This window comes from Dulcicalothrix desertica PCC 7102, assembly GCF_003991905.1.
GTDB lineage: Bacteria > Cyanobacteriota > Cyanobacteriia > Cyanobacteriales > Nostocaceae > Dulcicalothrix > Dulcicalothrix desertica.
The window spans coordinates 33,840-87,614 of sequence record NZ_RSCL01000034.1 but is presented as its reverse complement, the minus strand read 5'-3'; the positions used below and the strand labels follow the sequence as shown (position 1 = coordinate 87,614).

The 53,775-nt window shown below is 39.5% G+C and carries 47 protein-coding genes; 26 read left to right on the top strand and 21 right to left on the bottom strand.

Features of this window, described 5'->3' with window-relative positions; translation table 11 throughout:
• Positions 1–281 precede the first annotated feature (281 nt).
• Entirely contained in the window at positions 282–1,130 is an 849-nt protein-coding gene (locus DSM106972_RS43900) for a M28 family peptidase (protein ID WP_127086620.1), read from the bottom strand.
• Positions 1,131–1,287: 157 nt separating this feature from the next.
• Here DSM106972_RS43900 and dnaK point away from each other — a divergent pair, with 157 nt between their 5' ends.
• Positions 1,288–3,519, top strand: a complete 2,232-nt coding sequence (gene dnaK, locus DSM106972_RS43895) for a molecular chaperone DnaK (RefSeq protein ID WP_127086619.1) — start codon at positions 1,288–1,290, stop codon at positions 3,517–3,519.
• A 295-nt stretch (positions 3,520–3,814) separates the two neighbouring features.
• The gene (locus DSM106972_RS43890; RefSeq protein WP_127086618.1) at positions 3,815–4,810 is read left to right on the top strand and encodes a DnaJ C-terminal domain-containing protein; all 996 of its coding nucleotides are present in this window, start codon (positions 3,815–3,817) and stop codon (positions 4,808–4,810) included.
• Positions 4,811–4,815: 5 nt separating this feature from the next.
• Here DSM106972_RS43890 and DSM106972_RS43885 read toward each other — a convergent pair whose 3' ends face one another.
• Positions 4,816–6,375, bottom strand: coding sequence for an iron uptake porin (locus DSM106972_RS43885; protein WP_127086617.1), 1,560 nt, complete (start codon positions 6,373–6,375; stop codon positions 4,816–4,818).
• Positions 6,376–6,938: 563 nt separating this feature from the next.
• Here DSM106972_RS43885 and DSM106972_RS43880 point away from each other — a divergent pair.
• The 3 genes from DSM106972_RS43880 to DSM106972_RS43870 all read left to right on the top strand — a co-directional run bounded on the left by DSM106972_RS43880 (position 6,939) and on the right by DSM106972_RS43870 (position 9,708).
• Entirely contained in the window at positions 6,939–8,771 is a 1,833-nt protein-coding gene (locus DSM106972_RS43880) for a sensor histidine kinase (RefSeq protein WP_127086616.1), read from the top strand.
• A 68-nt stretch (positions 8,772–8,839) separates the two neighbouring features.
• Positions 8,840–9,364 carry a J domain-containing protein gene (locus tag DSM106972_RS43875; RefSeq protein ID WP_127086615.1) on the top strand — a complete coding sequence of 175 codons (525 nt, stop codon included), beginning with the start codon at positions 8,840–8,842 and terminating at the stop codon, positions 9,362–9,364.
• Positions 9,365–9,435: 71 nt separating this feature from the next.
• Positions 9,436–9,708: a DUF3143 domain-containing protein gene (locus DSM106972_RS43870; RefSeq protein WP_019491693.1), complete on the top strand. Its 273-nt coding sequence runs from the start codon at positions 9,436–9,438 to the stop codon at positions 9,706–9,708.
• Between the two features lie 42 nt (positions 9,709–9,750).
• Here DSM106972_RS43870 and uppS read toward each other — a convergent pair whose 3' ends face one another.
• The 3 genes from uppS to lysA form a co-directional block, all read right to left on the bottom strand.
• Positions 9,751–10,500, bottom strand: a complete 750-nt coding sequence (uppS, locus tag DSM106972_RS43865; RefSeq protein ID WP_127086614.1) for an undecaprenyl pyrophosphate synthase — start codon at positions 10,498–10,500, stop codon at positions 9,751–9,753.
• Entirely contained in the window at positions 10,497–11,417 is a 921-nt protein-coding gene (gene cdaA, locus DSM106972_RS43860; RefSeq protein WP_127086613.1) for a diadenylate cyclase CdaA, read from the bottom strand. The genes uppS and cdaA overlap by 4 nt, the downstream gene beginning before the upstream one ends.
• Before the next feature lie 126 nt (positions 11,418–11,543).
• Positions 11,544–12,953, bottom strand: a complete 1,410-nt coding sequence (lysA, locus tag DSM106972_RS43855) for a diaminopimelate decarboxylase (protein WP_127086612.1) — start codon at positions 12,951–12,953, stop codon at positions 11,544–11,546.
• A gap of 162 nt (positions 12,954–13,115) precedes the next feature.
• Between lysA and rimI the strand changes: the two genes are divergently transcribed.
• The 8 genes from rimI to lepB all read left to right on the top strand — a co-directional run bounded on the left by rimI (position 13,116) and on the right by lepB (position 24,528).
• Complete coding sequence (rimI, locus tag DSM106972_RS43850; protein ID WP_127086611.1) at positions 13,116–13,670, top strand: ribosomal protein S18-alanine N-acetyltransferase; 555 nt, start codon at positions 13,116–13,118, stop codon at positions 13,668–13,670.
• A gap of 479 nt (positions 13,671–14,149) precedes the next feature.
• Positions 14,150–16,630, top strand: coding sequence for an ATP-dependent Clp protease ATP-binding subunit (locus DSM106972_RS43845; protein WP_073618194.1), 2,481 nt, complete (start codon positions 14,150–14,152; stop codon positions 16,628–16,630).
• 355 nt (positions 16,631–16,985) lie between these two features.
• Positions 16,986–19,199, top strand: coding sequence for an Hsp70 family protein (locus tag DSM106972_RS43840; RefSeq protein WP_127086610.1), 2,214 nt, complete (start codon positions 16,986–16,988; stop codon positions 19,197–19,199).
• Positions 19,196–19,711 carry a LysM peptidoglycan-binding domain-containing protein gene (locus tag DSM106972_RS43835; RefSeq protein ID WP_127086609.1) on the top strand — a complete coding sequence of 172 codons (516 nt, stop codon included), beginning with the start codon at positions 19,196–19,198 and terminating at the stop codon, positions 19,709–19,711. Before DSM106972_RS43840 ends, DSM106972_RS43835 begins: the two co-directional genes overlap by 4 nt.
• Positions 19,711–22,218: a tetratricopeptide repeat protein gene (locus tag DSM106972_RS43830; RefSeq protein ID WP_127086608.1), complete on the top strand. Its 2,508-nt coding sequence runs from the start codon at positions 19,711–19,713 to the stop codon at positions 22,216–22,218. Before DSM106972_RS43835 ends, DSM106972_RS43830 begins: the two co-directional genes overlap by 1 nt.
• Before the next feature lie 4 nt (positions 22,219–22,222).
• A complete protein-coding gene (locus tag DSM106972_RS43825; RefSeq protein WP_127086607.1) occupies positions 22,223–22,858 on the top strand; it encodes a molecular chaperone DnaJ in 636 nt (211 codons plus the stop codon).
• Entirely contained in the window at positions 22,851–23,336 is a 486-nt protein-coding gene (locus DSM106972_RS43820) for a nucleotide exchange factor GrpE (protein WP_127086606.1), read from the top strand. Before DSM106972_RS43825 ends, DSM106972_RS43820 begins: the two co-directional genes overlap by 8 nt.
• Positions 23,337–23,928: 592 nt before the next feature.
• The gene (gene lepB, locus DSM106972_RS43815) at positions 23,929–24,528 is read left to right on the top strand and encodes a signal peptidase I (RefSeq protein ID WP_127086605.1); all 600 of its coding nucleotides are present in this window, start codon (positions 23,929–23,931) and stop codon (positions 24,526–24,528) included.
• 66 nt (positions 24,529–24,594) lie between these two features.
• Here lepB and DSM106972_RS43810 read toward each other — a convergent pair whose 3' ends face one another.
• Together DSM106972_RS43810 and DSM106972_RS43805 are read right to left on the bottom strand one after the other, a co-directional pair.
• The gene (locus DSM106972_RS43810; protein WP_127086604.1) at positions 24,595–25,122 is read right to left on the bottom strand and encodes a ComEA family DNA-binding protein; all 528 of its coding nucleotides are present in this window, start codon (positions 25,120–25,122) and stop codon (positions 24,595–24,597) included.
• Between the two features lie 2 nt (positions 25,123–25,124).
• Complete coding sequence (locus DSM106972_RS43805; protein ID WP_127086603.1) at positions 25,125–25,496, bottom strand: NINE protein; 372 nt, start codon at positions 25,494–25,496, stop codon at positions 25,125–25,127.
• 347 nt (positions 25,497–25,843) lie between these two features.
• Between DSM106972_RS43805 and DSM106972_RS43800 the strand changes: the two genes are divergently transcribed.
• Positions 25,844–26,167, top strand: a complete 324-nt coding sequence (locus DSM106972_RS43800) for a DUF1825 family protein (protein ID WP_073618183.1) — start codon at positions 25,844–25,846, stop codon at positions 26,165–26,167.
• A 39-nt stretch (positions 26,168–26,206) separates the two neighbouring features.
• On the opposite strand, the gene DSM106972_RS43795 is transcribed toward DSM106972_RS43800, so the two are convergent.
• Complete coding sequence (locus DSM106972_RS43795) at positions 26,207–28,129, bottom strand: transglycosylase domain-containing protein (protein WP_127086602.1); 1,923 nt, start codon at positions 28,127–28,129, stop codon at positions 26,207–26,209.
• A gap of 162 nt (positions 28,130–28,291) precedes the next feature.
• Between DSM106972_RS43795 and tyrS the strand changes: the two genes are divergently transcribed.
• From tyrS to DSM106972_RS43780, 3 genes are all read left to right on the top strand, one after another.
• Positions 28,292–29,530: a tyrosine--tRNA ligase gene (gene tyrS / locus DSM106972_RS43790; RefSeq protein WP_233787198.1), complete on the top strand. Its 1,239-nt coding sequence runs from the start codon at positions 28,292–28,294 to the stop codon at positions 29,528–29,530.
• Positions 29,531–29,660: 130 nt separating this feature from the next.
• Positions 29,661–30,371: an orotidine-5'-phosphate decarboxylase gene (gene pyrF / locus DSM106972_RS43785; RefSeq protein WP_127086601.1), complete on the top strand. Its 711-nt coding sequence runs from the start codon at positions 29,661–29,663 to the stop codon at positions 30,369–30,371.
• Entirely contained in the window at positions 30,368–30,973 is a 606-nt protein-coding gene (locus DSM106972_RS43780) for a hypothetical protein (protein WP_233787058.1), read from the top strand. The genes pyrF and DSM106972_RS43780 overlap by 4 nt, the downstream gene beginning before the upstream one ends.
• A 96-nt stretch (positions 30,974–31,069) precedes the next feature.
• On the opposite strand, the gene DSM106972_RS43775 is transcribed toward DSM106972_RS43780, so the two are convergent.
• Positions 31,070–31,294, bottom strand: coding sequence for a photosystem II protein, Psb35-related (locus tag DSM106972_RS43775; protein WP_186538464.1), 225 nt, complete (start codon positions 31,292–31,294; stop codon positions 31,070–31,072).
• A 225-nt stretch (positions 31,295–31,519) separates the two neighbouring features.
• Here DSM106972_RS43775 and DSM106972_RS43770 point away from each other — a divergent pair, with 225 nt between their 5' ends.
• The gene (locus tag DSM106972_RS43770; protein WP_127086599.1) at positions 31,520–32,152 is read left to right on the top strand and encodes an SH3 domain-containing protein; all 633 of its coding nucleotides are present in this window, start codon (positions 31,520–31,522) and stop codon (positions 32,150–32,152) included.
• A 77-nt stretch (positions 32,153–32,229) separates the two neighbouring features.
• Here DSM106972_RS43770 and petA read toward each other — a convergent pair whose 3' ends face one another.
• Both petA and petC read right to left on the bottom strand, forming a co-directional pair.
• Positions 32,230–33,231 carry a cytochrome f gene (petA, locus tag DSM106972_RS43765; protein WP_127086598.1) on the bottom strand — a complete coding sequence of 334 codons (1,002 nt, stop codon included), beginning with the start codon at positions 33,229–33,231 and terminating at the stop codon, positions 32,230–32,232.
• A 51-nt stretch (positions 33,232–33,282) separates the two neighbouring features.
• Positions 33,283–33,822, bottom strand: a complete 540-nt coding sequence (petC, locus tag DSM106972_RS43760) for a cytochrome b6-f complex iron-sulfur subunit (RefSeq protein WP_019491672.1) — start codon at positions 33,820–33,822, stop codon at positions 33,283–33,285.
• A 286-nt stretch (positions 33,823–34,108) separates the two neighbouring features.
• Between petC and DSM106972_RS43755 the strand changes: the two genes are divergently transcribed.
• Together DSM106972_RS43755 and DSM106972_RS43750 are read left to right on the top strand one after the other, a co-directional pair.
• Positions 34,109–34,420 (top strand): DUF3067 family protein, encoded by a 312-nt coding sequence (locus DSM106972_RS43755; protein ID WP_127086597.1) that lies wholly within the window; start codon positions 34,109–34,111, stop codon positions 34,418–34,420.
• A gap of 498 nt (positions 34,421–34,918) precedes the next feature.
• A complete protein-coding gene (locus tag DSM106972_RS43750) occupies positions 34,919–35,116 on the top strand; it encodes a hypothetical protein (RefSeq protein WP_127086596.1) in 198 nt (65 codons plus the stop codon).
• Between the two features lie 172 nt (positions 35,117–35,288).
• On the opposite strand, the gene DSM106972_RS43745 is transcribed toward DSM106972_RS43750, so the two are convergent.
• Positions 35,289–35,738 (bottom strand): GNAT family N-acetyltransferase, encoded by a 450-nt coding sequence (locus DSM106972_RS43745; RefSeq protein WP_127086595.1) that lies wholly within the window; start codon positions 35,736–35,738, stop codon positions 35,289–35,291.
• A 198-nt stretch (positions 35,739–35,936) separates the two neighbouring features.
• The gene (gene tatC, locus DSM106972_RS43740) at positions 35,937–36,722 is read right to left on the bottom strand and encodes a twin-arginine translocase subunit TatC (protein WP_127086594.1); all 786 of its coding nucleotides are present in this window, start codon (positions 36,720–36,722) and stop codon (positions 35,937–35,939) included.
• Between the two features lie 325 nt (positions 36,723–37,047).
• Here tatC and DSM106972_RS43735 point away from each other — a divergent pair, with 325 nt between their 5' ends.
• The 3 genes from DSM106972_RS43735 (at position 37,048) to DSM106972_RS43725 (ending at position 44,355) form a co-directional block, all read left to right on the top strand.
• The gene (locus DSM106972_RS43735) at positions 37,048–37,272 is read left to right on the top strand and encodes a hypothetical protein (protein WP_127086593.1); all 225 of its coding nucleotides are present in this window, start codon (positions 37,048–37,050) and stop codon (positions 37,270–37,272) included.
• Positions 37,273–37,915: 643 nt separating this feature from the next.
• A complete protein-coding gene (locus tag DSM106972_RS43730; RefSeq protein ID WP_127086592.1) occupies positions 37,916–39,262 on the top strand; it encodes a P-loop NTPase fold protein in 1,347 nt (448 codons plus the stop codon).
• On the top strand, positions 39,223–44,355 hold the full coding sequence (locus tag DSM106972_RS43725; RefSeq protein WP_127086591.1) for a WD40 domain-containing protein: 5,133 nt from the start codon (positions 39,223–39,225) through the stop codon (positions 44,353–44,355). The genes DSM106972_RS43730 and DSM106972_RS43725 overlap by 40 nt, the downstream gene beginning before the upstream one ends.
• A gap of 64 nt (positions 44,356–44,419) precedes the next feature.
• On the opposite strand, the gene DSM106972_RS43720 is transcribed toward DSM106972_RS43725, so the two are convergent.
• A complete protein-coding gene (locus DSM106972_RS43720) occupies positions 44,420–44,983 on the bottom strand; it encodes a hypothetical protein (protein WP_127086590.1) in 564 nt (187 codons plus the stop codon).
• A 442-nt stretch (positions 44,984–45,425) separates the two neighbouring features.
• On the opposite strand from DSM106972_RS43720, the gene DSM106972_RS43715 reads away from it, so the two are divergent.
• Complete coding sequence (locus DSM106972_RS43715) at positions 45,426–45,629, top strand: chlorophyll a/b-binding protein (RefSeq protein WP_073618169.1); 204 nt, start codon at positions 45,426–45,428, stop codon at positions 45,627–45,629.
• 393 nt (positions 45,630–46,022) lie between these two features.
• Here DSM106972_RS43715 and frp read toward each other — a convergent pair whose 3' ends face one another.
• From frp to DSM106972_RS43695, 4 genes are all read right to left on the bottom strand, one after another.
• Positions 46,023–46,349, bottom strand: coding sequence for a fluorescence recovery protein (gene frp / locus DSM106972_RS43710; protein ID WP_019491772.1), 327 nt, complete (start codon positions 46,347–46,349; stop codon positions 46,023–46,025).
• 258 nt (positions 46,350–46,607) lie between these two features.
• Entirely contained in the window at positions 46,608–47,567 is a 960-nt protein-coding gene (locus DSM106972_RS43705) for an orange carotenoid-binding protein (protein ID WP_127086589.1), read from the bottom strand.
• Positions 47,568–47,974: 407 nt separating this feature from the next.
• Positions 47,975–49,057: a photosystem II reaction center subunit D1 gene (gene psbA, locus DSM106972_RS43700; RefSeq protein ID WP_127086588.1), complete on the bottom strand. Its 1,083-nt coding sequence runs from the start codon at positions 49,055–49,057 to the stop codon at positions 47,975–47,977.
• Between the two features lie 151 nt (positions 49,058–49,208).
• On the bottom strand, positions 49,209–50,402 hold the full coding sequence (locus DSM106972_RS43695) for an Alr2735 family protein (protein ID WP_127086587.1): 1,194 nt from the start codon (positions 50,400–50,402) through the stop codon (positions 49,209–49,211).
• 193 nt (positions 50,403–50,595) lie between these two features.
• On the opposite strand from DSM106972_RS43695, the gene DSM106972_RS43690 reads away from it, so the two are divergent.
• Positions 50,596–50,982 carry a helix-turn-helix domain-containing protein gene (locus DSM106972_RS43690; protein ID WP_325052274.1) on the top strand — a complete coding sequence of 129 codons (387 nt, stop codon included), beginning with the start codon at positions 50,596–50,598 and terminating at the stop codon, positions 50,980–50,982.
• Positions 50,983–51,151: 169 nt separating this feature from the next.
• Here DSM106972_RS43690 and DSM106972_RS43685 read toward each other — a convergent pair whose 3' ends face one another.
• On the bottom strand, positions 51,152–51,802 hold the full coding sequence (locus tag DSM106972_RS43685; protein ID WP_127086585.1) for a hypothetical protein: 651 nt from the start codon (positions 51,800–51,802) through the stop codon (positions 51,152–51,154).
• 67 nt (positions 51,803–51,869) lie between these two features.
• Between DSM106972_RS43685 and DSM106972_RS43680 the strand changes: the two genes are divergently transcribed.
• On the top strand, positions 51,870–52,457 hold the full coding sequence (locus DSM106972_RS43680; protein WP_127086584.1) for an HD domain-containing protein: 588 nt from the start codon (positions 51,870–51,872) through the stop codon (positions 52,455–52,457).
• A gap of 160 nt (positions 52,458–52,617) precedes the next feature.
• Here DSM106972_RS43680 and DSM106972_RS43675 read toward each other — a convergent pair whose 3' ends face one another.
• Both DSM106972_RS43675 and DSM106972_RS54370 read right to left on the bottom strand, forming a co-directional pair.
• Positions 52,618–53,004: a hypothetical protein gene (locus DSM106972_RS43675; protein WP_127086583.1), complete on the bottom strand. Its 387-nt coding sequence runs from the start codon at positions 53,002–53,004 to the stop codon at positions 52,618–52,620.
• Between the two features lie 165 nt (positions 53,005–53,169).
• On the bottom strand, positions 53,170–53,775 hold a 606-nt coding region (locus DSM106972_RS54370), incomplete at its 5' end, for a photosynthetic reaction center family protein (protein ID WP_459178372.1).

Sequence of the window (53,775 nt, the reverse complement as noted above, 5' to 3'; positions counted from 1 at the left end):
TAGACTACTTCTTAAGTCTAGTCTAAAATGTACAACATGTCTAGCATGTCTGATGATTTGTTGTCCTATCTTTTACTCTCTTCTCTGTGCCTTCTGCGCCTCTGTGGTAAAAAAAATTATATTCATTGCACAGGCAAGATGCCTGTACCACCCTCCCCCTCGCTCAAAGGAGGAAAAAGCTAATTATCAAAGCCAATATTTGTAAAAGTGTTGCTCCCCTCCCCGTTGCGGGGAGGGGTTCTTGGATTTGTGTGTACACGGTAGCCGAATTTCGGGGGGGATTACAATTTCCGAATACCCTTTTCTATCCCCTCACACACACCCGTCAAAAAATCCAAATCCAAAGTATCAATAGTATCACTCGCCTTATGGTAATGAGGATTTCGCATATTCGCGGTATCGGTAATCATTATCGCGGGATAACCTGCATCCCAAAATGGCGCATGGTCACTGCGTCTTGTCTCCCGCACAATCAAACCACGATTAGGTACAGGCAACCACTGACTTGATACACCAACTTTACGTATACATCGACTGATACATATTAAGTCACGTAAAGTTCGCCAGTTACCAATTAACGCGATAAAGTCACCTTTATTTGGATAAATTTTATCTAACGGCGCCGGATACACTTGTGAATTAGATGTTTTTACGCAATACCCTAACATTTCCAGTGAAATCATTAACCTTAAAGGTTGTTGTTCTTCTTTTAGCTTCGCTGCATAATCAGCACTTCCTAATAAGCCATACTCTTCCATATCAAATGCAACGAGTCGCAAAGGATATTTAGCTGGCTCAGTAGCGAACATGCGCGCGAGTTCGAGTAATACTGCTACACCCGTAGCGTTATCATCGGCGCCAGGAGAACCTGGTACAGCATCATAATGAGCGCCGATTAAAATTGGTGGCAAGCTAGCCTTTTCAGACTCCGCCTGACAAGGTAAATTCAATATGAGATTGCTACAGTTTTTAGCACCAACTTTGAAGGTGTGGATTTCCACACTTCCCCATTGGGCAAATGAAGTTTGAATGTACTGCTGGACAAAGAAATGTCCACCCGATGCTATGTATGGGTCGCGGTCGCGAACAATTTGATTCAGGTGAGTAATAAGTTGCGTCTTCAGGTTCACAGAGTCTTAGGAGGAAAAAAGGAAAAGGGATATATATTGAATCTATGTGTAGCAGCCTTCTGCCTTCATTTTTTCGAGTGCAAGATACAATAAGTCAAGCTAAGGTTTCTAACGAAACAAATAGTTTTATTAAGATAGATTAGGAGAACAGTAACGCATGGGCAAGGTAGTCGGCATTGACCTGGGTACAACCAACTCAGTTGTTGCTGTCATGGAGGGTGGCAAGCCGGTGGTGATTGCCAATGCTGAAGGAACACGCACAACCCCCTCCGTTGTTGGCTTTAGCAAAGACGGTGAACGAGTTGTTGGACAAATGGCACGGCGCCAAACCGTTCTAAACCCACAAAATACATATTTCGCAGTTAAGCGCTTTATTGGACGTAAGTATTCTGAACTTAGTCCCGAATCGAAGCGCATTCCTTACACAATTCGCAAAGACGAAGTTGGTAATATCAAAATTGTATGTCCCCGTTTGAGCAAAGATTTCTCTCCCGAAGAAATTTCATCAATGATTTTGAAGAAATTGGCAGACGATGCTAGTCGCTATTTGGGAGAAAAAGTAACTGGTGCAGTTATTACAGTTCCTGCTTATTTTAACGATTCGCAGCGCCAAGCTACGCGCGATGCTGGCAGAATCGCAGGTTTGGACGTTTTAAGAATTCTTAACGAGCCAACTGCTGCATCTTTAGCTTACGGCTTAGATAAAGGTCGTAGCGAGACTATCTTGGTGTTTGACTTGGGTGGTGGTACTTTTGATGTCTCTGTGCTGGAAGTTGGAGATGGTGTTTTTGAGGTAAAGTCCACTAGTGGAGATACTCAGCTAGGTGGTAATGATTTTGACAAAAAAATAGTTGATTGGTTGGCTGCAAAATTTGAAGAAGAACACGGTGTAGATTTACGACGCAGTGACCGCCAAGCTTTACAGCGTTTACTCGAAGGCGCCGAAAAAGCCAAAATCGAGCTTTCTGCCGTTAGCGTTACTGATATTAATTTACCCTTTATCACCGCTACCGAAGATGGTCCTCAGCACATTGAAACACGGTTAACTCGCTCTGAATTTGAAGGGTTATGTGAAGATTTATTAATGCGAGTACGAACACCTGTTAAACGTGCGCTTCGAGATGCTGGTTTGCGTCCTGATGATATCGACGAAGTGGTATTAGTGGGTGGTTCGACGCGGATGCCAATGGTAAAAAGGTTAGTCGAAGATTTAATTGGTATTGAAGCCAATGAAAATGTTAACCCTGATGAAGTTGTGGCAATAGGCGCCGCTATTCAAGCTGGTATTATTGGCGGTGAACTTAAAGACGTTTTACTACTCGATGTCACACCACTATCGATAGGGTTGGAAACAATAGGCGGTGTAGCTAAGAAATTAATTCCCCGCAATACTACAATTCCCGTTCGTCGTTCGGATATTTTCTCTACATCAGAAAATAACCAAAACACTGTGGAAATTCACGTAGTTCAAGGTGAGCGAGAAATGGCGGGAGATAATAAATCCCTTGGTCGTTTTAAGCTTTATGGTATTCCCCCAGCACCGCGCGGTATTCCCCAAGTACAAGTATCTTTTGATATAGACGCTAACGGGATATTACAGGTAACAGCCCTCGACCGCACGACTGGACGCGAACAAAGTATAACTATTCAAGGCGCCTCGACATTAAGCGAGTCAGAAATTACCCAAGCTATTCGCGATGCTGAGAAATTCGCCGAAACCGACCGTCAACGTAAAGAAAAAGTCGAAAAGCGTACTCGTGCTGAAGCATTGATTTTACAGGCAGAACGTCAACTGCGAGAAGTAGCTCTAGATTTTGGAATGCAGTTTGCCCGCAGTCGGCGCCAACGTATTGATAATATATGTCGTGAACTGCGTGAAGCATTGCAAGCAAACGATGACCGAGGTATCGACCAGTCCTACGCTGACCTTCAAGATGCGTTGTCTGAATTGAACCGCGAAGTGCGTGCGTACTACGCTGATGATGAAGATGATGATTTGTTCGGCACGATTCGCGACATCTTTACAGGTGGCGATAAAGACGACCGAGATAATCGTGATTATGGCCGAGATTATGGTCGCGACTCTAACCGTGACTACGGTAGGGACTATGGTCGAGACTCTAACCGTGATTATGGTAGAGACTATGGTCGAGACTCTAACCGTGATTATGGTCGTGATTCAAATCGTGATTCAAATCGTGATTCTGGGCGTGATTATGGTCGAGATACTGACCGTGATTATGGTTCTTCTGGAAGAAATTCTGATAGAGATTCAAGAAATGATTACGGTAGAGGAGGACGTTCGGACTTTGGTAAACCTCCTGACTCGCGTCGCGACCGCCCAAGCTATCGAGATAACTGGGATGATGACGATGATGATTGGCTGTAATTATAGAGTGATGGCGGGTTTTCCCGCCTTTACGTTATATTAACTATCTGCTACTCGTTAATTATGTAGTAATTCAATGCTACGTAATAAATTTTCTATCCTGAACGAGTAAAACTTTATAGTCTTATGACTTACGCATAAAAACCTAGAAACCTGGTTTCTTCGTTGATAGCATGTAATAAAAATGGTGATTTTGCGTAGAAACCAGGTTTCTTTGCGTCCTAAGTCTCTATTTATTGGTCTGATTATTAGTCTAAATAGAAAAATCGCTCATAAATTAGCTAAACACCTAATTATGTCACTCAATTTGCAGAATTTTCGAGATTATTACGAAATTTTAGGAGTATCCAAAGATGCGTCATATGAAGATATTAGGAAAGCTTATCGAAAATTAGCGCTTCAATTTCATCCTGACCGCAACCAAGGAAATGAGCAAGCCGCAGAAAAATTTAAAGATATTAATGAAGCTAAAGAAGTTCTTTTAGACGAAGCTCGACGCGCGCAGTACGACGAATATTGTCGTCATTGGAAGCAAAAGGGTTTTACAAGCAAAACTCCAAAAAGCGCCACTTGGGGAGGTAGTAATAAAAATAATCGTAGTAATGGTACTGTAGACCCTGGTCAATACAGTAGTTTTGATGATTTTATCAACCAAGTTATTGGTGTTGGCGCCACTAGTAAAGAAACAAGAACGGCTTCTAATGGCTACACAAATGGTAACAGTGACCCGTTCCGCAATACAAGAAGCAAAGTGTCTTACAACGCGAAGGAACGACCGCAGCGTCGTGATATCGAAGCACGTTTAACTATTCCGCTTGCTAAAGCTTATCAAGGTGGTTTAGAACGAATTCGTCTTGAAGATGGACGCTCGTTGGAAGTAAATATGCCTGCTGGTATGGTGACTGGTCAAACGATTCGACTACGTGACCAAGGTATAAACGGCGGTGATTTGTACTTAAAAATAACAGTTGAGCCAAATTCACAATTTAAACTTGAAGGTTTAAATATATTGTGCCAAGTTCCCGTTACTCCTAGTGAAGCTGTGTTGGGTGGACAAATAGAGGCGCCAACGTTAGATGGTCCAGTTAAAATGTCAATACCTAGTGGAGTACGTTCGGGTCAAAGATTTCGTTTAGCTAATAAGGGTTATCCTAACGAAGCTGGTAAACGTGGAGACCAACTCGTTGAAATTCAGATTGTCACTCCTAGAACTATCAGCGACCAAGAACGCGAACTGTATGAAAAGTTACGACAAATTGAGACTTTTAAACCACGTGCTGACTTACTTTAATGCTCTTAAAAAGTGAAAGTGGTTCTTACGGCGCCAATTACAACATCATCATTGTTAGAGTTATGGTCAGGCGCCGTCAGCCAAATTAATCCGGGTGTAATAGTAATATTATCAGTGAGTTTGTATTGGTAAAAAGCCTCTAAATGATATGAAGTGTCTTTGTCTGGAGATAGTTCGTTAATACTGGAACTTGTTACTTTTGGTTCCATACCTAAAATAATCCCTACTAAACTTCCTTCTTTACCCAAATCAGGGAATGTTAAAGTTAGTGCATAGTTCCAAATGTCAGCACTTCCACGGTCAATTGTACCTGCTGCTGTTGAAAGGTTGCGAGTGTTTGTATAGCCAACCCAGCCACCTAAAACAAATTTATCGCTAATCCCCAAAGATGCTTGGACACCATATGAATTACTAATAATTGGCACTCCTAGTTTTGATAATGGATTTGCTTGATTGCTACCCGTTCCTGTTTCCTGGTTGTAAGAATTAATATAAGTTAAGCCAACACTTGAGCGTTTGCTTGGCTTAAAAGTTAGCTGTGTTAAAAAGCCATAACCTCCGTTAAACAAACCATTTTTAGCCGTGGAATCATTTGCATCGTCTGCTAAATAACCCAAACTTAGTTCCAAAACCTCACCAAATTCGTGGGTAATTCCTAATCCTGCACCATCTAAATGGTAATAAATTGGGTTGCGCGTACCAAACCTCGATAAGGCGCCAAACGCAGCTTCTCCATCTAATATATTAACTGTATCGGTTATTTCTTCTGCATCACCTTCATTAGCAATAGCTATAACAGAAGTTTTTTCACCTAGAGGGAACTCATACGCAAGTAAGTTAATAACAGCATCAGTTGTACCATCATCTCTGGTAAAGGAAAAGCTACCTTCGGGTGTACCAATGTTGGGGTTAAGTAAATTATTGGCTTGAATTCTAGTGGTGAGTAAATCTTTTCCAGTAAAACTAGTTTCAAAATTAAGACGCGCGCGCAATCCTAAAGTTGTATTATTTTTAACGTCTTCACCATTAACTGTATTAGCTGCCACCACATCAGTCAATGCCATGATGACTTCACCATCAAGTTTAGTTGTTGTAGAAAATTGTGAAGCTTCCAACTGAGTAGTTTTGGTTTCTAATACATCTACACGACCTCGCAATGTCGATAATTCAGTTGCAAACTCTTCTTGTAACCGTTGCAACGTAACTAAATCTTCTTTACGTACTAAATCGGTAGTCGCAGTATTAATTAGCTCATTTACTCTATCTAAACAAGCATTTACACCAGCAGCAAATTCGTAGCGCGTCATTGCTCGATTACCTCGGTAGGTGCTATTAGGATAACCAGCAATACAACCATAACGTTCCACCAATGACTGTAGAGACTGAAATGCCCAATCAGTCGCTTGTACGTCTGATAATTGGGATACAGAAGTTACTTGCTCGGCACTTACTGATTGAATATTAGTGCCATGATTAGCATTTACAGAAGTACTGTAAGCAAGCACCCAAAAGGCGCCAAAAAATGCTGGAGCAAATTTTGCTACGCTACAAATTATTCTCAACATTTTAGATTTATATCTGTTGAATACACTTATACGAAAATAGCTGCTTGTTTATTGTCTTGTCAAATTTATAGCAGTATAAATTATTTACGATAAATTATCATTTCAATCAAAATAGATATTATACGGTTTTTTATACGTAATTTTAACTATATATGAAATTTTAGAACACAATTTATACGCAATTATACTAAATATGCAATTACTGCATAGAATTTTATCTAGTATCGTATTCAATGAATATTTTTATGGTATGGAAAAAAAATAAAGCTTTGATTTTTGTAAAATTGAAAATTATGATATTGGTAGAGGTAGATATTTAAAGCTTATAAAGTAAGTGTAGAAATAGTAATTATTAAAACACTAAATAATTTAGCCTAAATTCTATTGCTGTAACAAAACGTAATAGATGGGGAATAATAGTCACAAAGTGCTTCTCTATTTAGTGAGCTACGCCAATTATATACAGTTTTAGTATCGTGCCCTTACCATATCAAAACTGTCTTAACGGCAAATTTTACCTCACACAATTGACAACCACTACATAAAACTTAATTTAAACAGAAATGATTATCAAAAAATTTAGCAAATGGTTCATAAAACTGAAGGTTGGACAAAAAATCAGTTTTGGTTACGCTATTAGCTTGGGGTTAATCATTGTTGGTACAGTGTCAGGATTAGGAGTGACGCACTACTATCAATATCAAGCTCAAACTATTGAGGAAGATGCATTAGAAGAATATCAACTTTTAACCCGCTTGCAAATTGACTTTTTGCAAATGCGCGCACGTAAATATGAGTTGATCGCTCTGCTTACAAAGCCTGAAGAATTAAAGAAACAGTATACTATTTTTTTGCAGTACCACTCAGACTTTAAAAATGCATGGAAAGAGTTTGAGGAATCAGAGGGAGCAACGAAAAATGAAGAAAATGAATTACCGGGTGAAGCTGAAGGAAGAAAGAAATTTATTGACAAATATGGAGAGGTAACAGAGACTTATTTACAAAAGCTTGATGTACTGCTGCAAGAAATTAATCTTCTTGAATTCAAACCAGAAAAGACCGAAATAGTTCGTACAGAACTTCAGAAATTTGATGATAATCCTGTGCGTATGCAGATGACCTGGTTCTCAGAAGATTTGGTAGAACTCATCAAATTTGCGGATACGGAATATAACATGGCACAAAAGGCTATGGAAGCTGCCAGGAAGTTACAGTTACAAATAATTGCCATCATTTTGCTGCTTTCAGGAGTAGTTGCAGTGGTTTTAGCAGTGACCACAACTCGTGCGATTGCTCATCCAATTAAAACCCTTACCGAAATATCTCAGCAAACTATCCAAGAGTCAAATTTCAATTTGCAAGTTCCGATCAAAAGTGATGATGAAATCGGTATATTATCTTCTTCATTCAATCAGCTAATAGTTCGGGTAAAAGAACTTTTAGAACGAGAGCAAGAAACTAATGACAAATTAGAGTCAATTAACCAAACTCTAGAACAAACAGTTGCAGATAGAACTCAAGAATTGATGTATAAGAACGAATATCTCTTGGAAATTGTCAAACAGTTACATGACACACAAATCCATATGGTGCAGAGTGAAAAAATGTCTGCTCTGGGTCAAATGGTAGCAGGAGTTGCACATGAAATCAACAATCCAGTCAATTTTGTTCACGCTAATCTTGATTATATTGAAGAATATACTCAAAATTTATTGCAATTAATAAAAATATATCAGTCTAATTACCCGAATCCATCAAAAGCTGTTCAAGAAACTATTAATACTATCGAACTTGACTTTCTAGTAGAAGACTTAGATAAAATTATTAGCTCAATGAAAGTAGGTACAAATCGCATCCGTGATATAGTAGTAAGTTTGCGTAGTTTTTCCCGCTTAGATGAAGCTGAACTTAAAGCTGTAGATTTACACGAAGGTATAGACAACACCTTAATGATTTTAAATCACCGCCTTAAGGCACAAGCTCATCGTCCTGTTATTGAAGTTGTGAAAGAATATGGTCAACTACCTTTAGTTGAATGTTATGCAGGACAGGTAAATCAGGTATTGATGAATTTACTTTCTAATGCTATTGATGCCTTGGAAGAGTCAGCCGCTAATAACAAAAAATTGACAATCTGGATTACTACCGAAGTTAATAAAGAAAATCGTGTGTTAATTTCAATCGCCGATAATGGCTCAGGTATTCCAGAAGATGTTCGTGCAAAATTGTTTAACCCATTTTTTACTACCAAACCAGTTGGTAAAGGAACGGGCTTAGGTTTATCTATTAGCTATCAAATTATCACAGAAAAGCATCGCGGAAGAATTTGGTGTGAATCGGCGCCAAGTCAAGGAACAAAGTTTATGGTTGAGATTCCTGTATCATCCCTCTGTTAAGCTTTGATAGCTTTAAAATAGTAAAAAGTATTGCTATTCATCCACACACGATTCGTACCTGTCGGGAAATGCAACAACATAGCGAACCAACTTATTACGCATTGCTAGGACTGCATCCAAGTGCGTCAGTAATTGATATTCGACGCGCATATCGTGAACTTAGTAAGCTATACCACCCAGATACTACTGAGTTGCCAGAGAAAGTTGCTACAGCTAAATTCCGGGAAATCAATGAAGCTTATGCCACTCTTAGCAGTCCAGAACGACGGTTAAACTACGATTTTAAAATTGGCTATTCGCGTTTTGGGGTTATTCAGGCGCCTGCCGATTTAAATCGTCCATATAATTCTTACGATTGGAGTAAGTCAGCTTATCTTGACGCTACCGACCGTCCGCTTTCAGGTGGCGAACTTTTTGCACTCTTCATCCTAGGACTGACGTTTGTAGGTTGCTTGTTACTTGTTGTTGTGGTCGGTTTAACGCGCGGAGATAGTGCATTTGTTTCTATTAATCAACAACCTGTTTCTGTTGAACAACAAGTTACCAAATTACCTGCATCAACGAAACCATATACATTAAATAGCCGTTTATAAGCTAAAAAAGATAATAATTGTAATATTAGTGTAGTCACAATACTGGTGTTTTTATCCTCAGTACATAACTTATGTCTCAACTTTCTCCTGACACGCCTTTATACAGTCATCCCTTGCCAGAAATTGAACAATGGTTACGCGACCAAGGTTGTGAGCAAGACAAGCGCGAACTACATTGCTGGCGCCTAGAACAAACCAACTGGAACGCGGAATTATGGCTTGATGTCGAACAAATTACGGTTCGATATATCCAAGCTGGAGAAAATGGGCAAGATATTCAACGGTCGTTTAAATATTCGCTCTCTCGTCAAGATGTTGAACAAGCAGTGTTTGCTGGTCCTTAAATATATGTAGAGACGTGATTAATCACGTCTCTACGAGGATATTTATGCTTTTCCAAACCGTCGTTCGCGCTTTTGAAAACTTAATAAGGCACGGTAAAATTCGTCGCGGTCGAAATCGGGCCAAAGTGCGTCTGTAATATATATTTCAGTGTAAGCAATTTGCCATAGCAAAAAGTTGCTAATCCGCATTTCCCCGCTTGTGCGAATTAATAGGTCTGGGTCGCCAATGCCAGCTGTATAAAGATGGCTCTCGAAAGTTGCTTCGTCTATTTCGTGCGGTTTAAGCAAACCCTGCTCGACTTTTTCAGCAATTGCACGACAAGCTGATAGTATTTCTTGTCTACCGCCATAGTTGGTGGCAATGGTAAATTTTATACCGCGATTGTTCCGCGTTTCTTCCATTGCGTCACTGATTTGCTCCTGCAAAGCAGTTGGAAGTGCATTTAAGTTACCAGCAAACTTTATACGTACACTCTCTTTCATCATTTCGCGCAACTCACTACGCAAAACTACCTGAAATAAAGTCAGTAAAAAATCAACTTCTTCCTGGGGTCGTTTCCAGTTTTCAGTTGAAAAAGCATACGCGGTTAACGCTTCTATTCCCCAATCATTACAGGTACGTAGTAATTGCTTGAGAGACTCAACCCCGCGTTTGTGACCCATTATACGGGGTAGTCCTCTATGCCTAGCCCACCGACCATTGCCGTCACAAATCACCGCAACGTGCTTTGGTAATAATTCGCGTTTCAAGTCAGAGGGTAAAACTCGCAGTTCTGTCTGTTGTGCTGTCATTTTTTATCCCGAGGAGCGGTCGATGGTAATCCGAGTAATCGTGAAACTACAAAGAGGCTTTTGCTGCGAATTTTTCGCCCCAAACTTAGTAAACCAGGCGCCACTGCTTCCCGGTCAATAGTAGGTGACAGTTTATCTTCGAGCAACTCTTTTAACTTCGCGATAGTTAATGGTCTATTTAGGTTTCCCCTTTCTGCCAAAGAAATTGAACCCGTTTCTTCTGATACAACTACACAAATACAATTTTCGACCCGCTCAGTGATACCCATCGCCGCCCGGTGGCGTGTACCCAACTGGCGCGAGGCTGTGCGTCCCGATAGCGGTAAGATTATACCCGATGCGAGAATCCGAGAGCCACGTACTAATGTAGCACCGTCGTGTAAAAGTGTCTTGGGCTGAAAAATTGTTTGGATTAGTTCTTTAGAAACTTCAGCATTTAATTTTACTCCGGGCACAGAAAAATCTCTTTCGTCTATTGGACCTGTTGTTTCTATAATCAGTAGCGCTCCAATCCGACTTTTCGACAATTCTCTAACAGCTTCAACAATTTCATCAATTGTGCTATCTGACTTGGGAAGCGACAGAGTTGAAGGCTGAAATAGCTTCTTAAACTCTCCGCGTCCCAATAACTCTAAAAATCGCCGAAACTCAGATTGAAGTGCAACCGCCATTGCCACCGCACAGCCAATCACTAACTTTTCCAATACAAAATTTAGCAGTTCCAGCCCCCACTGATGCGACAAAGCTGAAGCTAGCATTAAGATCACAAATCCCAGTACCATCCGCAGCGTTCGCCGTTCGTTAATTAGAACCAGCATCATATAAGTCAGTGCCAGTACTAACAAAATATCCAGAGTCTTTAGTAGCAAGGACTGCGACCATCCCGCTATCAGCCATTGCTTCCACCAATCTCTCATGACATCTGGAAATGTACTACTCTGCCTTTAATTAGTTAAAAGTTGTAGTTGTAGGGTGGGCACTGCCCACCTTACTAGAAACTCCTAACTCTTGTACAGACGTGACATGTCACGTCTCTACATTTTCTACTCAGCACTATTTTTGAGTCTTTCTGGTAAACAATCTTGTCGAATTAAATCTTGGTATGTTTCGCGTTGCAAAATAATATTTGCTTCGCCGTTCGATACTAAAACCGCTGCCGGACGAGGCAGGCGATTATAGTTCGATGCCATACTGTAATTGTACGCACCCGTTGCCATTACAACCAAAATATCTTCTGGTTGAGTTAAAGGTAATTCAGCATTCTTGATTAGAATATCTCCTGATTCACAGTGCTTTCCGGCAACTGTTACGGTTTCGCTACACTTATCCGACATTTTGTTCGCGACGACCGCGCGGTAAACTGATTGATAAGTAATTGGACGAGGATTATCTGACATACCACCGTCAACTGCTATGTAGTTACGGATTCCGGGAATTTGTTTTGATGAACCAATAGTATACGCTGTGACGCAAGATGTGGCAATTAAAGAGCGTCCTGGTTCAGATAGCAGTTTGGGTAAAGGTAAAGAAAGTTTCTCACATGCTGATTGAATAACCTCGCAAATTGGTTTTACCCATTCTTCAATGCTTGGTGGGTCATCGGACTCTATATATTTAGTTCCTAAACCACCACCTACATTTAACTCGGTTATAGCTAACCCATAACTTGCTGCTTGCTCTAACCACTGCACCATCACTGCTGCTAGGTCACGATGTGGTTGACGTTCAAAGATTTGAGAACCTATATGAGCATGAACTCCAACACAGTTGAGCTTGCTTTGCTTACTGACATACTCGAATACTTCCCCAAGTTGGTTAGGGTCAAACCCAAATTTACTGTCTAAATGTCCAGTACGAATATACTCATGAGTATGACACTCGATACCCGGTGTTAACCGCAACATTATTCGTACTGCTTCCGAGGTGGTAGAAGCTAACTCAACTAATGTTTCTAGCTCATACCAGTTATCAACAACAATAGTAATGTTTGACTCTATAGCGAAAACAAGCTCTTGCCGCGATTTATTATTTCCGTGAAGATAAATTTGACTAGGGTTGACGCCCGCATTTAATGCTGTGTATAATTCGCCCCCTGAAACTACGTCTATACCTAAACCTTCAGAATGAACGATAGCGCAGATTGCCGTTAAACTCCATGCTTTAGAAGCGTATAATACCTGTGAGCAGCCCTTATAATAACGTTGAAAACTATCGCGGTACTGGCGGCAAGTTGTACGTAATGTTTCTTCGTCTACTATGTATAAGGGTGAGCCAAATTGCTGAACTAAATTTTTAACGTCACAACCTCCAATTTCAAGATGGTCGTGACTATTTACCTTAGCTGTAATCGGTAACAGAGATTGATTTGGAGAAATATCAATGTTATTTTTTGTAACAATCGGTAAATATTTACTACCAGAATCTTGAACCTTAGCCGGATGTGTCGATACCATAACGTTAAAATTTGTCGTTGTTTACTAGACGGGCATGTACATGTAATGGTTAGTTTGCTAGATAGACCGCAAACCAATCTTTATCTAAATTATTAAATTTTTGTTACGGAGTAAATATTCCCACCTTTAGTTTACAGATGGGATGTGCCATTACCAATAAGCGTGAACACATTAAATTTAGAAATCCAATCATTGACACATAAGCACTTGGGTGCCCTAGTTGAACTTGACCAAGCTTGTTTTGGTGGGTTGTGGACACTTGATGCGTATCAGCGAGAGTTAGAGAGTCCAAACTCTGTTTTGCTTGGTTCTACCTCTTCCCTTGCTTCTAACGAATTATCAGGAATGGGTTGTTTTTGGTCGATTTTAGATGAAGCGCATATCACGATTTTGGCGGTTCATCCTCGATATCAAAACCAAGGTTTGGGACAAGCTGTACTATTTTCGCTTCTTAAGGCTGCTCACGAACATGGTTTAGAGCGCGCCACTCTCGAAGTCCGTCCCTCAAATGTAGGCGCCATTAATTTATATCAAAAATTTGGTTTCAAAACAGCAGGGCGACGGCGCCGATACTATAAAGACAATGACGAAGATGCTTTAATTCTGTGGCTGGGTGATATCCAGGCGCCACAATTCACTCTAACTCTTAATACTTGGCTTGACACCATTAAAAGGCGCCTAAATAAATCTGGCTGGAACTTGACATTTTTAAATTAATGTGCAATAAACCTTTAGAAACCAGGTTTCTTGGTGAATATTGTCATAAAAACAACAATCTTGCTTAGAAACCAGGTTTCTTAGATTTTTAAGTAAGCTTAACGTTAATTTAATAAATCTTTATTTTTAGTGAGTGAAAATAAATTTTGAGAAAATGTGATGATAATTTCATGGAAATTGTAACTTAAAGTTCAAATTCGACTTGACGAGCAATAAAGAAAATGTTAAATATTTTCACTTGAGGGCGTATTGACATATCTCAACACTCATGGTCACAAGTTTGCCCAAAATAAGCCCTACAGAAGCATCTCAACGCAAATCAGTGTAGTTATAAACAGTAAAACAAGTTAAAAAAGTTCATATTGGAACTTATAAACTCGCCACGTCGATTTCGGTTGTCTACACCTTTATACAGGCACCCGACTTATTTGGCTGTGCTAAAATCAGCATACCGGCACGACGCAGGTGATGGGAAAAATATGTTTGAACGCTTCACAGAAAAAGCCATTAAGGTGATTATGCTTGCCCAAGAAGAGGCTCGCCGTCTTGGGCATAATTTCGTCGGTACTGAGCAGATCCTCCTGGGTCTAATTGGCGAAGGTACCGGAGTCGCAGCTAAAGTACTGAAATCGATGGGCGTCAATCTCAAAGACGCTCGGATTGAAGTAGAAAAAATCATAGGTCGAGGTTCGGGCTTTGTCGCTGTGGAAATTCCGTTTACGCCACGCGCCAAACGAGTTTTAGAACTCTCCTTAGAAGAGGCTCGCCAGTTGGGGCACAACTATATTGGCACCGAGCATCTGCTGTTGGGCTTAATCCGCGAAGGTGAAGGTGTAGCAGCTAGAGTTCTAGAAAACCTCGGTGTAGATTTATCGAAAGTCCGCACTCAAGTGATTCGGATGTTGGGCGAAACCGCTGAGGTAACACAAGGTGGACCTTCCAGCCGCACCAAAACCCCAACGTTGGATGAATTTGGCTCAAATTTGACCCAAATGGCAATCGACGGTAAGCTTGACCCTGTTGTGGGACGCGCTAAGGAAATTGAGCGGGTAATCCAGATTCTTGGTCGTCGGACTAAGAACAACCCCGTGTTAATTGGTGAACCTGGCGTAGGTAAAACCGCTATTGCTGAAGGTTTGGCAACACGTATTGCCACTAAAGATGTACCTGACATTTTAGAAGATAAACGTGTAGTCACTCTTGATATTGGTTTGCTTGTAGCAGGAACCAAATATCGAGGTGAATTTGAAGAACGCTTGAAGAAAATCATGGATGAGATTCGACAAGCGGGAAATGTAATATTAGTAATCGACGAGGTTCACACCTTAATTGGTGCTGGTGCAGCAGAAGGCGCCATTGACGCAGCCAATATCCTCAAGCCAGCTTTGGCACGCGGAGAATTGCAGTGTATAGGTGCTACAACCCTTGATGAGTATCGTAAACACATCGAGCGTGATGCAGCCCTAGAACGTCGCTTCCAGCCAGTAATGGTGGGTGAACCGTCTGTAGATGAAACCATTGAAATTTTATATGGTTTACGTGACCGCTACGAGCAACACCATAAGCTGAAAATTTCTGATGAAGCTTTGGTAGCAGCAGCGAAATTATCTGACCGTTATATATCTGACCGTTATTTGCCCGATAAAGCTATCGACTTAGTTGACGAAGCTGGTTCACGGGTACGTTTAATTAATTCTCAACTTCCCCCCGCAGCTAAAGAACTTGATAAAGAACTGCGTCAAATTCTCAAAGAGAAAGACGATGCAGTACGCGGTCAAGACTTCGACCGTGCAGGTGAGTTGCGCGACCGGGAAATGGAAATCAAAGCCGAAATTCGCGCCATTGCTCAAAGCAAAGTAAGTGGCACGAAGACTGAAGGTGGCGATGAACCTGTTGTTACCGAAGAAGACATTGCTCACATTGTGGCATCTTGGACGGGTGTACCAGTCAACAAGCTTACTGAGTCAGAATCTGAGAAGCTGTTGCACATGGAAGACACCTTGCACCAGCGTCTTATTGGTCAAGAAGATGCAGTTAAAGCTGTGTCCAGAGCAATTCGACGTGCGCGTGTTGGTTTAAAGAACCCCAACCGACCAATTGCTAGCTTTGTATTTTCTGGTCCTACTGGTGTTGGTAAAACCGAGTTAGCGAAATCATTGGCTTCATACTTCTTTGGTTCAGAAGAAGCAATGATTCGTCTTGACATGTCCGAGTACATGGAACGTCACACCGTTTCTAAGCTCATCGGTTCGCCTCCAGGTTATGTAGGATACAACGAAGGTGGACAGTTAACCGAAGCAGTACGCCGTAGACCTTACACCGTGGTACTTTTCGACGAAATCGAAAAAGCACACCCCGATGTATTTAATATGCTGCTGCAAATTCTTGAAGACGGGCGCCTTACCGATGCGAAAGGACGTACCGTAGACTTCAAGAACACCTTATTAATCTTGACCTCGAACATTGGTTCTAAGGTTATTGAAAAAGGTGGTGGTGGTATTGGTTTCGAGTTTGCCGAAGATGCTAGCGAATCCCAGTACAACCGTATTAAGTTCTTAGTTAACGAAGAACTGAAGAACTACTTCCGTCCAGAGTTCTTAAACCGACTCGACGAAATTATCGTCTTCCGTCAGTTGAACAAGCAGGAGGTTTCCGAAATTGCCGAAATCATGCTTAAGGAAGTCTTCGGGCGCCTGGGCGAAAAAGGCATTACGATGGAAATTACCGACCGCTTCAAAGACCGTCTTATCCAAGAAGGTTACAACCCCAGCTACGGTGCAAGACCTTTACGTCGCGCAATTATGCGCTTGTTAGAGGATAGCCTTGCTGAGGAAATTCTCTCCGGTCGCATTAAAGATGGTGATGTTGCCGTTATTGATGTCGATGAAAACAACAACGTTGTCGTTCGTGCTGGTGAACGTCGCGAACTGTTAACACCCGGAGCAGGTGTAGAAGCTTAATTACTCATTAGTAATAAAATTCACGTAGCATAGGCAAGGCGCCTGTGCTACGTTTTTTTGTGGGTCAAGCTTTGCAACGGATATAACGGATGTAACGGATAGTTTATCGGGAATCTTAAAGACTTGCAGCGATTTTGCGCGCATCAGTTTTCAAGTATTTTTACTGAACTGATTCAATAGTGAATATGTATAAATAGTATTTGAAAAGTATTTGAAAAGTTGATTTTGATATTGGTAATTTCTCTTGTGGAACGGGCATCCTTGCCCGTAGATTCAACACAAGTTAAATTTCTCACACTTATTAATAGTCTACTTGAAATTATAAATAATATTTTATACAAAAGTTTATATAACAATGGGTAAGGCAATAGGCATCGACTTAGGAACTACCAACTCAGTAGCAGCATTTAGACTAGCTGAAGTAGAAGTAATAACTGCTGATAACAACACACCTCCAGATAGAAAATTAACACGTTCAGTAGTCGCTTGCGAACAAAATAATCTGTGTGTTGGTGAAAAAGCTTACAATCAACAACGTGCTGATGCAGAAAATGTAATTGTCTCGATAAAACGCTTGATAGGTCGAGATTTTGCTGATAAAACAGTTCAAGAACAAAAGTCAAAGTTTGGTTATAAAATTTCTCAACCATCGCAAGGAACAGATAATGGAATCGCTGTATGGTTGGGAGGTAAAGAATATCAACCAGAAGATATTTCTGCCGAAATTCTCAAGCAGGTAGTAAAAAATGCTGAAGTTTACTACCAAAAAATGGGCAAAGTCAGAGAAGTTATTAATCAAGCAGTAATTACTATCCCTGCTTACTTCAACGACAAGCAACGTCACGCTACACGTACAGCTGCTTTAAAAGCTGGTATCACCCCTTTGGAATTATTACCAGAACCAACAGCAGCAGCTATTTCTTATGGTTTTTCTCCAACTAGTGAAGATGTCAAAACTATTTTAGTTTATGACTTCGGTGGTGGTACTTTTGACGCTTCTTTAATTACTTCTGCTGGAACTTCGTTTATTGAACAAGGAAAAGCAGGAGATTTATGGTTAGGTGGAGACGATATTGACTCCCGAATTATCAATTATGTGAAAGAGCAAGTTGCATATAGCGAAAAAATTGCTGATATTGATGCTTTAATCGCCAAAATGCCGCATTATCAGAAAGTGCGGTTTAATGCTGATTTGAAAATGGCTGTTGAACGCGCGAAATTTGAGTTGAGTAGTTCTACAACAGCACTAATTAGTCCTTCTACTCATTTAGTTGATGAGTTAGGACTTACTATTCCTATTGAAGTTAAAATTACTCGCGAGTTGTTTGAGGAACTTATCGCTGACTTGGTAGAGCGTTCAATTACAATTTGCCGTCAAGCTGTAGAAGAAGCATCGTCTGACTTAGATATGGTAGATGTAGTGCTTTTGGTCGGTGGTTCTTCACAAATTCCTTTTGTACAAAATAAAGTTAAAGCAGCGTTTGGAAACGATAAGGTTGTAGTGCATCCTCGTCCAATGTACGCTGTTGCTGAAGGCGCCGCAATTGTTGCTGCGGGACTGACTGATAAAGTTACTACCGTGTCACGCGATTATTATATTGAGCTAGTTGACGATAATCATAAGGTTATTAATAGAGGTGATATTTTACCTGTCACTACTTCACATACTTTCCGCACTGTAGTTGACGGTCAGCGCTTGATTCACTTTCGATTTTTTAGTCCTGACTTCGTTAAGCAAAAAACAGATGGTGTTGAAAAGGACGAAATTATTGGCGAAATGTGGTTGGGTTTAGAGCAAAGATACCCAGCAGGAACCGAAATTCAAGTTTATTTGGAGTTAGATGAGAAAAACAGCGATTTAGGGATAACTGCTCATCTGAAAAATGACCCTTCGGTCAAAGTTAGCTGCACTTTTTCGCGTGGTCGCTCCGACGAGAAAATCTATCGAGAGCTTGAAGAGGCAATTGCGCGTCTCAACGACCAAAATTTAACAGCATTGGGAGTTGAGAATGCACTGACTTTGGCTATTCCCGTTGTACAGATGGCGAACCAAATTATTGAACCAATAACTGGAGAAGAACGGGTTGATTTACGTGAGCGTGCTGTCAAAAATTTAGAAAAATTCCAAGTCTCGATGTCAAACGAACGCTTGGAAGCAGATTCTTTGATTCAAGACTCGGAGCAAATAGTCGAGCTTTGCGGATTTTTAATTCCCCAACAGCAGCAAGAAAGACTTAAAAAGTACTGCAACGAGTTGAAAGATGCCATCACCTCGAATAATCTCTATAAGATGGAGTCAAAAACTGAAGAGCTTAAAAGAGAATTTGAGAATTTACCTGATGAAGTAAAACTGGTTGATGCGTGTTTGTTTGCTATCCGTCAAGCTAAAAGAGTTGACCCAACTCAAGCAAACGCGATGATTGAAAAACTCATGCGTATGCTTGCTGCAATGGAAAAAGGTGATGAACACGAAGCTGAACGACTTTGGAACTCATTAAAACCTGATATTCAACGCTGGATAGACAGCGAATTGCCCAGCAATACTATTGTTACGGGGTTGAAGCGATGAATAACAAGCTTGAGTGTCCGGTATGTGGTTATAAAGAAATCGAAGGTGATAGTTGTCCGAACTGCGATACTGATTTGACTTTAATTTGGAGATTATGCCAGCTTTCTGAAGTCAGAACAAGCGCACCGACTAAAATTCAAGCTTGGCAATTTGTAGTTATTGGGTTTGTTTTTCTTATTGGTTTGGGTATTGGAACTATAAGCAGTTTTTTATTTATTCAACCGCAGTCTATCAATGCTACAGTCAATGTTCCAAATCCGGTGATAGTTGTTCCTACTCCATCAACTCCTGCTGTTTTAAATACACCACCTAAAACAATACAACCAGCTACTTACCCAGCTACTTACACAGTACAGAGTGGAGACAATCTTAGTATTATTACAGAAAAATTGTGTGGTCAAGGCGCCTCTTGGCAGTTGATGGTACAAGCGAATCCCCAACTCAAAGGACGAGAAAACGATATTGAGAAGGGGGAGGTTTTTAAAGTACCAAATTGTCAGGAGGCTGGATAATGAGCTTTCTACAAATTTTTAATCAAGTTAGTAAAATTGTATTAGGTGTGGGAGTTGTCGATGCTTGGAAATTAGCAGATGCGACGAAACTCCAGACGCAAAAAGCACGAACGCTAGCTGAAAGTAAAAATTTACGGCAAGCAGTACTTACTGGTCAAAAAGCTTTAGCTGCTTGGTCTAAGCAACCTGGGTTTTGGGAGCGTTTACTGCGCTCTTATATATTAGGGGATAGTTTAGAGAAGATTAATCAAGATTTGCAGAAATGGCAGACGCAAGTAACACAAGCAAATAAATTGCTGACTGGCGCCAAATCTCTTTTGCAGCAAGATGATAATAATCCGCTTGAAACTAAAATATTACTAGACGCTTTAGACTTGTGCAAGCGTGCTGGTAAAATTCTTTACGATGAGCAAATATCGCAAACAATTAGCAAGTGTCAAACAGAATTAAAGCAGCGAGAAGATTTTCGTAAATTGGTAGAAGAAGCTGATTTACAAGCTGAAAAACGTTTTTTTCAAGGCGCCATTAATATCTATAATCAAGCTGAACAGTTATACCCAACTTTATCTGTAAAGCAATCAATAGCAGCTTGTGAAACTCAAGTTAAACAAGAACAAATTTATTACACGGCTTTTACAAAAGCAAACATTGCTTCAAATGAAGGTAGATTCAGGAGTGCAATCGCGCTTTTAGAAGGCGCCTTAACACAATTTCCGCGTCAAGACGGTATTGCATTACTAGAAAAAATTCAGCGTACTGTTAAAGGCAAAGAAAAATATCGTTTAGGTCTTCAAGCTGAAAAATCAGGTAATTTAAAGGAAGCAACAACATTATACAAATCAGCAGCAGTACTCTTACCAAACTTTAGAGACTGTAAAATTCGTTTAGGTATTGTAGCAATTAAAACAGAAGAATGGTCATTAGCCATATCGCAATTAACGGATATAGAAACGGAACAAGGTCGTTATCTGCGAGGATTTGCTTATGCGAAACAAGGGCAATTACAAGCAGCGCATCGCGAGTGGCAAAATTTACAACAAACTACTAAATTTGTACAACAAAAAGAAAATATCAAAATCATTTCGCAACGGCAAAAGCTGTTAGCTTTAAAAAACATAGAAAAATTTATAGCAGATGATGACTTAGAGCAAGCACAAACTTCAAGTGGAGAATATTTGCAAAAATTTGGCTCAGACTCTTTAGTAGAAACCAATCTTACCGAACACATTTTGCCACGATTAAAAGCAAAAGTTTGGCAAAATCATGAGTGGCATATTCTTGCTGATACAACTATTAAACTATGGGAAAGCTCGCCAGATATAATTAATTTACACAATTGGTTAATTACAACTTATTACCGGGTTTTTAGTGACGCTTCTACTGGTGTAATTGAAGATTTAATAATTGCTTTACCTACAGCAATAGCAAATTTAAATCAAGATTTAACACTTTACGATATTCCTTGGCTAGAAAGTCAAAAACTTGATTTAGAATTAGTGTCTTTAGAATTACAACGACGATTAGAAGAAATTATTGATAAATTTCAAGAAAATCAATTAGACCAGTATTTAAAATTTCGTGATAAATATCGTTTAGAAAAAGTAGCTTTACGCTTAATGGGCAATCCTGTTCAAAAGGGAATGAAAGTAAATGAGCTATTTATCACACCAGGTTGTTACAGTCGTTTTTTTAATCAATGGCAAAATTTTTTAGTTGCGGATATACATTCTAGTGAAAGAATATTGCAAGCACTATACACTCCTTGGGGTCTATCTATCGCTGCTTGTTTAGAGAGTGATGTCGCGCGCGCGATACAAATCAAGCCATCAAACCAATCTGCTAACAATAGCATCGAATTATTTGCCGGTTCTTTCGTTGCTTACCATGAAGGTTGTCATTATCTTCAACAGCAACAATGGCAAAAAGCAGCTACTCATCTTAATAAAGCTAAAAGTGAAATTAAAACATTTCCTGATTGGCTTCATGAAATAAATAGACTTTGCTTATTACAACGACAAGCAATATCAGAATTTCCAGAGCATTTAAAATTTGCTCAATTTTGGTATGACCTTATTGGTAGTCAATTAGCAAAGAGCTATTTGGCTGAATACAAAGCCGAAGAATTGCGTGATAAACTAGTAAATAAACAAATATCACAAGAGCAAGCTTTAAAGCAAATTCAAAAAATTAGCGTAATTGATGATAATAATCCTATAGTTTTAGATTTAAGGGAAAGATTAGAATTTGTACAAGAATTTGAAGAATTTGAGAATCTTCTGAAGAGAAAATTATATGAACAAGCGGTAGAAAAAGCCAAGAAATCACGTAACGAACGTGTACGGTTTGCTGCTGCTGAAATTTTTATCCAAATTATAATTAATGCTGCTGAAAGAGGTGATGCGAGCGATTATGAAATGGTTCAACAGTTAGGACGTTGGGCTTATGAAATTTGTCCAGATGCACCTGAGTTTCAACAAATTTATCGTAGTTTGAGATTATCTTATTAATAAAATGACAAACAAATTAAACCCAAATAGTTTTAATCCGTATGATGTTTTAGGTGTATCTCCCGCAGCATCTAAAGCTGAAATTAATAAAGCAGTAACTTTGGCAATGAAGCGAAAGCAATATTCGGTAGAGGTTATTGCGAAAGCGCAAAAAAGCTTAATGAAGTCAGAAGAGCGTATTATTGCCGATTATTTACGTCCAATTTTGCCTTCTATCAAAAGATTTAAATACAGTGATTTTTCAGCTTTAGAACAACCTGAACCCGAAATAATATTATTATCAGAGTTTGATGGTTTAGATGACGCAATTACTAAAGCCAATCAAGAAGAAATGTTAGCACGCGAACCTTTGCCAATACCTTTATCGGAATTGCTTAACGAAGGTATTACTGCGTGCCAAGAAAAACGTTATCCCAAAGCAGTAAAAATTTTAGAAGACTACTGTCAAAGTACACGTGACCGTAACAGTAACGATTACACTCAAGCCCAAATTTATTTGATTAGAGCTTATCAAATGACTGGACAGAAACAGCGCGCAATTCATCTTTGTTCGTCATTAATAAATCATTCAAATGCTCAAATTAAAGCTTGGGCAAATAATTATTTATCTTTATTATCTAAAGAGGTTACTCGTGTCTAATACATCCAAATCTTTTATTATTTCTCAAGAACTATGTGACTCGCTCAGTCAAGAACTTGGAACTCTCAAACGAGAAAATACTTTACTTAAGCAATCTTTACGTGAACAACAAACTCAAGCAGTAGCAACCAGCGAAGATTTATTCTTAGAACTGTTAGAAGTAGGAGATGCTTTAGAAAATTTACTCAAATTACTGGACAATCCTAATCTTAGCCCTGAATTTATCGCGCGCTTACCTAGAAACGTTGGAGCAGTTTATCGTAAATTCCTTAATGTATTGGCAAAGCGTCAAGTTTCACAAATCGAAACTGAATGCATTGAAGGAACGCAGCCCGATTTTACATTATGTAGGGTAGTAGAGCAAGAAGTAGTCGCTGATATTCCTGAACAAAGTATTACTAAAATTGTGCGTCAAGGATTTCGCTATGGTGAAAAGGTTTTACGTCCGGTTGAGGTTATTACTTCCAAAAAAGAATAATATTTTGGTAGGTCAGTTTAGGTACTTGATAACACCTCTTCTATATATAATAAAGATAGTTGACGTAGCACAGGCATCTTGCCTGTGCATTAGATGTATAAAAAAGTCGCTAATTACACAACTTTCTTCTATAAAAAAGCGGTATTTTTGCGATTATTACTTAAATTTTCTGAATATGATGTCAAAATAATTACTTTGTATAATGAAGATGCATTTTATTACTTTCACATTTAATTGGTTGTAGAGTTGTTTTTACCACTCTTACGCAGAGGGCACAGAGAAAGAGGTTTAAGAGAGATTTGAGAGCAAGCTTAACGTAACGATACGACGGTAATTTACGAAATTAGGCGCCTTCTACATGATGGTAATGGTACCAATATTAAACGGTACCATTATATTTTTTTAATTTTTAAAATACGAAAATTTGATAACACAAAATTTTATTTACCAATAATAAATTATTAATAAAAAAATGAAATTTTTTAAATTATAAAGTATACGCAAGTCGAGTATATTTATATATAATCAGCGTTAAAGCTCCAAAGCGCCAAAGTTCAAGTCTGAAAATGTATAACTGGGTTTAATTATCGATATGACCTCTCAAGAAAGCGCTCAAGAAAGCGATGTCAAACAAAATTCAGCGTCAGCCCAAGTTTGGCGAAACGTTCGCGAAAACATCTTTTTAGTTGTTATTGCGCTGATTTTAGCCTTTTTAATTCGCACGTATATTGCTGAACCCCGCTATATACCCTCAGATTCAATGGTGCCGACATTACATAAGGGTGATAGATTAGTAGTTGAAAAAGTATCTTATCATTTTCATCCACCCCATTTCGGCGATATTGTTGTTTTTACCCCACCACCAGAGTTACAGCGAAGGGGATATCCGAAAGATCAAGCTTTTATTAAACGCATTATTGGTCAACCAGGTGACTCGATACAAGTGACTAAAAATAGGGTTTATGTCAACGGTACACCCCTTCAAGAAGATTACCTCAAAGATAATTACATCCAGCAAGACCCAAGACAGCTATTTAACCAAACCCAAGTCCCACCCAACCAGCTTTTTGTCATGGGAGACAACCGCAACGACAGTAACGACTCACGCTATTGGGGATTTTTACCTAGCGAAAACGTCATCGGTCGCGCAGTATTTAGATTTTTCCCTTTCAATCGCACAGGCCTAATTTAACCTAGGTATAAATTCTGAATAAACTGTGAATTGTGGAGCGGGCATCCCGAACCGCCCCATATCTACCTAAAACTTCAAATAATACATCAACTGCGCCAACACATCACCTGGTAAATTCAGGCGCCTTTGAAAGTCAACAATATCCCGATACAGTCCACCCTCTAACCTATTCTTCACTACAGCCTCAGCCAAAGCCAACTCAATAAATGGAACTTTCAGTAGCGCTTCTATTGTTGCTGTATTTGGATTAATTTGCTTAGTAGAAATTTCTAATTCGTCTTCGTTGTAATAACTAAAATCAAGTATTAGTTTTAATGCTTCCAAACGCGCAGGAGATATACTCAAAGCCGCTGCAATATCTTCTATACAGTAATATTTAACACCAGAACGTGATAATTCTGCCAGTGTACGCGCTTGATGAATAGAAAATCCTGGTAGTCTTAGCCAATCGTCTACCGTAGCTTGATTTGCATCAATCCGAATACCAAGTTGTGCAGCTACAGCTAATTCTTCTACTGTCTGCAAACGGTAATAAGGATTACTAAGTATTTGATTTTGTAGTTTTTGCAGTCTGGAATTAAAAGAAAATGGCATGATTAGATATGTTCAAGTAACTGGCGCCGCTTTTGTTCAAATTCGTACTCAGTAATTAAGCCATCTTGACGTAAAGCTTCTAGTTCACGGAGTGCTTCGGCAATGGAAGAAACTTGTTTACCCGCAGCTTGAGAAATTCTGGCTGCGGAACCTAAATTAAAATTACGGTCAAAAGTATCTTCATCCTGAGCTAAAAACCAAACTCCCTCAATGGCACTGGCAACTTTTGGTATTGGTGTCCACGAGAGTAGGACATATATTACACCCCACAAAGGTTGTCCAAGGTAAAACTTGTGTAATCCAGAAACAGTCAGCGTTCCAGAAAAAGCTAATACAGCAGCGATACTACGGTTTTTATGCTGATTTTTAAACATAAATTTAACTAATGAATAAGTTATAGAAACCTGGTTTTTTTGTTGATGTCTTGTGATGAAAATAATGATTTTGCGTATAAACCAGGTTTCTGAGTGCGATTTTAACAAAAATGTATACTATATATTGTAAGATTTTTTCATAAAGGTTATTAGATTCAGCTAATTCTTGCCATCAGGATACCTACAAAGGCAGGTTTTAGCGTCAAGTGTTGGAATCGCGGTAAAAAACCGTACAGAAACCATAGCTTACCAGATTATCAGCCTAGACTAGAATGAAATTATAGAGGTAAAAGTTATAAAAATATAAGAACTTGCTGGGAGTTGTGACTCAGCGAACCGGGAGCAACATGGGATTCTTTGACTCTGACATAATTCAACAAGAAGCAAAGCTGCTGTTTGATGATTACCAAGCTTTGATTAAACTTGGTAATGGTTACGGTAAATTTGACCGTGAAGGCAAAAAGTTGTTTATCGAACAAATGGAAGCAATGATGGAGCGCTATCGAATTTTTATGAAGCGCTTTGAGCTATCCGAAGACTTTATGGCACAAATGACAATGGAACAGCTCAAAACCCAGCTTGGTCAGTTTGGTGTTACCCCACAACAGATGTTTGACCAAATGGAGATGACCTTGCAACGCATGAAAGCAGAACTTGAAAAACAAAAATAATGTAGAGACGTGATTAATCACGTCTCTACAACGTGTATTTTAGTCTGATTTTGGACGTGGGAATTGTGATGGTGACTTGAAGTTTTGTACTGGGACTCCTTTGAGTGCGCGTTGCATGAAATCAGCCCAGATAGGAGTCACCATACCACCACCCGTGGCGCCACTTGCAAGTTGTCGGTTGTCGTCTCGACCGACCCAAACAGCTGTTGTTAATTGCGGTACGGTTCCTACGAACCAAATATCTTTTTCTGAAGATGTTGTACCCGTTTTACCTGCTGCTGGGCGCCCAATTGCCGCGTTTTTACCTGTACCCTCAGTAATTACCGCACGCATAATATCAATAGTTGATGCACTTGCCCAAGGGTCAAGAACCAATTGGGGTTTCGGCGTATTATCAAGCATGACATTACCGCTACTATCGGTGACGCGCATAATTACGGTTGACGGAGATTGCCAACCGTAGTTTGCGAAAGTAGCGTAAGCACTTGCCATTTCTAATGGTGTTACACCTATGGCGCCCAATGGTAGGGAAGTTACAGGTTCCATTGGACTCATTATTCCCAAGGTACGACTCGTTTCAACGACTTTGTTCATACCTATCGCTTTACCTAGTTTAATAACTGGAATGTTACGCGACTGTGCTAGGGCAGTACGAATTGACATGGCGCCTGCGAAACCACCATCGTAGTTTCTTGGAAAATACCAGCCATCACCATCACGGTAGCTAACTGGAGAATCTACGACTGTTGAGCTTGGTGCGTATTTACCAGTTGCAAAAGCTGCGTAGTAAACGAATGGCTTAAATGATGAACCTGGTTGACGTAAAGCTTGTGTCGCACGGTTAAATTCACTAGTTTTGGCATCGACACCACCCACAAGCGCTTTAATAAAGTGCGTTCTGGGGTCAACAGCTACCAAAGCTATTTGGTTTTTATATAAACCTTGACGTAAAAGTCTTCCGTGCCACTTGCCAACAGTTTCTTCCGCCATGCGTTGAAACTCAGAATCAACGGTTGTTTGGACGCGCATCCCGCCTTTGAGCAGTGATTCACGTCCAAATTTTTTGGCTAATTCTGATGATACTGCGTTCGTTACATAAGGTAATGCGCTACCTTGAAACGAACGGATTTTACCTAGTTTAATTTTTTCACTTACTGCTTGGTCGTGTTCGGCTTGAGTTATCCAACCCAATGTGAGCATTCGTCCCAGCACAATTTCTTGCTGCTCCTTCGCTTTTTTCATCGAAGCAAAGGGACTATATTCTTCCGGCGCCTGAATTAAAGCAGCCATCATCGCTGATTCTGCTATAGTCAAATTCTCAGCAGCTTTGTTGAAATAACTGCGCGCTGCGGTTTGTACACCATAATTATTATGACCCCAATAAACTTGATTGAGGTACATTTCTAATATTTGGTCTTTGGAGAGAATTTGCTCTAAACGAATAGCGAGTACTGCTTCTGCGATTTTACGGGTAAATTCACGACGACGCGATAAAAATAAATTTTTCACCAACTGCATCGTAATCGTCGAACCACCCTCGCGGACACCTCCACCTCTGAGGTTGCTAGCTAGGGCACGTCCAACACCTTTAGGGTTAATACCGTGGTGAAAATAAAAGTCACTGTCTTCGCTCGCGAGTACTGCGCGCTTAATATTTGGTGAAATGCGGTCAAGAGGTACTACTTCGCGGTTTGCTTCCCCGTGGATACTCGCTAGGAGTTTACCCTTAACATCGTAGAAGTAAGTGGTTTCAGAGGGGAAAAAATTGCGTAGCTGTCTGACATCGGGGAGATTGCGGAAGCTAATCGCTAATCCTACCAGCCCTCCAGCAACAATCGAACTTGTCAGCATGGTAATGGCGAGTAAGGTGCCGCCAGTTACCTGACCAACTCCCTTTATAAACTCAAAACCAGATGCAGTCTGACCTCGGGGGTTTTTATCTTCAAAAGTCCTAGACGACACGGGATTTCACTTCCTCACTTGTATATGTAAGTATATTTTCAAAAGGGCTTTGCTCGCGGTCAATTTTTTGTAATTATATTAGTTTGGCTCCAAACGCTGCGCGTTAAATTTATATTGACTTTATATTGACTGTAATCAACCTGACTAAAAGAAGTGCAAAGTATAACTAATCAGTCTTCCTTAAAGACTTTACAACAGACTCCTGTAGGAGCGCGCCCCCAAACGTGGTTGCATCGTGGTACTGTAGAAATTTTCCCACATGCTACCGATAAGGCAAGCGAAACTGAAAATCTTGAAGATTTGTTAACAAAAATTAACCGTCCTTTGCGAGTAAAGTTGGGTATTGATGCTACTGGCACAGATATACATTTAGGTCATAGCATACCTGTGCGAAAATTACGAGCTTTTCAGGATGCAGGACATACGGCAGTTTTGATTATTGGTGATTTTACCGCTCGTATTGGCGACCCAACAGGTAAATCTGATGTTAGGCGCCAATTAACTACAGAAGAAGTGCGTGAAAATGCCAAAACTTATCTTGACCAAGTACGTCCCATATTAGATTTTGATACACCCAACCGTCTTGAAATCCGTTATAACTCGGAATGGCTAGCCAAACTAGATTTAGCCAAAATTTTAGAGTTACTTTCTACAATGACTGTAGGACAAATGCTTGAGAAAGAAGGATTTGACATCCGGTATAAAGCACAGAACCCTATTTTCCTTCATGAGTTCCTGTATCCGTTAATGCAAGGTTATGATTCTGTTGCCGTCGAGTCAGATGTTGAATTAGGTGGTACTGACCAAAAATTTAACATTGCTGTGGGGCGTGACTTACAGCGCCATTTTGGACAGAAGCCTCAGTTTGGTTTATTAACACCGATTTTAATAGGCACTGATGGCGTACAAAAAATGTCGAAGTCTCTGAATAATTACATAGGTTTATCAGAGCATCCGAATAATAAATACCAAAAGCTTCAAGCAACACCTGATAATTTGTTGGAATCTTATTTTGAACTGTTAACAAATTTACCTTTAGATAGTTTGCCCACAGAAGCGCGCGATAAGCAAAAACTCCTAGCTTGGGAAGTAGTTAAACACTATCACGGTGAAGTTGCTGCTGCCGAAGCCAAAAAAGCAGCAGAATCTGCTGGTCAGCAAGGAGAAATTCCAGAGTTTTCTTTATCTGGCGTTGAATTTCCGGCGCGGTTAGCTTCAATTTTAAATTTAAGTGGGTTGTGTAAAAGCGGGGGTGAAGGTAGGCGTAAGATTCAGGAGGGGGGGGTAAAGTTGGATTCTGAGAAGGTCTCTGATGCCGAAACAACTTTTCAAAACCCTGAAGAGTTACACGGTAAAGTTTTACAGCTAGGAAAGAAAAATTTTATTCGCCTAATACCGTAATGTAGAGACGTGATATATCACGTCTCTCCTGTATATCACGTTTGTGGATGATATGGCGCCTTTCGTAAGGGCGGGTTCACAAACTATTTTTGTTCCGTTGTAGGATATTTGTTAACCCGCCCCTAGCAATATGTCTAACAAAATAATTGTTCCTTTGGATGTATCTACAATTGATGATGCTGTCACGCTTATTGATAAATTACCCGATGTTACCTTTTGGAAGGTTGGGTTGGAACTGTTTACAAGCACTGGTCCGCAAATTCTCGAAATTTTAAAATCTCGCCAAAAACGAATTTTCCTCGATTTGAAATTTCATGATATACCTAACACTGTTGCAGGCGCCTGTCGTGCTGCTGGGCGTTATGGCGTAGATTTACTTACCGTTCATGCTACAAATGGACGTGACGCTTTAATGAAAGCAACCGAAGCAGTAAAAGAAGGCGCCGCAATTGTAGGCGTTGAACCCCCCAAATTAATCGCTATTACCTTGCTTACCAGCATTTCCTCGCGCCAATTAGCTTTTGACCTGCGAATACCTCTAGAACTGCCCGAATATGCCTTACAAATGGCATTAATGGCAAAAGAAGCTGGCTTGGATGGCGCCGTGTGTTCACCTCAAGAAGTGGCACAACTACGTAATACATGTGGTGATGATTGGATGCTAGTATGTCCTGGTGTTCGTCCGGATTGGGCGGAAAAAGGTGACCAACAGCGCACTTTTACCCCCAAAAAAGCATTCCAAGCAGGCGCCAGTTTCCTTGTCATCGGTCGTCCCATCACCGCCGCCAGGGAACCTGCGCTAGCCTGGAAAATGATATGCGATGAAGTGGCAATAGTATGATATTTACAGTCGGGAAAAGTTATAGCTTGTGCTTCTTATGTGGGTTGTGGCTATTTGTCTCGAATGTATTCTCGTTGCCTGTTTGGAGTGTTAACAAAAGCGAAAGCTTGTGTCGAGAGCAAAGTCTAGAATTAATTACTACTAACCTAATGCGAGATTTGCCTAGCTACGCAAATCGTGCTGCTCAACGTGCTAGGCGCCTGACTCGCAGAGGCGACACTTTCGGCTACATGCTTACTGCTGGTAGACCAGAATTTAAACCTTTGCCACTAAATCCAAATGTTACGAGTGAAAATACGGCAAAAACTCTTTCTGAAGGTGTCGAACAAATATTTTTTACAACGTTAGAGCGACGGTATATAGCAAAGCAAGCTGTAGAGTTACAAGAATTTCACTGGCTACTGGTAACGAAAACTAGTACAGGTTGGCGTAAAGTCATGATGTTTACTCAAACTGGCTCATTCCCGGTAAGTAAACAAGTTCCAAGTCCACCGCGCGATAGTAGTAATGGTGTAGTTGGTCAAGCTGTTGATGCATGGTTACGTGACTGTCAAGCAGGAGCCATTCGTCAGCAAAAAATCAAAAAAACAACCCTCTTGTAGCACAGGCCGAAAAGCCTGTGCAGTGATACAAAAAGAACCTCCGCACTAAAGAGGTTCTTTTTTATATTCATATTGATAAAAAACAAGCTTTCAAAATTAACCTTTAACTACTTGGCTAGCATAAGCATCCATCCCATAAGCAGGAATACGCTCACTGTAATCAACATCTTTGCCTGTAATGCTATAAGCGAGTTTATCAAAGTCAGAACTCCAATTGCGCTCATGGATAGGTTTGCTTTGCTCACCCATGAAATACGCCAAACTACCAATCAACGCAACTGCAACCCAACCCACTACAAATAATGAAATTAATACGGTCATCATAACGTTCTAGCTCCTAGTTAACTCTTTATTAACTTATGTAAACTAATGTAAAGCATTATTTACATTTGTTGCAATATTAATGCTGGTGTGCTTTCCGGTACGTTAGGTACGGTATACCGCACTTTGAGCCATTTTCAGGAATTAGTTTTTGACAAGTTGAAGTATTTTTTATCAATACAACAATAAATCTAATAACTTCAATTATTTATAAGGTATAAACTAATGGCTTTCACTGCATATGTTTCCACAAAAGATGGTGATTCTCTTACAGTTCGTAATCGCGCAAACGGTGAACCAGTTGGTTCTTTAGTTAACGGTACAGAAGTAAATGTAATTAGTGAACCTGTATTATCAGGCTCTAGAAAATGGGTACAAATTGGAGCTAATCGTTGGATTGCAAATGATTTTATAACTGTTATTCGTGGCGCCCGTATAGTTGCGAATAGAACAACAGGAAATATTAATGGATTAAAAGTATATAATACTCGTTTGATAGATAGTAACGGTAGAGTTATAAACACTGTGCGTGGAGTATCTGGTCGGGCAAACAACCAAACACCATCAGATGTAGCGGGTTCTCAGGCGCCTCTACCTTTCGGCGTTTATAAGTTTGATTTTCCTGGAGTTGTAGAGTTTAAAGATGGCGAGTTTGGTGGTGTATGGTCATCAATGACACCCACTTTTACAACTGGACGTACAGAGTTGGGAGTTCACTATGACCCTTCTGCTTTGAGGCAAAATTCTAATAGTGGTACAGCAGGTTGTTTTGCAACGCCTACTATTCAAGAAAGAGATATTATGACGAATTTTATTCGCACTCATAAACCTGTATATTTTATTGTTTATCAAGCTTAGTTATAAAATTCAAATAAAAAAGGCAGGTTGTTTAACCTGTCTTATATAGTAAAATATTGATTTAATTTGACCAAGATTTAGAAATTCATTTCGGCAGCTTGGACTTTTTCTACTTGTTTCTTCTTCAAAACCAGCATTATTTGCGCGAGCATGGTTAAAGAAACAAATCCAACTAACCAGCCCACACGGGTAGCATCTTGAAGTACGATTTCGGTATCTTTCTGACCGAAACCACCAACGTTAGGGTTATTGGTGAGCGCGTCACCAGATTTTACAGTTTGTCCTTCCGATACAATCAACTCAGGGCCAGCAGGAACTAGTTCTGTAACTGTTTTTCCTTCTTCGCTCTGAATATCAACCGCATACTTAACGTTACCGTCTTCGTCCTCTTGCTTGGTTATTTTGCTGATAGTACCAGCAGCAGGAGCGGTGTATTGATTATTGTTGCTCTTTTCACCTGTGGGGTACACTTGTCCACGTCCACGGTTGGCGCCTAAGTGAACCGAGTATTTACCAAACTGAACACTCTTGTCGCTTCTTGGGTCGGGAGAAAGAACAGGGAATATAATTTCTTGATACTGTTCTCCTGGTAAGGGTCCTACCAAAACAACATTTTCTTTATCTTCACGATAAGGTTGGTAATATACACCGTTGAGTTTTTCCTTCATTTCTTCAGGAATACGGTCTTCGGGTGCAATTTTAAAACCATCAGGAAGCATTAATACGGCGCCAACGTTTAGACCAACCTTGGAACCATCTGCACCAACCTGCTGCACGTTAGTATCGTAAGGGATTTTAACAACCGCTTCAAATACAGTGTCAGGTAGTACAGCTTGAGGAACTTCAACTTCAGCTGGTTTTGCAGCAAGGTGACAATTCGCGCAAACAATCCGTCCGGTCGGTTCACGAGGGGTTTCTGGGTAGGTTTGCTGCGCCCAAAAAGGGTATGCAGCAGCGGTTTGGGGTAATGCGATATCGCTGGTGAAAATAATTCCCACAGCGGCTATCACAACGAGCAATGATTTTGTCATTACTCTAAAAGCGGCATTTAACCGCATCGTTGTGCAAGTTTTTCTCATCTCAATAAGGACTACTGTTTTTCGCGATTCAGGGTTAGGAAATATTTAGAATTAAGCCCACCAAGGTTCTTCGCCAGTGCGGAAGTCGGTTTCTGTCCAAGAAGTAAGGACAATTTTGTCATCTTGCGTGCTGGCATGGCTTAGTGCCAAAGACCTTGGCGCCGGACCACGAACTACTTTACCAGTTGCATCATACTGCGAACCGTGACAAGGGCACTTAAATTTATTTTCTGCTGCGTTCCAAGGCACAACACACCCCAAATGGGTACACACTGCGTTGATACCGTAATCGGTAATTGCTTCCTTGCTTTCAACAACAATATATGTGGGGTCTCCCTTCAGTCCTTGAACCAAAACACGGTCGCCTACATTATGGCTATCGAGAAACTTCGTGACGCTAACATCATTTCCCAATTCGTCTTTTGCTGTGGCGCCACCACCACCACTACCACTTGCAGGCGGAATAAAATAATTTATGACGGGATACAATGCTCCCAACGCTACTCCTGTCACAGTTCCGAACGTTAAAAGGTTCATGAACTGGCGCCGTCCCATATCAGGCACATCAGCTGATTCAGAAAATTGAGCCATAATCTTAGGTTCTTTGTTTATTTTGTTAACAAAATAGACTTGAGTTCTAACTTTATCTTGAGACTCTAGTCTTATCTAGATGCCATGACCCACAATTTCATATGGCAGCACGAACACGAGGTAACCCTAGTGCAACGCGCTTTCATCCTGCCGAATTCTCTCCTTAAGCGAGATGATCCCAGCATCTTTTATGGTAGCATTACATTTCTTTATATTCTTATCATACTTGAGTTACGTAAATTAACATCATCACAAATTGTAAAATTATTGTGGGGGTAATAAATTTATGACAGGACAAGAACTGCGCCAGATGTTAATCGATAAGTGGGGATACTCATACGACGTGCAATTTCGGCGTACACAAGGTAAGATATTTATCCAAATAATGTGGAAGTATGCAGAGCAAGCCTCTTTCCCACTGAGTGAAGGGGAGTATCAAGCGCATTTAGACGACGTAGCCAATTATTTAAATGCAATGGGTGGCACATCCCAAGTACAAGCGTTCATTCTACAAACACGCGAAAAACCACGCTTGGGTAAAGCTGTTAGCATACCACTTGATTTAGGTGAGCGTGCAACTGAGTGGTTAATTGAATAGTTAAACGAGAGCAAAGTATTTTATACTTCTATATACAAAATTAAAGATATTAAACCTGTGTAGGTTGGCTTCGCTATCGCGCAACCCAACATAATGGTTAGAATGTTAGGTTACACTACAATAAAGCCAACCTACATTTTAGTTTTTCAAGATTAACTTTATAAATAACCTCTTATTTAAATCAAATTAGCGCAATCCAAGTCAATTCCAGTCAAATTAGCTTTACTCAAATCAACTCTAATTAGATTCTCTCTACTAAAACATCTTTCTCTAGTGGTTCGTGTCATTAATTTTGGAGTGTAGAAAAAACGAACCGCAAAGAACGCAAAGTGCGCTAAGGAAGAAATAAGAAGAAAGAACACACCAAAACTTTTCACACGAACCAGTAGCTTTAGGCAACAATGATTTTGACGATGCAATATTTCTGCAAAGTCAAGCGGATAAACTATTTGAAGAGGCTATTAACCTCGAATATATAATCGCCGAACAGGACGAACAGTGAAAACCTTAGAACAGTTAAAAGCACGTGCCAAAGAACTTGCAAAACAAGCTGCTGACTATAGTCGGCAAGCAAACCAAGTTCATGCTACAGACCGTGAACTTGGTAAAATCTTAATGCGTCGGGCATACGAAGCTAGCAAACGCTGTCAAGTTGTAATTGGCGAAATACTTCGTCAAGAAAAAACAACTGTTTAATTAAGAATTGGTGTTATTACATGTGGCACCTTGCCTCGAATTTAACTGAGGGGTAGGCGCCTCTCTCCTCTATGTACAGACGCTCTGGTTCAGGAGCGTCTCAAAGTCTCTATGATAAATAGAATATGACTGCACAGGCTTTCCAGGCTGTGCTACAACTTACTGTTACATTCTAAAACTGCTTGAATAAAACAGTATTTTTATGTTCTCGAAATCCTAATTTTTGATAAAAATTATATGCGTTGTGACTTTCCTTAGTAGTTTCAAGGCAAAAAGCAACAACTTTATTTTTAAACTCCTTTGACAGAAAATCAAAAAACTTTCTGCCAACACCTTGCCTTCTGTATTCTTTCTTCACAAATAACTCGTCAATATTAAGTATGTCGCCACCAAACTCATTACTCCAGAAATAAATTAATATGGCATAGCCAATCAAATTTTCTTGGTGTTCAAAAATGTAAATACACCCTCGATTCGGTTCCTCAGTAAGTTTATTAACTGTATTAGCTATTTTCACTACTGACATTTGCTCACCTTGAATGTCTTCAGCATAAAGAGCAAGCATCATGGCTTCGAGGATAGCATAATCTGAAGATTTGTATAACCGAAAATATGTTACCATTTTTAGTCACAAGTACTTTTAAACAAAGAGAAAAATATTTGAGTTACATGTACCTGAATGCTGTAATTACTCGTTACAAACAAAATCTAGTTATTTAAAATCAACCATCCGTTACATCCGTTCATCATCCGTTGCCATCTGCGTCTCTATAGTAAATAAAAATACATACACTCCACAGGCATTCCGGCCTGTGCTACTTTATTTGCCGATTAATTTTACAAAGCCAATACCACCGAAGTATAAAACGAGTACTGCTCCTGCTAATAAGCTTTGTGTTAAAGGGTCGGTGGAGGGTGTGAGAACGGCGCCTAAAACAACTGCTCCCATAATTACAGCACGCCACCCAGCTAACATTTGTGCTGATGAGACGATATTTAAGGCGCCAAGCAGCATTTGCACGATAGGGATTTGAAACGCTAACCCGGTGCTAAACAAAAGTAATAAAATAAACTCAAAATATTTTTCGATAGACCAAGATTGTTCGACGACATCGGCACCGTAGGTAATAAAAAAGTTTAAAGCTGCTGGAATTAATAAAAGGTATGCGAATACTAGACCACCAAGAAATAGTATACTTGAACCAAAAACTACAGGCGCCAGCAAACGACGTTCTTTACGTGTGAGTCCAGGCAAAACGAATTGAACGATTTGATAGAGAATGAAGGGACTGGCAATTACTAAACCACTGTATCCAGCGACTTTGATGGAGACAAAGAAAAACTCTCCGGGCGCCAACTGTAAAAATTTGATACCGTGTGCAGGAACTTCGAGAAGCTTGACCAGCGGTTTTACAGCGATAAAACAGCCAACTGCTGATATGACAACTGCAATTAACGAGTAAAAAATTCGTAGTCTTAGTTCTTCGAGATGGTCGAAGAGCGACATTTCGACTTCTCCGGGTAGCTCGTTATCGGGGCTATCTGAATCATTGTACCCTTCGAGGTCAATATCGGGTGTAGTTGCTGCGTCGTTAGATGTCGTCATGAGTCGCGAGTAGCTGAGTGGGTAGTCGTTGGGCAGAAGTCTATTAACTATTGTATCTATTGTATATATTGCAGCAGTCGCTACGAACTTTTTTTTGTGCCTAACCTCGAATTTCATCCGGTTTGGCTAAGGTTTTGTGTGCATAAATGAGTAGGAAGTCGAATTGTAACAATTCAAATTTTTTATTTGTAGCTTGGAATTCGGCGCCTGGAACTGAATATTAGTATATTAAGTCAATCACAAAACATACGATGCTCAGTTCTTTTTATCACAATTATCATCGTCGCATCTACCAGCATATTCATTTATTTTGCTGGGGGTTTATATGAGTCGAATTGCTTGTCTCGGAATGATGGTATTACCTGTATTTTTATGTAATATAGGTGAGAGTTTCGCTGTTATAAGGTCATCGGTTTTAAACCAAGGTGTCCGTCAAACAGCTAATGTATTTATACCGCAAAACTATAAATCACAGTCAACAAGTTATTTAGTTGCCGCACGCGACGAAAAAATTCAAGACTGTTTACGTCTAGGAAACTGCAAAGATTGATACACAATTATTTTTAGCCAAAGTTTAACATTACTTGTATACTTTGCTTAAAGTATTCAAGAGCGAACTGAGCTTTCGTTTGTTTTTATTTTTGTAGAACATTTATACTTAGTTGCTTAATTAAACTAACTTTAATTAGGTCTGTTAGACTGGTTGCTATAAATATTTTTTGATTGATATTTTAAGATTTTAATTTTAATAGTATAGATTTTTGCTAAGTAAGTTAAATAAGGGGGATATTTTAAAAAACTAAAAATTTGATTTCTGAGAGTCACAAAAAAATCTTTTTATACACTAGATATATTAGATGCTTCACTACGTTCAGCATTACACTGTGTGAAGCTTATATTTCCAAAGCGGCAAATATTGACTTTGCCTAATTTTTTGTAGCTATAAAATTAAGATGTTCGAGAATATGTACCTAATATAAATAAACCAAAATTAGGTGTGTTTGTAAAGCGTTTTAATTACAAATCCGAAAATTAAAGTTTGGAAGTTGTGGTTTTTAAATTGGATGCATCAAAGCTAATTAGTAATGCGCTCTCATGTTTGGGGCTTGCGCTTTTAACTTTTTTCTGTTAGGCATTAACAATTAGCTGTTCGTTTATAACGATTATCTGTCAACTAGTAAGTTATATTGGTTATGCTCTTAGATTTAGATAGATTTTATCAAGCGTGCAATCCGAGCAGACCGCTAATGATGGAAAACGCTGTAGACCGAAGCTATTATATTGATTTTGCACAAGTGCGGGGTGGTAAAATCATTGAGGCTTTAGGGCGTACTATCACTCGGATTTCTCCTAATACTCCTACTTGCCAACTGTTTACAGGTCATATTGGCTGCGGTAAATCAACTGAATTATGGCGCCTGAAGGCAGAGTTGGAACAAGCTGGTTTTCATGTCGTCTATTTTGAATCCACGCAAGTTTTGGATGTAGTGGATTTGGATGTGACTGATATTTTGATAGCAATTGCAGGTCAAGTTAGCGAAAGTCTCGAAGCAATCAATATTCGGCTGAAACCCGGATATTTTAACAAGCTGTTTGGAGAAATCGTTAATTTTCTGCAAACACCACTCGATTTAGAACTGCAAGGTGAATTATCGGTGGGTATTGCAAAAATTACTGCCAAAACTAAAGAAAGTCCAAATCTACGGCGCCGACTACGCGATTATTTAGAACCACGCACCGAAAATATCTTAAACTCGATTAACCAGGAATTGTTAGCACGCGCGATTACTGAGTTGAAAGCGAAAGGCAAAAAAGGACTTGTTGTTATCGTTGATAACCTCGACCGGGTGGACATTCGACCCTTACCTTCGGGACGTTCTTTACCTGAACATCTATTTATAGACCGTGGTGAACAGCTTCGTAAGCTAAATTGCCATGTTGTTTATACAATTCCTTTGGCTTTAACTTTCTCGAACGATAGCGTTCATCTTCAGCAACGCTTGGGTGGTGGTGTTGCTCCTCAAGTGTTACCGATGATACCAGTAAGACAGCGTACAGGAGAAATTAATGGTGTCGGATTATCATTAATGCGGCAAATGGTATTAGCGCGTGCTTTCCCTGATATTCCTATAATTGATAGACTGGGGTTAATAAAAGAAGTGTTCGATAGCCAAGAAACACTCGATAGATTGTGTTTAATTAGTGGCGGTCATGTTCGGGATTTACTCGGACTGCTATTTGTTTGTGTACGCGAACAGGACCCACCTTTTGACCGCGATTGTGTAGAAATGGTAATTCGGCGCCATCGTGATTTTCGCGCAAATCCGATTGACTCAGAAGAGTGGGATTTGATATTTCAGGTTGTCAAAGAACAAAAAGTCAAGGGTGATATTGAATACCACACTTTATTACGCAGTTTATTTGTGTTCGAGTACCGGGATTGTGAAGGTGCTTGGTTTGCAGTCAACCCAGTTTTAGCAGAAACGCAGAAGTTTAAGTCATGGTTGGAAAAAGCCCCTTTTACTCAGAAAATGTTATAGCAGCCAATGAGCGCGCTGTTAATAGTTTGCGTCGTGCAATCACATTTTCAAGTGGACAGTTTTCGCTCTGTTTAGTGGGTTGCAACTATAGTTTTTTGCGTCAAAAGATGCTGCGGCGCCTGGAAGAAGAAATAGGTGATGGTTATCGAATTCATAAGGTAACGCTAAAAAGGAATGCCATTAGTTTATATTCGACAATTCACTCCGAAATAGGAAGTGAGCAACCAGAGGCTTTAATGATTTTGGGTTTGGAGTCGGTAGAAGAACTCGATGATTTACTGCGAACCATCAACCATATTCGTGATGAATTCCGTAAACGCCATCCTTTTCCGATGGTGTTTTGGGTTAATGATGAACTGCTGCGTAAACTGCGGCGGTTCGCACCAGATTTTACTAGTTGGGCAGCAACTCCTATTCGCTTCGAGCTAACTACTCAAGAGTTGCAAGATTTTTTGAAGACCAAAACTAATTCGCTGTTCGCCAAAATTTTAGATATTAATGGTGTTTCAGAGGGTGAGCATCCTCACACTACCCTTGGACAAGTTTGGGATTATAGTAGTTACGAATTTCGCTCTTGTATCAAAGAGTTACAGCATCGTGGTATCGAACTAGAACCGGAACTAAACGCTTCAGTTCAATTTATTGCTGGGTTAGATTACTATGCTAGCAACCGTATTGATTTAGCTATTGAATATTTTCAGGATAGTTTAAAGTTTTGGGTTTCTTCTTCTGCCTTCACTATTCCTTCTGCTCCTCTTTTTAGTTATCCTCCTGTTCCTCCTTCAATATTCTTGCTTCGTCAAGGAGTATTACTTTTCTATTTAGGACTAAGTTATTACCGTTTAGCTGAACGGGTACATGTGGAACATCAAGAACGCTGGCAAGAAGCTAAGTGTTATTTACAACAGTGCCTTGACGTTTTTGAAGCCGCTCGGCGCCCAGATTTAACGGCTCAAATTATTGGACTTTTAGCCGATGTTTTGCAACATGTCAAATTATGGGATGATTTGCAACAACTAGCATTAAAGTCACAAAATTTACATCATGATTATGGTACTCATTTTCAGCTTGCTTGTGATTCTGGGTTTTTAGCGCAGGTGGCTATAGCTAGAGAAAATTGGGTAATTGCTAGCAAACAAGCGCGTGTAGCATTATTGCGACTCGATGAAGCGTCTAAACATAATGATTCGCAGCCAAATTCGTTTCCTTTATTAAAAGAACAAATATATCGTCTGACTTTAGCAAAAGCATTACAGCGTCAAGGTGAACAAAAAAATGCTTTAGAACAAATAGAGTTAGCTAGTAAAGACTTAGAAGCTGCTTTAGAAAATAGTGATTATAGATACGAAGTATATAAATATATTCGTTTATTGCGATGGTTACGTGGGTTGTATTTTGAATTAGGACGGTATCTTGAAGCTTTTGTAATACGGCAAAAGCGACGTTCGGTTGAACAACAGTATGGGTTACGCGCATTTATTGGAGCAGGTCGGTTAAAACCACAGCGTCATGCAACTACCCCAATAGTTAATTCTCCGGCGCCGAGTGGTAGTGTTGCTTTAGAAATTATCGCTTCTGGTAGACAAAGAGATGTACAAAATTTAATTGCCAGAATTAGCCGTCCCGACCAAAAGTTAACGGTTATACATGGTCATAGTGGAGTTGGTAAAAGTTCCACTGTCACAGCTGGGTTGGTGCCGGCACTTCAACAGCGGGCAATAGGGGACCAAATTGCTGTACCCGTAGTTTTACGAGTATATACAGATTGGATACAACAATTGGGCACAGCTTTAAGTAATGCGATTGCTTCAATAACGCCTGTTACAATTCGTAAAGCAGCACTTGAAGAAGATATTCTACCCTATGCGAATAGACCAATTACAATCGATGGGGTTTTAGAACTCTTACAGCAAAATGCCCAAAATCGTATTATTACAGTATTAATTTTTGACCAGGTAGAAGAGTTTTTCTCTGGTTGTAATAAACCTGTTCAACTAGCTGAGTTCGACAAGTTTTTATGCGATTCTATGGATGTAGCATTTGTCAAAGTAATTTTGTCTTTACGTGAAGATTACTTGCACAAATTATTAGAGTTTAAACATTTAGATAAAATTGCACCAGTTAACGAAAATATTTTAGATAAAAGTATTCGTTATCAATTAAAGAACTTTTCACGTCAAGATGCATCATCGGTAATTCGTGAATTAACACAGCGTTCGCAATATAATATTGAACCTGAATTAATCGATGCTTTGGTTAATGATTTATCTGCGGAATTGGGGGAGGTAAGACCAATTGAACTGCAAGTAGTTGGCGCCCAACTTCAAGATGAGCGAATTTTAACCCTTGCTAAATATCAGCAATTTCGTCCAAACAAGCTAATTCAAAGATATTTAGCAGAATTAATCAGCGACTGCGGTAAAGAAAATGAACGTGCTGCATTTTTAGTATTATATTTACTTACAGACGAAAATAATAAGCGTCCTTTTAAAACTCGCGCCGAACTAGCAATAGAACTTGCAGAATTAGAAGATGTCAATAAATTAGAATTAGTATTAGAAATATTAGTACGTTCAGGACTAGTAGTGCTTTATCCTGATGTACCCGAACGATACCAGCTAATTCACGATTACCTTGTTGATTTAATTCGCAGTCTTCAACAAACTGAACTTAGCTTGCAAGAACAAGTTAAACAACTACGCGCACAAGTACAAACTAACGAACAAGAAATTTCTCGTTTAGAAAGCGCACTTCGCCATAACAAACAAGGTAAAATTCCTACAGAACATCAAGTTACTGGTTCAGATTTACTAAGCGAATTAAAGGAACTACGAAAACGCGATGAATTTAGTCGTGTTGAGCGTGAACGTTTACTTTCGGAAATTGAACAACAAAAGTTACAAGCAGAACTTCTTGAAACTGAAAAGCTACGTACTAGTCAAGTAAAAACGAATCGCTTACTCAAAAATGCCCTTGTTGCCTCAGCTCTGGGTATCGTGCTACTAATAGGTTCTATTTGGACTGCTTTTTCTACTGGACGTAAAGCTGTTATTACCGCTAGCGTTGCAGCAAGTGTATCGAGTGAAGCTTTATTTGCTTTGGGCAAAGATATTGATGCTTTACGTGAAGGATTGCGCGCAGGTAGAAAAATTGATAACGTACTTTTACCTGATGAAGAAACTCAGCAAATCGTTAGAACAGCACTTTATCAAGCAACTTACGGAATGCGGGTGCGCGAAATCAACCGTTTAGAAGGACATTTAGCTGATGTAAATAGTGTTGTATTTAGTCCTAATAATCAGTTAATTGCTTCTGCGAGTAGTGATGGAACAGTTCGACTTTGGCAGGCAAATGGTAAAAAATTACGTGTATTAAAAGGGCATAGCAAGCGTGTGAATAGTGTCGCGTTTAGTCCTGATGGTAAAATGATAGTCTCTGGAAGTGCTGATAGAACTGTTAAATTGTGGACTATTGACGGTAAATTATTAAGAACATTTCTACATAACGAAGTAGTAAATAGCGTCACGTTTAGTCCTTCGGGGCAAACTATTGCATCGGGAGGCGCCGATAATATTATTAGATTATGGAACCAACAAGGAAAAGTACTTGCTACTTTGTTAGGACATACTACACCCGTTACTAGTTTAGCTTGGGCGCCAGATGGTAGTATGATTGCTTCGGCCGGAGCAAGTAGTGAAAAAAATCAGACAGAAAACGACAACACAATAAAGCTGTGGAGTACAAACGGTAAGCTGTTACAAACTTTATCTGGACATAGCGATGCAGTATTTGCTGTAGCTTGGGCGCCGAATAGTAAAATGTTGGCATCAGCAAGTTTGGATGAAACTGTTAAGTTGTGGAGTCACGATGGAAAATTACTTAATTTAATACAAGCACACAAACCAGCAGCAATGAGTGTTGCTTTTAGTCCAGATGGAAAAACATTAGCTTCAGCCGGTTGGGATAAAACAGTAAAACTGTGGAAACTTGACGCAATAGATAAACCCATAAAGCAACCGCACTTAACTTTGAAAGGAAATAATGATTGGGTAACTAGCGTTAGTTTTAGCAGTGATGGAAAAACTCTTGCTTCCGCGAGTCGTGACACAAAAATTAGACTATGGCGTTGGCAATATCTACCTTTAAAGAGTATCCAAGCCCACAATACACCAGTAACAATGTTAAGTTATTCTCCAGACGGTGATACATTTGCCGATTCTAGCGAAGACGGGACTGTGAATATATGGAGTGCAAATGGTCAGTTACAACATACTTTAACTGGACACAAAAGCGCAGTTTGGGATATAAGTTTTAGCCCAAATGGTCAAACTATAGCTTCAGCATCGAGTGATGGAACAGTAAAATTATGGAGTCGCGACGGTAAGCTAATTAATACTTTAGAGGGACATGCCAAGGGAGTATTAAGTGTTGATTGGGCGCATAATGGAGAAATATTAGCATCAGCAAGTAGAGATAAATCAGTAAGATTATGGAGTAAAGACGGTAAATTTATTGCTAAGTTATTAAAGCATACTGAACCTGTTAACTGGGTTAGTTTTAGTCCAAATGGTCAATACATCGCATCTGCAAGCGATGATAACACCGTAAAAATATGGAATAAAGACGGTAAATTAATTAAGGATATTAGATCTCATAACCGTCCTGTTTATGCTGCGGTCTGGTCAAAAGATAATATATTAGCCACAGCAAGTCTAGACAGTACAGTGAAATTATGGGATAAAAATTTGAATTTGATTCAAACTCTAAATGGTGATGGTGAAGGTTTTATGAGTATCAGCTTGAGCCACGATGGTGAAACTATCGCCACTATGAGCGAAGATAAAATAAAGCTGTGGAATCTTTTGGGCAAATTAGAATTAGTTATCAACGCAGAAGATGAGGCATTTTCAACTATTAGTTTTACTCCTGATAGTAAAACATTAGTGATAGGGAACAATAAAGGTAAAATAGTTTACCGTGACTTAGCTGATACTCAGACAGCAAATTTAATGTCTAAAGGTTGCGAGTTATTGCGAGATTACTTACAGAATAATACTAAAGTTTCTGAAGCTGACCGCAAATTATGCTCTTAATTCTAGAGTGTTTTATGGTGGGCAGTGCCCACTGTAATATCGGCACCTACTAACCAAATATAATCTATAAACTTGAACACTGGTCTTCTTTATTCCCTCGTACTGTATTATCTTCTCCGGTAGGAGAAGGAGCATTTTCTTTACACTGCAAATTACCATTAATTCTGTTGCGTCTAATTTCTACACCCCCGGTATTCTGAGATGCTTGTAAATTTCCGGTGATTGTATTGTCGTTAGCAACTAATTGATTTGTATTTTTTTCAAACTGCAAATCTTGTCTAATTCGTGTGTTAGTAATGTTTGCAGCCTTGGACTCTTTAATCTGAATATTACCATCAACTCTGGAATTGTTATTAACAGTTACATTTTCTGCCTTCTCAGCCTGAATATTACCATTTACTTTGATGTCAGAAGCTGTAAGCTTGCCATTCGACTCCACTTTGATAGTACCTTTTACAGTTGTACCATTCATGTTACAACTCTTATCGCTAGGTACTTTTACATTATCTAAAGTAACAGCACCTAAGTCCCCATCACATACAGTTTCTTCTGCTAAAGCAACTGAAGAACAAAACACTACTCCAGCTAAACTCAAACCAGCTATCCCAACCAAAAAAATATTTCTCATCTCTTTCCTTTATGCTTATACGCTCTTAATTAGCTTTCACATGCCGATGAAACGCAGTCAATGTATAGACCACTAAAAATATAATGAAAAACTTTATAAATAAAAAATGCAAAAATTGCTACCTTTTCACAACAATATGTACAACGATAGATAATTTTAAAATCAACCTTGCATGATAAAAATACTTATCAATTCATTATCAATACCTTAATTCTGTAACTTAATAAAAATTGAGTATCAGTATAAAAATTATTTTGTTAAAACTCATTTTGTGGAATGGGCATCCTTGCCCGTTCCATTATCGCTTAATGTAGCTTTTGGCGCCGTTGGTTTGAAAAAATCATCCTTTAGGGTAGTTTGTACTTTGAAACTACAGACAGATAGCTTGGCATAGTTAAGTAAGTAACATAAGCATGTAATTAGATTGTTAAGGGAACAAACAATGGAACGTTATCCTAGTGATGCAACTGAACTTGCATATAATGGCAAAGACCGCAATGCGGGAGATATTGGTATTACACCTCAAGCCGAACTTTGGAACGGTCGTTTAGCTATGATTGGTTTTCTTGCTTATCTACTTTGGGACTTGAGCGGTTACAGCGTTGTGCGAGATGTACTTCATCTTGTTTCCAGTACTCATCCTTAATTGTAATTTTTACCCGCACTATTTAGGTACAAAAGTATTGTCTTAAAAATATTGACCAGGCGCCGATTTTCTGGCTTAAGTAACGGCGCCGTCACCTTGCTGAATATCAATACAAAACAGATTTTTTCCTAGTAAAAATATAGACTTTTTATCTTAATAATAAGATGATAACTGCGGAAGTACCTGAAGTCTTTCTGGCTCCGAAGCGGGTATTGCCGATTGTTTCATTCCAAAACTATTGAGTTTTTGCTTATCGGTATAGATTTTTAGTTATGCTATTTAGCTTACTCTGATTTAAATTTGAGAGAAAGGGCAAAATACTTAAAAATAGCACAATTAAAAATTTAGTCACCAAATGTGATGAAAAGCAGATCAAAACAATAGTCTCGGATACTACATGCGTGACAAAGCACTAACCTTTTTGAGTTTATCTGGCGCCAATCCTTCTAGTTCTTCAAGATTCAGCCAGCCTTCTTTAAGCAATCTGGCAAACACAAAGACTAGAACTGAATATCTATAATCGTATTTACCATCAATATCGTGGCGCCTTGCACTTAAGAAATCATGCAAAACCCAAATATCGTCTAGTTGCGTGATTCCATCTGCTATCTTATGAACTTCTTTGGCTAAAGCATTGATTTCTCGTTCGTAAGCTTTATCGAAAGCTGCTTTAGCTACTTCCTGTTCTGTTTGAGACCACTGAGTATCTGTCGCTTGCATTGTCAGAATTCAAATATATGTGTTAAGAAAATTTTTAGACTGATATCATGTTTTTAGTTAATACTTATTATTGACAGCAAATCTAAACAATCACAGAACTGCGATTGTCTTTATTTAAATCAATATTTTATAAGTAGTTAAGAAAACGTGATACTTATTATATTACCAGATTATGCTAGTAATTACAAAATAATAGAGCGCTCTATTTTGAAGAACGCTCACTTAATCATCAGAAATTTGATGTCAATGTGTATCTATCTATCGAGCCAAGTTTAACAACTCTTTGGGAGAAGCAAGCAAATCAATAGCAACAAAGAAAATCTTACCTTGGGGATTTAACAAAAATCTCCAAGCCATATTCATTCCAACAGCGGCGCCAAACCAAGGAGTTTGTACTTTACCAGTAACCTTAATTTGGGTATAACCATCTTCAGCCGGTTCAAGAATACCGCGTTCAGGAAGTAACTTGAGGTTTTGACAATCTTCACGGAAGAAACGTAATACAGCTTCTTTTCCAACAATTGGTCTTTGGAAAGGAGGTTGTAAAGCACCGTCTGGCTCAAACAACTCGATTAATGCATCAAAGTCATTTGCATTCATGTTGTTCATGTAGCTCAACACGGTTGGATTATCAAGACCTTCAATATTGACTTTAACTCGTTGTGATAACTCTTTGGGAAGAACAACAGGCTCAGAAACTCGCTCATAATTACCCATTTTGTTAGGGTCATATCCCATGTCAACTACAAAATTACGTAGCACTGTAATTTGTTGTCCGGGTTCCAAATTTCTGATTGCCTGTAATACAGCACTCGCATTGGCAGAAAGCTGATAACCTTCTGGAATTGGCGCCACAATTCCTTCTTCCATCCATTTTCCAAGCTGGTACCAAAAACCTAACTTAATATTTGCAGACCAAGTACCATAAGTACGACAAATAGGGGTATCAGCACCATTTGTCAAATCGCACATTACTTGCGATTGCTCGCGAAAATCCATTTTACGGATTTGGTTCATAGTAGCTTCTGCAAACTGCATGTTAGCGGCGCCAGGAGCTGCAATAGTAATGGTTGTACCCATTTCTAAGTAAGCAAACCAAATCAAGGCAAGTTGATCTTCTGCATTAAGTTGTGCGAATCTTGCAATTGTTGCTGGCACTGCATCAGCAGATAGTGTGTTAGGAAATATACTACGGGCTGAATCGATGGTAAATGGCATAGCAGAATTTTCCTTAACAAATTTACTAGTGGAGCTATAAACTTTTTCAACAGAAACTTATGAACAAGCCTCTGGGGATAGAAATGTATCGCCTACTACTTAAAGTTAGCACAGGTTTGTTTATAAATGTACATAAATGTTTACAAATTTTGATGTTAATTTCTTATCTCAGTTATTAAAACAAAAGTTATTTAGGTGTATTTAAAATATTCAGAAATATGATATGAGCCACTGGCAACGGATTATAAACGGATGTAACGGATGATTTATTAAATTAATGTAAAGACTTTACATGTACGTGTCTACGGTTTGGGTCTTTGTGTTATGGTTTGGCGCCGTTTAAACATGCAGAAAGCGTCCCTACAGAATAGGAACGCTTCCGACTTAATTATTTAGTTGTAGATTTATTAACCGTTAATAGCAGGTGCTGTTAGTGCTACGGGAGCAACTTCGCCAGAAGCTAAATCGAGTGGGAAGTTGTGAGCGTTACGCTCGTGCATTACTTCCATACCTAAGTTAGCGCGGTTGATGATGTCTGCCCATGTGTTGATGACGCGACCTTGGCTGTCAATTACTGATTGGTTGAAGTTGAAACCGTTCAGGTTGAATGCCATTGTGGAGATACCTAAAGAGGTAAACCAGATTCCAACTACTGGCCAAGCAGCTAAGAAGAAGTGGAGTGAACGGCTGTTGTTGAACGAAGCGTATTGGAATATCAAGCGACCGAAGTAACCGTGTGCTGCAACGATGTTGTAGGTTTCTTCTTCTTGACCGAATTTGTAGCCGTAGTTTTGGCTTTCAGTTTCGGTTGTTTCACGAACTAAAGAAGAAGTTACAAGTGAACCGTGCATTGCAGAGAATAACGAACCACCGAATACACCTGCTACACCTAATTGGTGGAAGGGATGCATTAAGATGTTGTGTTCTGCTTGGAATACCAACATGAAGTTGAATGTTCCACTGATACCCAAGGGCATACCGTCAGAGAATGAACCTTGACCAATTGGGTAAATCAAGAATACTGCGGTTGCTGCTGCGACTGGTGCAGAGTAAGCAACACATATCCAAGGACGCATACCTAAGCGGTAAGAAAGTTCCCACTCACGACCCATGTAGCAAAATACGCCAATCAGGAAGTGGAATACTACCAACTGGTAAGGACCACCGTTGTAAAGCCACTCATCTAACGAAGCTGCTTCCCAAATTGGGTAGAAGTGAAGACCAATTGCGTTGGAAGAAGGAACTACGGCGCCGGAAATAATATTGTTTCCGTACATTAAAGAACCAGCTACTGGTTCGCGGATACCGTCGATGTCAACTGGGGGTGCTGCTACAAATGCAATGATAAAGCAGGTTGTTGCTGCCAAAAGGGTTGGAATCATTAGTACGCCGAACCAACCTATATAAAGGCGGTTTTCGGTACTAGCGACCCAACGACAGAACTGTTCCCACACGTTCGCTGTTTCGCGACGTTGTAAAGTTGCGGTCATGGTTTTATGATTGCTGTGAAAATGAATATGTATACAAGCTATCTGCTTGCTTGTTTCTAATATAGTTTACATTGCTTAACAATTACAAGTAGTCTCTGATTATCATTGCTAATCAAGCATATCAGTGTTACTTATATTGCTGTGGCGCCTATTAATGGCAAGACACTAATGATAATTCCTCGACTGGTACAGGTGTTTTAAGGTTATTCAGTTTTGCATAGTCGTCTTCAATATTTTCTACTTGGAAGGGATTCCAACTACTTAAATGTGGCCAACAATTATTCCATATCACTGTGTCACCCACTTTTATTATTGGTGTTTCTTCAACAATATTGCTGGGAATATGTTCTATTGAAGCAATCCTTTTCAATTCTAAGACGCGCGTTTGTTCCTCTCTACTAAGTTGTAACCATGATTCGGTACGTGTTTGTTTATCAAGGCTGCTTGTGATTTCTTCTATTTCTGACCAAGTAGCACATTCTTTGAGTAATTCTGCTATGTCGTTAGCGGATAATTCTCTCTTATACGATAATTTTTCTTCACTCTTTATTTCTATTACAGAGTATGCAGGTGATGGATTAGGATGCTCGTTTTTTTCTACTGTTTGAGAGTTGCGCGACTCTTCTAGTATTGTTGGAGACTCTTCAATATTACTCGTATTTGAAGGCGCCTCCCAATCAAATGATGCCGTTGTACTTGGTGTTGGCTCATCACTGCGCGCGCGCGTCTCATATTCAATACCCAATATTTCTACCAAGTGTGGTGGTAAATCTCCCACCAGTTCAAAGGCGCCTAGCTTGTACGCTTCCCTATATGCTGCTGCTTCTCTTACAAATCTTTGTGCCGTTATTTTCTCATCATCCATCGCACGTTGAATCGTCGTACCTGTAAACTGATCATCTTCCTTTATAGGTGGAATAACGCATCTTCTTGTTGCATTTTCGCCTCTCCATATTGTTGGAGTACTTTGATTAGGTACAGGCACCTTTTTATTCGATTGGATTAAATGTTCTACAAACTGTTGCGTTATAAGCCCAAAGGCGCTTTTTATTCCATCAACCACAGCGGCAAATCTTTTATTGGAGGTAATTTTAAATAATGTCGTAGCTTCTATATTGATAAGCCTACTGATTTCTATATCAAAGAATGCTATACCTATATTGATGTATTTTTTTACAACATCCTTACTCCACCCTAATGATTGTACTAATTTGCTAAAATCAGCTCTGGATAAGTATTTCTGATCTGTTGCCAATGCCTTTGCAAATTCCAATATTGTGGCTGTTGTGCCATTTAACGTATCAATTATATCCAAACATACCGGTGTATATGTGTTAGTAGTCATGGTAGATTAGGAAGTAAATATCTGTTTTGCAGTTGGTTACTCATTTGTGTAGCCAACTACTTTTGATTAAACAGGAATCCCTAATCAAAAACTGTACATTGTAATAAAACTTAACAATGTATAATGGGTATCTGCTGTTTTATTGATTGTTTTCACTCATGCGCGCAGTGATTTGTATTGTAAGGTAAGGCGAATGAAGGCAAAAGGGGCGATACGTTGGAGATTGAAAAGAATAATGAGTGAGCGGCGGATAAAGGTGGTGCAGCTTGCTGAATTGATTAAAGTCAGTGAAAGTACTGTTACGACTTGGCGGGCTTGTGAGTATATGCCGGAAATCAATGAAAAACGTTGGATACAAATAGTCGCTGCGATTAATAAATTGTGTGATGTGAATGGTTTTCCTAAGAGAAAAATAGATTTGTGGGATTTGATAGAGTTTTGCCCGGATGAACAGCGGGACTTTGACCCACTTGAGTATCAATATGCATCAGGAGACGCGCGCAAAAAGTCGGTACCGAAAAAGTCTTCACAAGAAAGTGATGATTCTACTCCAGAGAAGAAAGAACAAATTGCTGCATAATTGTGGCTTGGTGTATTCATTAATCATTCAAAATTTACGAGCGGACATGAACATTCATGCTTGTCTTATGGAATTGTCTTGTGGAATTGTCTTGTGGAATTGTCTTGTGGAATTGTCTTGTGGAATTGTCTTGTGGAACGGGCATCGCAAGCCCCGTCCAATAGATTCTCTAAGATAAACACCGCGCGTAAATTATATTGATATCAACGGCGCCGAAGGAAACACTTGCATCACCTTGAGTTTGTGCTTCTAGTTCAAAGGTCATTTTTGGCGTTGAACCCTCAAACGAGTTGGAGCATTGTTTTGACTTGGATATTACAGATGTAATAGGAAAACTTTGAAAACGGCTGATTAATGGATTTGATTCAGTTTCTTTGATTTTTAATAGCTCTTTGGCTGCAAATGTAGAGCGTGCGTTCAATAATGTTTTACTACCAGGCGCCTTGGTAATGCCACCGTTGATAGTGTGTTCAATACTTTGAGCATACCAACCTTGTACAGGTTCAATTGCAACGGACATCTCAAACCGACATTTAATATTATCTTTTTTGCTTCCTTGGGAACTGGCGCCTGTATTTACGGTCATTGACACCTGATTGCCATTTTGTAACGATTCGATTTGGCAGCGCGTGCTATCTCCACTAGTTACACGAGGTTGCGAGTAAGTTGTCCATTCAGGCGCCGATTGTACGAGTATCAACGATGAAACCAACGCGCTCATCAAAAAATGCATAAATGTAATATATAAAATATCAATTGTAGTATAAAAAAGAATGCTATTTCGGGTGATACCGAAAGTATCACCAATAGTTCTAGACAATTCATACTCGTAAATTACTATACCAATAATACGTAAAAAATGTTTGGATACAAGAATTGAGGTTTTTATGAGTGAAAGTCAAGTTATAGAGCGGGTTAGAGAGCAAATCATCATCAAAACGCAAAACCTCGCATTTATACATTACAAATGGTATGTAAAACATCATTTGTTGATTGTCGAAGAAATCGCTATAAAACTATGCAACATCTATCAAAATGCCAATCGAGAACTGGTTTTACTGCTTGTTTGGATGCATGATTACGGAAAAATTACGAATCAATCAGCATATGATTCAGAAATAGCAGGGGAAAAATTTCTGCTTGAAAGTGGAGTTTCTGACAAGCGCGCAAAGCAAGTAATTGCCAGCATCAAAATAATCGACCGCAAAGACCCTCAAGAGTTGGTAGCAGAGAGTATTGAAATTAAAATTGTCTCTTCCGCAGATGGTGCTGCTCATATGATTGGGCCATTTTTTAGTATATATTGGTGGGAAAATAGTGATGTATCAATAGAAGAATTACAAGCGAGGAATCGAAAAAAACTAACAACTGATTGGGAAAGAAAAATTGTTTTACCGGAGATAAAACAAGCTTTTGAGTTTCAATATCGTTATTTATTGAATAATGCTAGTGAGGATAGGCAGATATATATTTAGATTTGCTAGGTGCCCGTTTTAAACATTTATACGCATTTGCGCCCGCGTTCACGTTCTGCACAGGCGCCACAGTGTTATCAAAGCAAAAAGCGCCCCCATAAGGAGACGCTTTTTACTATTTATTTAAAGCTTGTCGAACCGAAATCGGAAATTTACTTATTTATGCTTGGGATTCCTGTAGCTGAGGACTTGTCTGTCCCCTACCAAGCGGCTCCAGCTCCGACATTATTGGTTCAAATTTGCAATAACAAAGCACAATTTCTTGTTTTGAAGAATTTTGGGTAACTGCAGGGTATTGTTCAACTCTAGTGACAACCCAATCTCCATCCCGTACATGAGTTGAACTTTTAGGAAACTGTGGGTCTACAAATTCCTCAACCTGCAAAAACTGCCTAAATCGTTCTCCAACAACTGGTATTTTATCGCTATTCGTGTAGTCCCACTGTTCGTTAAGGATGCCCGTTAAACCGCCCATTGGCAGCTTGCGGTTTTCCCAGCCAGGTTGGTTAGGTTCTGCATGAAAAATAATCCACCTTTCACTCATCATCTTTCTCCCTTATCGCAAAACTCGTTTGTTCTCCCTCAAAAATGCAGTCCACTTTGAGGATTTGAGTCCCATTTGATTCCACATAAAGCAACTTCCATCCGGTATAAATCAAAAAGCGCCCCTAAAAAATAGGAGCGCTTTTGAGTTATCTAGTTATGTCAATTATTAACCGTTAATCGCAGGTGCAGTTAATGCTACTGGTGCAACTTCGCCACTAGCTAAGTCGAGTGGGAAGTTGTGAGCGTTACGCTCGTGCATTACTTCCATACCGAGGTTAGCACGGTTGATGATGTCTGCCCATGTGTTGATGACGCGACCTTGGCTATCAATTACTGATTGGTTGAAGTTGAAACCGTTGAGGTTGAATGCCATTGTGGAAATACCCAAGGAAGTAAACCAGATTCCAACTACTGGCCATGCAGCTAAGAAGAAGTGTAAGCTGCGGCTGTTGTTGAACGAAGCGTATTGGAAAATCAAGCGACCGAAGTAACCGTGTGCTGCAACGATGTTGTAGGTTTCTTCTTCTTGACCGAATTTATAACCGTAGTTTTGGCTCTCGGTTTCGGTTGTTTCACGAACTAAAGAAGAAGTTACAAGTGAACCGTGCATTGCAGAGAATAACGAACCACCGAATACACCTGCTACACCAAGTTGGTGGAAGGGATGCATTAAGATGTTGTGTTCTGCTTGGAATACCAACATGAAGTTGAATGTTCCAGAGATACCTAAAGGCATACCATCGGAGAATGAACCTTGACCGATTGGGTAAAT

Bases quoted from the DNA above. Each gene is read 5' to 3' on its own strand.
- pyrF (WP_127086601.1), top strand. From the start codon at position 29,661: ATGTCTAACAAAATAATTGTTCCTTTGGATGTATCTACAATTGATGAT.
- DSM106972_RS43870 (WP_019491693.1), top strand. From the start codon at position 9,436: ATGTCTCAACTTTCTCCTGACACGCCTTTATACAGTCATCCCTTGCCA.
- uppS (WP_127086614.1), bottom strand. From the start codon at position 10,500: ATGACAGCACAACAGACAGAACTGCGAGTTTTACCCTCTGACTTGAAA.
- DSM106972_RS43880 (WP_127086616.1), top strand. From the start codon at position 6,939: ATGATTATCAAAAAATTTAGCAAATGGTTCATAAAACTGAAGGTTGGA.
- DSM106972_RS43840 (WP_127086610.1), top strand. From the start codon at position 16,986: ATGGGTAAGGCAATAGGCATCGACTTAGGAACTACCAACTCAGTAGCA.
- DSM106972_RS43890 (WP_127086618.1), top strand. From the start codon at position 3,815: ATGTCACTCAATTTGCAGAATTTTCGAGATTATTACGAAATTTTAGGA.
- DSM106972_RS43695 (WP_127086587.1), bottom strand. From the start codon at position 50,402: ATGACTACTAACACATATACACCGGTATGTTTGGATATAATTGATACG.
- DSM106972_RS43885 (WP_127086617.1), bottom strand. From the start codon at position 6,375: ATGTTGAGAATAATTTGTAGCGTAGCAAAATTTGCTCCAGCATTTTTT.
- DSM106972_RS43775 (WP_186538464.1), bottom strand. From the start codon at position 31,294: ATGACCGTATTAATTTCATTATTTGTAGTGGGTTGGGTTGCAGTTGCG.
- DSM106972_RS43770 (WP_127086599.1), top strand. From the start codon at position 31,520: ATGGCTTTCACTGCATATGTTTCCACAAAAGATGGTGATTCTCTTACA.
- cdaA (WP_127086613.1), bottom strand. From the start codon at position 11,417: ATGAGAGATTGGTGGAAGCAATGGCTGATAGCGGGATGGTCGCAGTCC.
- frp (WP_019491772.1), bottom strand. From the start codon at position 46,349: ATGCAAGCGACAGATACTCAGTGGTCTCAAACAGAACAGGAAGTAGCT.
- DSM106972_RS43705 (WP_127086589.1), bottom strand. From the start codon at position 47,567: ATGCCATTTACCATCGATTCAGCCCGTAGTATATTTCCTAACACACTA.
- DSM106972_RS43720 (WP_127086590.1), bottom strand. From the start codon at position 44,983: ATGAGAAATATTTTTTTGGTTGGGATAGCTGGTTTGAGTTTAGCTGGA.
- petA (WP_127086598.1), bottom strand. From the start codon at position 33,231: ATGAGAAAAACTTGCACAACGATGCGGTTAAATGCCGCTTTTAGAGTA.
- DSM106972_RS43675 (WP_127086583.1), bottom strand. From the start codon at position 53,004: ATGATGAGTGAAAGGTGGATTATTTTTCATGCAGAACCTAACCAACCT.
- DSM106972_RS43735 (WP_127086593.1), top strand. From the start codon at position 37,048: ATGAGTCGAATTGCTTGTCTCGGAATGATGGTATTACCTGTATTTTTA.
- DSM106972_RS43690 (WP_325052274.1), top strand. From the start codon at position 50,596: ATGAAGGCAAAAGGGGCGATACGTTGGAGATTGAAAAGAATAATGAGT.
- DSM106972_RS43800 (WP_073618183.1), top strand. From the start codon at position 25,844: ATGGGATTCTTTGACTCTGACATAATTCAACAAGAAGCAAAGCTGCTG.
- DSM106972_RS43805 (WP_127086603.1), bottom strand. From the start codon at position 25,496: ATGTTTAAAAATCAGCATAAAAACCGTAGTATCGCTGCTGTATTAGCT.
- DSM106972_RS43825 (WP_127086607.1), top strand. From the start codon at position 22,223: ATGACAAACAAATTAAACCCAAATAGTTTTAATCCGTATGATGTTTTA.
- DSM106972_RS43780 (WP_233787058.1), top strand. From the start codon at position 30,368: ATGATATTTACAGTCGGGAAAAGTTATAGCTTGTGCTTCTTATGTGGG.
- tatC (WP_127086594.1), bottom strand. From the start codon at position 36,722: ATGACGACATCTAACGACGCAGCAACTACACCCGATATTGACCTCGAA.
- DSM106972_RS43830 (WP_127086608.1), top strand. From the start codon at position 19,711: ATGAGCTTTCTACAAATTTTTAATCAAGTTAGTAAAATTGTATTAGGT.
- dnaK (WP_127086619.1), top strand. From the start codon at position 1,288: ATGGGCAAGGTAGTCGGCATTGACCTGGGTACAACCAACTCAGTTGTT.
- DSM106972_RS43845 (WP_073618194.1), top strand. From the start codon at position 14,150: ATGTTTGAACGCTTCACAGAAAAAGCCATTAAGGTGATTATGCTTGCC.
- DSM106972_RS43835 (WP_127086609.1), top strand. From the start codon at position 19,196: ATGAATAACAAGCTTGAGTGTCCGGTATGTGGTTATAAAGAAATCGAA.
- DSM106972_RS43680 (WP_127086584.1), top strand. From the start codon at position 51,870: ATGAGTGAAAGTCAAGTTATAGAGCGGGTTAGAGAGCAAATCATCATC.
- DSM106972_RS43730 (WP_127086592.1), top strand. From the start codon at position 37,916: ATGCTCTTAGATTTAGATAGATTTTATCAAGCGTGCAATCCGAGCAGA.
- psbA (WP_127086588.1), bottom strand. From the start codon at position 49,057: ATGACCGCAACTTTACAACGTCGCGAAACAGCGAACGTGTGGGAACAG.
- DSM106972_RS43875 (WP_127086615.1), top strand. From the start codon at position 8,840: ATGCAACAACATAGCGAACCAACTTATTACGCATTGCTAGGACTGCAT.
- DSM106972_RS43725 (WP_127086591.1), top strand. From the start codon at position 39,223: ATGGTTGGAAAAAGCCCCTTTTACTCAGAAAATGTTATAGCAGCCAAT.
- lepB (WP_127086605.1), top strand. From the start codon at position 23,929: ATGACCTCTCAAGAAAGCGCTCAAGAAAGCGATGTCAAACAAAATTCA.
- lysA (WP_127086612.1), bottom strand. From the start codon at position 12,953: ATGGTATCGACACATCCGGCTAAGGTTCAAGATTCTGGTAGTAAATAT.
- DSM106972_RS43715 (WP_073618169.1), top strand. From the start codon at position 45,426: ATGGAACGTTATCCTAGTGATGCAACTGAACTTGCATATAATGGCAAA.
- DSM106972_RS43810 (WP_127086604.1), bottom strand. From the start codon at position 25,122: ATGCCATTTTCTTTTAATTCCAGACTGCAAAAACTACAAAATCAAATA.
- DSM106972_RS43755 (WP_127086597.1), top strand. From the start codon at position 34,109: ATGACAGGACAAGAACTGCGCCAGATGTTAATCGATAAGTGGGGATAC.
- petC (WP_019491672.1), bottom strand. From the start codon at position 33,822: ATGGCTCAATTTTCTGAATCAGCTGATGTGCCTGATATGGGACGGCGC.
- DSM106972_RS43745 (WP_127086595.1), bottom strand. From the start codon at position 35,738: ATGGTAACATATTTTCGGTTATACAAATCTTCAGATTATGCTATCCTC.